At 43.0% G+C, this 57671-nt stretch carries 32 protein-coding genes (2 of these 32 cut by a window edge); 14 read left to right on the top strand and 18 right to left on the bottom strand.

Annotated elements, in window-relative coordinates:
• The 6 genes from ACNOGP_RS04485 to ACNOGP_RS04460 all read right to left on the bottom strand — a co-directional run.
• On the bottom strand, positions 1–2102 hold the 5' portion of the coding sequence (locus tag ACNOGP_RS04485) for a glycoside hydrolase family 31 protein (protein ID WP_418214736.1). Its footprint begins 379 nt before the window's first position; the window shows 2102 of its 2481 coding nt (coding positions 1–2102); it begins with the start codon at positions 2100–2102; its stop codon lies beyond the left edge, outside the window.
• A gap of 60 nt (positions 2103–2162) precedes the next feature.
• Positions 2163–3926: a glycoside hydrolase family 66 protein gene (locus ACNOGP_RS04480; RefSeq protein ID WP_418214178.1), complete on the bottom strand. Its 1764-nt coding sequence runs from the start codon at positions 3924–3926 to the stop codon at positions 2163–2165.
• 20 nt (positions 3927–3946) lie between these two features.
• The gene (locus tag ACNOGP_RS04475) at positions 3947–5653 is read right to left on the bottom strand and encodes a SusF/SusE family outer membrane protein (RefSeq protein WP_418214177.1); all 1707 of its coding nucleotides are present in this window, start codon (positions 5651–5653) and stop codon (positions 3947–3949) included.
• 18 nt (positions 5654–5671) lie between these two features.
• The gene (locus ACNOGP_RS04470) at positions 5672–7156 is read right to left on the bottom strand and encodes a RagB/SusD family nutrient uptake outer membrane protein (protein ID WP_007757642.1); all 1485 of its coding nucleotides are present in this window, start codon (positions 7154–7156) and stop codon (positions 5672–5674) included.
• A gap of 36 nt (positions 7157–7192) precedes the next feature.
• Positions 7193–10195, bottom strand: a complete 3003-nt coding sequence (locus tag ACNOGP_RS04465) for a SusC/RagA family TonB-linked outer membrane protein (RefSeq protein WP_418214176.1) — start codon at positions 10193–10195, stop codon at positions 7193–7195.
• Between the two features lie 212 nt (positions 10196–10407).
• Positions 10408–12057 carry a DUF6377 domain-containing protein gene (locus tag ACNOGP_RS04460; RefSeq protein WP_418214175.1) on the bottom strand — a complete coding sequence of 550 codons (1650 nt, stop codon included), beginning with the start codon at positions 12055–12057 and terminating at the stop codon, positions 10408–10410.
• 287 nt (positions 12058–12344) lie between these two features.
• Between ACNOGP_RS04460 and ACNOGP_RS04455 the strand changes: the two genes are divergently transcribed.
• The 3 genes from ACNOGP_RS04455 (at position 12345) to ACNOGP_RS04445 (ending at position 20034) form a co-directional block, all read left to right on the top strand.
• Positions 12345–14072, top strand: coding sequence for an ATP-binding protein (locus ACNOGP_RS04455; protein ID WP_418214174.1), 1728 nt, complete (start codon positions 12345–12347; stop codon positions 14070–14072).
• A 710-nt stretch (positions 14073–14782) separates the two neighbouring features.
• Positions 14783–15925, top strand: a complete 1143-nt coding sequence (gene araJ, locus ACNOGP_RS04450; protein WP_007762550.1) for an MFS transporter AraJ — start codon at positions 14783–14785, stop codon at positions 15923–15925.
• A gap of 125 nt (positions 15926–16050) precedes the next feature.
• The gene (locus ACNOGP_RS04445; RefSeq protein ID WP_418214173.1) at positions 16051–20034 is read left to right on the top strand and encodes a two-component regulator propeller domain-containing protein; all 3984 of its coding nucleotides are present in this window, start codon (positions 16051–16053) and stop codon (positions 20032–20034) included.
• Here ACNOGP_RS04445 and ACNOGP_RS04440 read toward each other — a convergent pair.
• Complete coding sequence (locus ACNOGP_RS04440; protein WP_418214172.1) at positions 20024–20161, bottom strand: hypothetical protein; 138 nt, start codon at positions 20159–20161, stop codon at positions 20024–20026. The two genes, ACNOGP_RS04445 and ACNOGP_RS04440, sit on opposite strands and share 11 nt — an antisense overlap.
• A 63-nt stretch (positions 20162–20224) precedes the next feature.
• Between ACNOGP_RS04440 and ACNOGP_RS04435 the strand changes: the two genes are divergently transcribed.
• The 9 genes from ACNOGP_RS04435 to lgt all read left to right on the top strand — a co-directional run bounded on the left by ACNOGP_RS04435 (position 20225) and on the right by lgt (position 33679).
• On the top strand, positions 20225–23539 hold the full coding sequence (locus ACNOGP_RS04435) for a SusC/RagA family TonB-linked outer membrane protein (protein ID WP_418214171.1): 3315 nt from the start codon (positions 20225–20227) through the stop codon (positions 23537–23539).
• A 12-nt stretch (positions 23540–23551) separates the two neighbouring features.
• Positions 23552–25366, top strand: a complete 1815-nt coding sequence (locus ACNOGP_RS04430; protein WP_418214170.1) for a RagB/SusD family nutrient uptake outer membrane protein — start codon at positions 23552–23554, stop codon at positions 25364–25366.
• 74 nt (positions 25367–25440) lie between these two features.
• The gene (locus tag ACNOGP_RS04425; protein ID WP_195630795.1) at positions 25441–27102 is read left to right on the top strand and encodes a DUF1735 domain-containing protein; all 1662 of its coding nucleotides are present in this window, start codon (positions 25441–25443) and stop codon (positions 27100–27102) included.
• A gap of 45 nt (positions 27103–27147) precedes the next feature.
• The gene (locus tag ACNOGP_RS04420) at positions 27148–28137 is read left to right on the top strand and encodes a glycoside hydrolase family 43 protein (protein ID WP_195630794.1); all 990 of its coding nucleotides are present in this window, start codon (positions 27148–27150) and stop codon (positions 28135–28137) included.
• A 21-nt stretch (positions 28138–28158) separates the two neighbouring features.
• Positions 28159–30192 carry a hypothetical protein gene (locus ACNOGP_RS04415; RefSeq protein ID WP_418214169.1) on the top strand — a complete coding sequence of 678 codons (2034 nt, stop codon included), beginning with the start codon at positions 28159–28161 and terminating at the stop codon, positions 30190–30192.
• A 191-nt stretch (positions 30193–30383) separates the two neighbouring features.
• Positions 30384–30569 carry a hypothetical protein gene (locus ACNOGP_RS04410; protein WP_195630792.1) on the top strand — a complete coding sequence of 62 codons (186 nt, stop codon included), beginning with the start codon at positions 30384–30386 and terminating at the stop codon, positions 30567–30569.
• Between the two features lie 170 nt (positions 30570–30739).
• A complete protein-coding gene (ychF, locus tag ACNOGP_RS04405; protein ID WP_007762552.1) occupies positions 30740–31843 on the top strand; it encodes a redox-regulated ATPase YchF in 1104 nt (367 codons plus the stop codon).
• A gap of 63 nt (positions 31844–31906) precedes the next feature.
• Positions 31907–32818, top strand: coding sequence for a ketopantoate reductase family protein (locus ACNOGP_RS04400; RefSeq protein WP_418214168.1), 912 nt, complete (start codon positions 31907–31909; stop codon positions 32816–32818).
• Positions 32819–32845: 27 nt separating this feature from the next.
• Positions 32846–33679 (top strand): prolipoprotein diacylglyceryl transferase, encoded by an 834-nt coding sequence (lgt, locus tag ACNOGP_RS04395; RefSeq protein ID WP_195630790.1) that lies wholly within the window; start codon positions 32846–32848, stop codon positions 33677–33679.
• 136 nt (positions 33680–33815) lie between these two features.
• On the opposite strand, the gene mutS is transcribed toward lgt, so the two are convergent.
• Together mutS and ACNOGP_RS04385 are read right to left on the bottom strand one after the other, a co-directional pair.
• Entirely contained in the window at positions 33816–36404 is a 2589-nt protein-coding gene (gene mutS / locus ACNOGP_RS04390; protein WP_032848043.1) for a DNA mismatch repair protein MutS, read from the bottom strand.
• Between the two features lie 351 nt (positions 36405–36755).
• Positions 36756–37637, bottom strand: a complete 882-nt coding sequence (locus tag ACNOGP_RS04385; protein ID WP_195475524.1) for a DMT family transporter — start codon at positions 37635–37637, stop codon at positions 36756–36758.
• Between the two features lie 129 nt (positions 37638–37766).
• Between ACNOGP_RS04385 and ACNOGP_RS04380 the strand changes: the two genes are divergently transcribed.
• A complete protein-coding gene (locus tag ACNOGP_RS04380) occupies positions 37767–39518 on the top strand; it encodes an AAA family ATPase (RefSeq protein WP_418214167.1) in 1752 nt (583 codons plus the stop codon).
• 687 nt (positions 39519–40205) lie between these two features.
• Here the strand turns inward: ACNOGP_RS04380 and ACNOGP_RS04375 are convergent.
• The 9 genes from ACNOGP_RS04375 to ACNOGP_RS04335 form a co-directional block, all read right to left on the bottom strand.
• Positions 40206–41861, bottom strand: coding sequence for an IS1182 family transposase (locus ACNOGP_RS04375; protein ID WP_418212848.1), 1656 nt, complete (start codon positions 41859–41861; stop codon positions 40206–40208).
• Between the two features lie 368 nt (positions 41862–42229).
• Entirely contained in the window at positions 42230–44356 is a 2127-nt protein-coding gene (locus ACNOGP_RS04370) for a glycoside hydrolase family 97 protein (protein ID WP_418214166.1), read from the bottom strand.
• Between the two features lie 23 nt (positions 44357–44379).
• Positions 44380–46374 (bottom strand): glycoside hydrolase family 97 protein, encoded by a 1995-nt coding sequence (locus ACNOGP_RS04365; protein ID WP_287664902.1) that lies wholly within the window; start codon positions 46372–46374, stop codon positions 44380–44382.
• Positions 46371–46775: a CBM35 domain-containing protein gene (locus tag ACNOGP_RS04360; protein ID WP_418214165.1), complete on the bottom strand. Its 405-nt coding sequence runs from the start codon at positions 46773–46775 to the stop codon at positions 46371–46373. Before ACNOGP_RS04360 ends, ACNOGP_RS04365 begins: the two co-directional genes overlap by 4 nt.
• Positions 46776–46808: 33 nt before the next feature.
• Positions 46809–48080: an alpha-galactosidase gene (locus tag ACNOGP_RS04355; protein WP_418214164.1), complete on the bottom strand. Its 1272-nt coding sequence runs from the start codon at positions 48078–48080 to the stop codon at positions 46809–46811.
• Positions 48081–48224: 144 nt separating this feature from the next.
• Entirely contained in the window at positions 48225–49877 is a 1653-nt protein-coding gene (locus ACNOGP_RS04350) for a SusF/SusE family outer membrane protein (RefSeq protein ID WP_418214163.1), read from the bottom strand.
• Positions 49878–49916: 39 nt separating this feature from the next.
• The gene (locus tag ACNOGP_RS04345) at positions 49917–51641 is read right to left on the bottom strand and encodes a RagB/SusD family nutrient uptake outer membrane protein (RefSeq protein WP_418214162.1); all 1725 of its coding nucleotides are present in this window, start codon (positions 51639–51641) and stop codon (positions 49917–49919) included.
• 19 nt (positions 51642–51660) lie between these two features.
• A complete protein-coding gene (locus ACNOGP_RS04340) occupies positions 51661–54597 on the bottom strand; it encodes a SusC/RagA family TonB-linked outer membrane protein (RefSeq protein WP_418214161.1) in 2937 nt (978 codons plus the stop codon).
• 248 nt (positions 54598–54845) lie between these two features.
• On the bottom strand, positions 54846–56516 hold the full coding sequence (locus ACNOGP_RS04335) for a DUF6377 domain-containing protein (RefSeq protein WP_418214160.1): 1671 nt from the start codon (positions 56514–56516) through the stop codon (positions 54846–54848).
• A gap of 494 nt (positions 56517–57010) precedes the next feature.
• On the opposite strand from ACNOGP_RS04335, the gene ACNOGP_RS04330 reads away from it, so the two are divergent.
• Positions 57011–57671 carry the 5' portion of an ISAs1 family transposase gene (locus ACNOGP_RS04330; RefSeq protein WP_272719525.1) on the top strand. 599 nt of this gene lie beyond the right edge of the window, so the window shows 661 of its 1260 coding nt (coding positions 1–661); its start codon is at positions 57011–57013; the stop codon falls past the right edge of the window.

Genomic DNA, 57671 nt, shown 5'->3' with positions numbered 1-57671 from the left:
TCCTGTGCAGGGAAAACTTCAAAAGTTAGTGGATATACCGGTTTCTCATGGGTGTAATTCATCACCGGCATGGTGGGGATGATAGAACCTTGCTTCACAAACATAGGAACGGAAGACAAGGGAGCGTCAACCGTAGTCCATTGCTCTCCGGTGTAAACCGTCTTCTTGTTATTATAGTCAATCCATGTACCTTCGGGCAGATAGACATTTTTGGTACGAGCGCCTTTCTTCACCACAGGGGCTACCAGTAATTCACGGCCGAACATAAATTGGGCATCCGTAGAAAATGTTTCCATATCCATTGGGTATTCGAGAAACAGAGGGCGCATGATAGGCAATCCTGTATCATAAGCTTCGCGAGCATAAGTATAGATATAGGGCAATAAACGATATTTCAGCTCGATAGCTGCCTTTGCGTTCTTTTCTGCTTCGGGACCGAAAAGCCACGGTTCCACCGGATTATCTCCCTCGTGGTGAATACGGCTCAAAGGATTGAATGCCCCGAACTGTATCCAACGGGTATAGAGTTCGGCCATAGCCGGATAATCTTCAATATCTCCACAGTAACCGGTAATGTCACAGGAAGAAAACGGTATCAGTCCTAAACCGGCGGAAAGCATTACGGGAATCTGATTGGCTAACTGTCCCCAGCCTTGCAACACATCATCTCCGTTCCCGCTATCACCTGTCCAACCGAACGTATAGCGTTGCAGCCCTGCATAAGCAGCACGAGTCATTTGGAACACACGACGGTCCGGATTCCTCTTTTCAAATTGTTCTTTCACCACTTTATCCCAAGTCAATCCATAGACATTATGGATTTCATCGTGCATACCCAGATAGTGTTTCATGACGAGACGTTCCGTCTGCTCTTCGTTACTCCAGGCAGGTTCGCCCATGTCCGTCCAGAAGCCGGAGATACCGTCGTCAATCGGTTTCTGCTGATAGGTTCCCCACCAGTCGGCTACGGCAGGCAAAGTGAAATCCACCACTCCACAGTTACCACCCCAAGGCCAGGGCATATCGTAGCTTTTACCGTTCGTACTGTCCTTTACAAAATAACCCAAACGATCTGCTTCTTCCCATTGCTTTTTGTTGGCTTGTGCAATTACCGGATCTTGAGATACTACTACCTTAAAACCCATCCCTTTCAAATCCGAAAGCATCTTCTTCGGATTCTCATAGTTTCCTTTGCGCCATTCGAAATCCTGCAGATATTCCGTCCAGCCGATATCCTGATAGATAATATCACAAGGAATTCCACGTTTCCGGTAACCCTCGGCTATTTCGCGACTTAGCTTTTCGCTTGTCAGCAGACCACGGCATTGAGCAAAACCCAGCGCCCATTTCGGCGGCATAATAGATTTTCCCGTCAGTCCGACGTATTGGCCGATAATTTCCTTATAGTCCTTGCCGAAGATAAAATAGTAGATCATTTCACCGTTCGGAGCTTCAAAGCTGTAATAGTCGCGACTTTCCGTACCGAACTTGAATTCCGTTTTGTACGTATTATCAAGAAAAATACCATACCGATAACTGCTCATAAAGAAAGGAATACTCTTATAGAGCGGATCTTCCACTATACTGTAACAGGGTTTGTCACTATTCCACATCTTATAAGATTCGCCACGACGGTCCATCTTTCCTGTCTTTTCTCCCAGTCCGAAAAAATGTTCGTCACGACGGAGCACTTTATATTCCGTCTTCTTTGTTCCTTCACTCACATGCCCCTTGTCGGCATAATCACTAAACAGGAGTTTCTGATACTTATCAAATATCTGAAGACTCAACGGAGACTTATTTACCCGAATACGCAATTTCGGAGTAAAGATCTCATAACAGGCTGCCTGTTCGTCCACATGGACGGTTCCTACATCTTCCAACTCTTCATTAATCACTGCAAAAGAGGCATTCTTCCGTTGCAGCTGTCCATCGGGCGAAAACCAAACTTTGACTACCGAAGGGCTACAAAGCTGTAACTGCAACGCAGCACTGTCCGTCAGGTGAAAAGTCACCTGACGCCCTTGTTGTGTAAAAGAAGTGCATACCTTTGCGTTATCTGTAGCACAAAGCACAGAGATAGGTAACAAACAAGCTATCATCCATCCTATTATTCTATTCATATTCGCACTATCCTCTTATTTATTCCGTATCTATCAGCCTCATTCATACTCTATTACCAACATTGTCCAATATTTCAATGACGGAAGTATTACCTTTATCTCATTTCCTTCCTGAACGAAATCAAGCTCTTGAGAGACTCCGAAACGTGCATCCGGAGAGGCTGCCCAAACTGTTTTTACCGTCCCCTTTACGCTTACCTTTGTTTGAGCCGACTCGATCAAAGAGGGCTCGGCCTGCGTTCCATTAGAATCACACCAATCCAAATGTACAGCATTGGCATAATTAAGGAAGTGAATCACGTCCCTACAATCAAAGCGTTTCCCGATAGTGGCAATCTGATTACGGACAGGGGGCCATTGATTGACGGTCATCTTCCCATCTATAGAAGAAGCTGTAACTCCATAAAACTTTCCACCATCACGTAAGAGATTCTCATACCCGGTGATAAAATCATAATAAGTCACCATTGCTTTCTTCAGTTCCCCTTTCATTGCCAAGTTGCTGTTAGGGAAATACTCGGTAGTCAACATATGTTCTCCTAATTCCAGATGCGCACCACCCCATGCATGGATAGCGGCATTTGCCATTAATACACCAGGGGTATTGAAATAGCCACGCCCTTCACCGCCAAGCTTATAATTCATATAAGCAGCCAATACAGTTTTCTTTCCGTTCGACCATCGGTCATTGTTTGTGATAATATTTGAAAGGACGCTAAAGCCGTTATCGGTCGGCTTTTCCCACACTTCAGTATAAAGGAAATCTACCGGAGAGTTCGCAATCAAGTTTTCTTGACCATATTGTCCCACAGCATTCATCACCAACGACTTTTCCGGTTGAGCCTCTTTCATCGCCTTTATAAATACCGGGAAAGTAGCTGCGAGATCAACAGAGTTTCCATTATAATCATATAATTCTCCCCGACCACCTAACTGGTCAATCTGATAGCCGTCAAAATCAAAAACTTCATATACGTCGTTATTCTGCTGAGCCATATAGTCTCTCCATTCCTGCAATGCCGGATTCGTCAGATAGATATTACTTTTGAAAGGAGAACCTAGCGGATGATAATCCTTGTTTCCGTGCTTCTTGTCCTTAAACAGATACCAAGTTTCTTTCACGCCATCATCGGCCGCATCGCTCAAAGCTCCATAAGCAAGATTGTAGAAAAGAGATTTCATACCCCGTTTATGACTGGCATCAATATATCCCTGTACGGTAGAACGGTAACAATCACGGTTGATAATATCTTTCCATACATCCATCGGAGCAGAAGGCGAACCTGCTAATGGCTTATGGTGTTTGTAATGCCAGTCCTGATACTGCACATAGTTGATATGATGACGATTCAGGTTATCCATTACCTTGTTAATCTCCTTTTCGCTCATTTTGCCATATTCGGAGAGAAATCCGTTGCGCGGAAAACGTGCAGGGTCGGAAGACACATCAACGGCAACACTGCTCAAAATGACCTCTTCACCATTCTCTACTGTATATAAGTCGACCATATAACCTTTAAAGTCATCTGCCAGCGGATTCCAACTCCATGACTTTCCGGTGAGGGGAGTTTCGGAAAGCACCTTATTGAGATGCTTATAGCGAATGGTCACCTGCCCTTCGGGAAGATTGTTCAAAGAAAGTTGTACCGGTTCTCCCGGCTGATAGGCGGCTTTGTCAGTAGACAACAATACGGTGATATACCCGTCACCATAAGTAATAGGATTGTGCGAAGGCTCATCGTCAATACAACCGGCCAATGAAAAAGTCAGAACACAAACCATTATATATTTCGTTAATTTCATAATTCAATCTGTATTAATCGTTATTGCTTTTGAAAATGAATTTCCTTTTTGTAGGTGTTGATGGTAATCTTAAAGATTCCGGGATTATTCATATACCATTTATTATCACCTTTCTCGGAACGAAGATAACATGAATCCATAAATTCATCATACACTCCTTTGTTATCTACTTCTGGGACGAAAAATAAGCCATTATAATCACCGAATTGGAGTGGGAACTTTATTTGTCCCGTTCCCAATTCTCCTTCATATACAAACTCATTCTTATTAGAACTGCTTTGAGTCAGCTCTTTCACTTTATCCCAAGCAAAGTCACCAGATATAGCTTGTCCCATTGCCCAGACTTTTTCGTAAACTACAATTTGTTCCATAGCCAAATCCTGGCTACCGGCATCAAATGTTATAGCATATTTACTCTGATACGTTTGTTTCTCTTCCGTCACTGCTTCAATCCCCTCTTTGTCTCTCGAAATCCGGAAAGTACCGTCCTGCAATTCTCCATTATAAGTAAAAACATCAGGATTTGAAACATCTTTCGACATGGCTATCGGTGTATCTCCCGCTGCAGTTCCAATCATCCAGAACTCGCTATTATCCGGTTCTTCACCGTCTAAATTAGTAAATTCAATATCCAATGTACTTAGATTTAGTTTTATCCGGTAATTAGCTCCACGCTTGATATTGAACTTATTTTCATCCCCATCATGTTCTCCTTCATTTATAAGAATCAATTTATTTTCAGCATTTCCGTCTTTACCAAACGAAGGATAAAAATTACTCTGTTGGGTCACAAATTTAAGTTGTCCTGTTTTAAGTTCTCCTTCCCAAACAAAGCCATTCCGTTCATCAGCTATCGGAGTCATCTTCGTTGCATCGTCCAATGACCATTCGCCCGAAGTAGCTGTACCAATCATCCAAAGATTAGGATAAACCATCTCTCCGCCCAAATCCGTAATTTCAATATCCAAAGTACTCAAATTCAGTTTTATCCGATAGTTACCCGGAGCACTTATCATAAACGTCTCATCCGGTTCGTCATAACTTTCCCTATATACAAGTTTATTCTCATCTTCACCATCCTTATTAAAAGAAGGGACAAAAGAAGTTTTCTGTAAGACGAATTTCAGTTCTCCTGAAAGAAGCACGCCTTCCCAAACAAATCCGTTCGGTTCATCCTCAATTGATTCCATCGGAGTAGCATTATCCAGACTCCATCCGCCTACAGTTGCTCCACCAATCATCCACAGATTCAGATAACGTTCTATATAAGGTGTCAGTTTGAATGTAACGACAGGAGAAACCTGAGTAAACTCTTCATGCCCCAACACAGCAGCAGTCACACGAGCTTCAAACTCCAATGTTTCATCCAAAGAACTATTCCACACTTCTGCCAACAAGTCATTCATCTCTTTATGGTTAAATGCCAGAATACGGGAATCCGTTGCACCCATATCCTTTTTCAGTCCTCCTGCGAAATTGTTACCTTTCAAATCCATTTCAAGAACATAGCTGATACGGGAATCTGTTCCATAGTTACTACCAGCAGTCCAAGCAAAATGAAAAGCTTCCCTATCACTCATCAACTGGTCCAGTTCCACTACTTCGGACGATACAGACAATACCAAAGACTCACTTCCTTTATCTGCCTCCATCTCATCAGAGGTACACGAATTAAATACAAAGCCTGCCAATAAAGCCGTCAGAACAATATATATCTTTGTTTTCATAATCTTTCTTTTTTACTATTAATATCCCGGATTCTGTTTCAAGTTTCCATTCGCCTCAATCTCTTTCAACGGTATAGGCATTAACAAATGTTTTTCCGCCGCATTGGTTTTTCCGATAGAGTGAAGGAATTTCAGAGCATAGTTGTCTTTCAGGCGAACCAAATCAAACCAACGGTCTCCTTCAAACGCCAACTCTATACGACGTTCCTGAATAATTTTCTCCCGCATCTGATCCTGTGTCAATCCTTCGATATCCGCCCGATTAGTCAGTCCTGCCCGTTTTCTAACCTCGTACAAAGGGGCTTCCGCATCAGTTGTCAAAGCTTGTTCATTCAACGCTTCCGCTTTCATCAGTAGCACATCCGCATAACGGAGTACCACAAAGTTGGCCGGACTGGTATTGTAATCCATAGAAATGGATTTCGGAACCAGAAACTTACGCAAATTGTATCCCGTTGTAGAATAAGAAGACTGATATTGCTTTCCGTCAAAATCAGGACATCCCAAATAAAGAATAGTCTTATCTTTACGATTATCCCCTTCTTCGTACTGGCTGACAAACTCGGCAGTCGGCTGGTTCCATCCGTAGCCGCCCGCCACCATATCCGAATTACGAGGGCCGGTAAACGCACTCAACCAAGAAGATTGGTTTTCATTACTCCAGAAATCATAATTGGTCTTACCATAATACTGTACCTCAAACAGTGATTCAGGTCCGTTTTTCTTATTCGGATTAAAGTTATCACTATAATCATCATTCAAACGATAACCCAATTTCTGTATTTCCTCACAAAGACGTACAATCTCCGCATACTCCTTTCTTTGGGTCAGATACACTTTGGCTAGCAACCCCATCGCTGCGCCTTTAGAAGCACGTCCCAAATCGGAAGCCGAATAAGAAGATTTATCCGGTAGTAAGTTGATCGCTTCTTTCAAATCATCTTCTATCAACTTATAAATCTCTTCTTTCGAAGCACGGAAAGGTTTCAAATCATCTTCCGAAGTCTGCGGTTCCGTCAGTAAAGGTACTCCTCCAAAAAGACGAACCAGAATAAAATAATAATGGGCACGCAAGAATTTAGCTTCTCCCAAACAACGGTTTTTCAAACTTTGATCAATATTCATACCCGGAACGTTCTTAATAACGAAGTTGCAACGGAGAATACCCGGAGACGGACCGCGCCATACATCAAGCACACCGGCATTATCGGTGGTGGTTATGAAGTTAGCCATATCGGTAGTCTCTATGCCATCTGTACCTCCACCTGCACCGACAATACTGTTACCGGCCACGATATCCAGTGTCCACATACGCATATTATATAATTTGGGCCATTGAAGCGGTTGATAAGCACCATTTACGGCAGCTATCGCATCTTCCGCTGCCTGAAAACTCTTGGAAGTATCGATAGAGTCCCACGGTTCTTTATCAAGGAAACCATTACAGCTGCTCAATGTCAAGCCCAACAGGAAGCAAGGAAGTATATATCTGAACTTTTTCATATTTGTCAATCAATTAAAGGTTCTATATAAAAGTAGTTAGAAAGAAACAGATGCGCCGAACGTGATGTTACGGGCTACGGGATACACGTTATTGTCATTTCCCGATCCGGAAATTTCCGGATCAAGCCCCGTATAACGGGTTAATGTCAGTAAATTCTGCCCCGAAACGAAGAAGCGCACAGAAGACATCGCCGCCTTCTTGCTCCATGCGGCCGGTAAGGTGTAGCCCAATGTCACATTCTTCAGACGCAAGTATTTACCGTCTTCTATAAAACGATTTGAAACACGCCCGTTCTTATTCGGGTCACCGAATACAGCACGCGGCATACTGTTGCTTGTTCCTTCGCCACGCCAACGATCGAGAACGGTCGTCATCTGGTTCTGTGCTACGGACATGGCTTCCAAAGAGGCCCGATTTGCGTTGTATATCTTGTTTCCCGCCGCCCCTTGCAGGAAGATTTCCAGATCGAAACCTTTCCAGACAAATGAATTGTTCATTGAGAAAATCCATGTCGGAGTGGGACTGCCGAGATAAGTACGGTCTTTATCATTGATGATTCCGTCGTTATTCAGGTCCTTAAACTTAATATCACCGGCAGAAGTACGGTTGTAAGGGTCATTGCCTTGCGTCTGAATGGCGTAGCGGTCTACTTCCTCCTGTGTCTGGAAAATACCGTTCGTCACATACCCGTAGAAAGAACTGACCGGATGACCGACTGCATGAATATTATTATCGAAATACATCGGGACATCCCCATTCAAGCGGATAATTTCATTCTTGTTGTAAGAAGCATTGAGAGACGTATTCCACGAAAATTCACCCACCAGATTACGGGAACTGACAGAAACCTCAAATCCCTTATTCCGCATCTTACCCGCATTGATCTTAGGAACATTGATATCCGAATATCCGGTAGAGATAGGCACTACCATATCTACCAGCATATCGTTCGTATTCTTGATATAAGCATCCAGACTAAGATTGATCCGACCGTCAATCATTGTCAGGTCGGCACCGACATTATATTGCTCCACCTCTTCCCAGCGAACATTCGGGTTTGGCATTACCGACGGGGCAATGGCATTCACTTGCGTACCATTGAAGTTATACTGAATAGTCTGAATGGTGGAAGCATACGCATAATTGCCCACACTCGCCTGATTACCGGTCAATCCATATCCCGCACGGAGTTTCACATCGCTCAACCAGAAACTCTTTTTAAAGAAAGGTTCCTCAGAAAGTCTCCAGGCAAGAGATACGGACGGGAAATTAGACCATCGGTTCTTTTTGCTGAAACGGGAAGAACCGTCACGCCGGATCGTAGCTGTCAACAGGTATTTATTATCGTATGTATAATTGATACGCCCTAAATAAGAGAGCAATGCCCAGTCACTTCCATTTCCGTTCACAGTCGGTTCGAGCGTACCATTATCCAATTGCTGCGCAGTAGGACTGATGAACCCCATAATGGAACCGCTCAAATACTCATACGTGTTACTCTGTGCAGAAGAACCTACCATCACAGTCAGTTGATGTTTCTCTGCAAACGTCTTATTAAAAGTCAGAGTATTGTCCCACAATAAAGTAAGGCTTTTGTTATACTTCCGGGAAGCATACGATTCCGGTTGGGAAATCGGCTGCCAGTCATACTTGGGCGACCAGCCTTTATCATCCCAAAAGAGTGCCTGTACTCCAACAATAGTTTTGAAAGTCAGCCATTCCCACGGTTTTACTTCGGCGTAGATATTACCCAATATATTGAAACCTTTAGTAGCAGTAGAGTTGGTCATCATCTTGCCGATAGGATTAGCAATATCTCCTACATACATCGGAAGCCCTACAGGACCTGCCCAAGAACCATCGTCATTCTTGATAGCCTGTGTAGGCAGTGCCAACATGGTATTTTTAATACTATACTCGCCCTTCTTTTTAATATCATGATTCAGCGAAAGTTTGTTTCCCATCTTCAACCAATTGTTCATCTGCGTATCCATATTGAATTGCACCGTATAGCGCTCATATTGAGTGGTACGTACGATACCTTCCTGGTTGAAATAAGCGGCAGATACATAATAAGTCGTTTTATCATTTCCACCGGAATAGTTCAGTGAATAGTTCTGGGTAGCGGCAGTCTGAAACAATTCATCTGTCCAGTTTGTCCCTCTGCCCAATGAAGTAGGATCTTCAAACAGAGGATTCTGCGGTTGACCGTTAGCTGTCATCATTTCATTATGGAGGGAAGCAAATTGAGTAGCATCCAGCAAATCAAGTGTACGGATAGCCTTTTCGATACCGTAAGAAGCCTTAAAGTTAAAGTGGGCGGCGTCCGATTTCCCTTTCTTTGTGGTAATAATAATGACCCCGTAAGCTCCTCGCGAACCGTAAATAGCAGTAGCGGAAGCGTCTTTCAACACGTCTACCGTCTCCACATCATCCATATTAATCATGTTCAAAGGAACATCCGTCGGCACCCCGTCGATGACAAGCAACGGATCACTATTGTTGATGGAGCCGATACCACGTATCTTCATTGACACATTATCGCCCGGCGCACCACTGGAAATTACCTGAAGCCCGGTTGCACGTCCTTGTAAAGCAGCTCCCAAACTAGGAGAGGGTTGTTTCATCAGATCTTTGGAAGAAACGGAAGAGATAGCCCCAGTCAAGTCACTCTTCTTCATCGTACCGTAACCGATGACAACGACTTCATCGAGCACTTCGGTATCTTCTTTCAAAGTAATAGTCAGGGACGTTTTGCCATTCACCGGAACCGTCTGAGTGGCATATCCGATAAAAGAAACGGTTAGCATACTTTTAGGGGACACTTTCAGGGAGAAGTTACCGTCTATATCGGTAATCGTACCGTTCGTCGTACTTTCTTCTACTACACTGGCACCGATCACCGGCTCACCCGCAGCATCCACTACATGTCCTTTTATTGAAATCTGTTGTGCGAATGCACTAAGAGATAGGAACAAGCCCCACATTATTAATAAGAGGCGGCGTTCAAAGCCTTTCGACTTCATACTCTGTTTCATGTACATTAATTTAAAGTTAATATTAGGGTTACTTTTATTTTTACTCTCTGTGTCATTGCTGAAATGACTACGAAACAAAAGTATCTACATTTTATACTGTTCCTTAAAGCAGATAGCAAAAATATAGTGATTTGCATAGTAAACAACTATATAAATCACTAATAATCAGATTATTAAAAAATAGCACACTAACTAAAAAAGTAGTGGTTTTCTTACTCTTCCACCTTCCCTATTTTCATTACTTTAGCCTCAAATTCCTCTCTTTCCCCCAAAGCTTTGTTACGGACACGTGTCCGGTAATTATAAATGGTAGTGACGGAGTAACGAAGGAATTGCGCTATTTTAGTGCTGTCCGTAATTCCCAGACGGATGAGAGCGAAGATACGCAGCTCGGTGTTCAGTTGTTCTCCCGGTTTGGGTTGCATCGGTTCGGTAAGCAAGGCATTAAATTCATCCACAAAATTGGGGAAGAGTTGCAGGAAAGTCACGTCGAAGTTCGCATAAAACTCTTTCAGTTCTTCATCAAGGAACTGGGAAGATTTAATAGCCTTATATAGTTCTTCCACCCTTCCGGCAGCAGCAATCTTATTCAGGGAACGGCGGTATAAATCCATCTTATCGAGATAAGTGGAGCATTGGTCCATGTATCTCCCGATATATTCCTCCTTGATATAGTTGGCTTCCGAAAGCGTATGATTCATTTCTTTCAGTTGCGAATTGGAATCGTGAAGTTCTTCATTCAGTTCTTGCAGGAGCGTATTGGTATCGACCACTTCGCGGCGCGCAGCAGCTACCTTTTTCATCTGTTTATAGACAAAGAAAATGGCAGCCAACAAGAAAACGGAAAGCAGACTGATACATATCAACGAGATCTTCATTTCCCGTTGCTGACGTTCCGTCTTTAATTGGTAGGCCTTGTCTATAATGGGAAAGACTTGCGAAATTTCCAAAGTACGAAGACGGGCATTACACAGGGTAGCATCTTCTAAAGAGCATTTCAGATAATTATAGGCACGGTCAATATCTCCCTCCTCGTAGACGAGCGAAGCAAGTTTACGTAAAGATACATATTCTTTTACTGCTGATTTCAAATCGGCAATGGCCGAAAGAGCCAGATAGTGTTTTTGCCCCTGCTTATCTCCTTTCAACCGGTAACCTTCGGAAATGGTATAGGCAATCATTGCCTGTGCATGGTCATCTAAAGAAGGCTTTCTGTAATATTCCATCAGCATATCAATCGCTTCATCGTATCGGGCATGAACAATACATTTATCGGCCATAACCAATGCGTGCCCCAGAGAGTCGGAAGCATTCACTTGCAAAAGAGAATCCCGATATAAATCCGTCATCCGATAATACTCTTTCTTTGCTTTTTCCGTAACGGCATAATCACCCATCAATCCATAAATAGTGCGGTATAAATGGTAATAATAACCATAAAGATAATCAGGGAGTGTTTTCTTATCGATTTTCCCCAGTAACTCAAGGGCTTCTTTATACATTCCGGTAGTTCCCATCACTTCCGCCATATTCATAGCGGAATCATCCAGATAATCCTGTTTATTCAGGCGGTGTGCCAATTCCTCTTTCCTCTGAGCATATACAAAGGACGAATCCAAGTTATAAGCCCGGTATTCATCGAAAAGACGTCCGCAGAATCCATACCGCTGTTCGTCGGAAGCAGCCTCAGCCAACAATCTCTTTAGATCGGTGATACGCGTTTCCTTTTCCACTCCATAAGTCCGACGGTTTTTGACGAGACCGTCAATCTCACGGAGTAACGCATCCGTACTCTTGTTATCTTTTGCACAAAGCAGACCGGGAAAGACAATTGCCAGAAGAATCAAAATTACTTTTTTCATAGTGCCGTATATATTATAGTTGCAAAGATAAAAGTCTTTCAGAAACTTCCGGCTTTCAGGAGAAAATTATTGCAGGCGGGAAGAACAATCTTTATTAAAAAGAGGGAACAAAAACAGATTTATTATAAACATTATTCGGCTAATGACATAAAAAAGTACGAAGGTTTATATTCATCACTCTGGTGCATCAACACTCCAACTTTCTTTCCCTTTCTTTGTTCTTTCTGCGGGAATATGCTACTTTTACATTATCTCATAAATATGAGAACTAAAGAAAGGAACAAATTATGGAAGAAGTAAAAAGAATCCCTTACGGAGTTTCCAACTTTGTGGAAGTGGTGGAACAGAATCAATATTACGTGGATAAGACTATGTATCTGCCGTTGTTGGAAAAACAACCTAGTAATTTGTTCTTTATCCGCCCCCGCCGCTTCGGCAAGAGCATCTTTCTGAGTATGCTCCGAACTTATTATGACATCGCTCAAAAAGAAAAGTTCGAAAAACGTTTCAGCAACTTATGGATAGGCAGTCGTCCTACACAGTTGCAAGGGACTTTCCAAATACTATTTCTTGATTTCTCCAGAGTGGGGGGACTTGACGGGACACTTGCCCAAAACTTTGATGATTATTGCTGCGGTGGACTGGATGATTTCGCTTCTATCTATGAACCCTATTATTATCCCGGCTTCGAAGGGGAAATGAAAGCGCAATGCGGCACTACCAACAAATTAAACTTTCTGGACCGCAAGGCACGTAATAACGGCTCCAGACTTTATCTGATAGTGGATGAATATGATAATTTCACGAATATGGTGCTAAACGAGCAGGACGACAAAGTCTATCACGCCCTAACCTACGCCAGTGGCTTCTACCGCGAAATCTTCAAGAAGTTCAAAGGTATGTTCGAGCGCATCTTCATGACCGGTGTCAGCCCCATAACGCTGGACGACCTGACTAGCGGATTCAATATCGGCTGGAATATCAGTACCGATCATCAGTTTAACATGATGTTGGGATTCAGCGAGACCGATGTACGCGAGATGCTCCAATATTATAAGGATGCCGGGCAGTTGCCGGATAATGTAGATATAGATGTAATGATAGAGGAGATGCGACCATGGTATGACAATTATTGTTTTGCCGAAGAAAGCTTGGAGCGTGATCCGAAGATGTTTAATTGTGACATGGTACTCTATTATCTGCGCAACTATATGGATTTGGGTAAATCCCCCAAAGAAATGATAGACCCTAATACTCGCACGGATTATAATAAGATGAAAAAACTTATCCGGCTGGACAAGTTGGACGGTAACCGCAAAGGAGTGTTACGTAAAATCACCGAAGATGGGCAGATTATCACCACGTTGACAACTACCTTTCCCGCTACCGATATTACCAAACCTGAAATTTTCCCCAGTCTGCTTTTTTATTATGGTATGCTTACCATTACTGCCACTCGCGGCAACTATCTGGTGTTAAGTATTCCCAATAATAACGTGCGTAAACAATATTACGAATTCTTGTTGGAAGAATATCAGGACAATCGACATATTAATCTGAACGACCTTGGTCTGATGTATTACGAAATGGCTTACGACGGCCATTGGCGTGAAACGTTGGAATTTATCGCCCATGCCTACAAGGAAAACTCTTCCGTGCGCAGCGCTATTGAAGGAGAGCGCAACCTGCAAGGTTTCTTTACTGCTTACCTAAGTACGAATGCATATTACCTGACAGCCCCGGAAGTAGAATTGAACCATGGTTATTGTGATCTGTTCCTGATGCCCGACCTGATACGCTATGACGTGAAGCACAGCTATATCATCGAACTGAAATATCTCTCTGCCAAAGACTCGGAAGCGAAAGCCGAAACCCAATGGAAAGAAGCTGTAGAGCAGATAAAAGGTTATGCTACCGGTCCTAAGGTACGCCGGATGATATATGACACCGAGTTGCATTGCATCGTCATGCAGTTTCGCGGATGGGAGTTAGAGCGGATGGAAGAAGTCATATAGAAATTTATGACAAGCACCCATTAAACAACCGTTGTACAACTGTTATACTTCCATTATCCCATAACCATTTGTACATTAACGTGCCGATATTGTTAACTTCCTACGGCCGTGGTGACTTCTTCCCACAGCCGTGACGAGTTCCTACCACAGCCGTGGGAAGATCTTGTCACGGCCGTGACGAACTAAAGATACCGGTACTTTAGTGGAATTATACCGGTATCCTAACGTAACTATACCGGTATCCCAACATAAGTATACCAGCTACTCTCCCCATAAAGTCCCACTTGATTAATCTTAAAACAAGGCATTTGACAAGAAATCAAGGCTGACAATAAAAATGCATATCTTTTACTTTCAACCTATTATCAGCATCTATTGTCATGCAGTATAAAATTGGTATTCAACCACTTAAATATCATCCTGACAGATTGACAATAAAAAGAGCACAAATCGTTAAGTACTAGTTAAACTAAATAAGACGATTGGTCATTTCTGCATCTTTGTAGACCAATTCAGTTTTATTCTTTTGATCCTTATCCCATTTCGAGTTCCTTGTCGCGTGCCCCTAAGAGAAAAACTGTACAAATTGATTTAAATCAAAATCATCCGGCCTGAACTCACCTTGAAAGATTTTGTTTTACCTTTGCAGCCGAAATAAAAAGCGGCAGATAAAAAAGGTAAAAAGTAACAGGTATTAGGTAGGGTTTCGTATGAAAAAGAGTCTTATTGCATTGGCGTTCGGCACGCTGGGATTGGGTATTGCCGAATTTGTAATGATGGGAATATTGCCCGACGTGGCAAAAGATCTAGGTATCAGTATCCCGACTGCGGGACATTTCATTTCAGCATACGCTTTGGGCGTATGTGTTGGCGCACCTGTATTGACATTGGCCCGTAAATACCCGTTGAAACACATTCTGTTAGTACTGGTTACCTTGATTATGATAGGTAATATCTGCGCGGCAATGGCCCCCAATTATTGGGTATTGCTAATTGCCCGTTTCATCTCCGGGCTTCCTCATGGTGCCTATTTCGGAGTAGGTTCTATCGTTGCGGAAAGACTGGCCGATAAAGGAAAAGGTTCGGAAGCCGTTTCGATCATGATTGCCGGAATGACCATTGCCAATCTTTTCGGTGTACCCTTGGGAACTTCTCTAAGCACCATGCTCTCCTGGCGTGTCACTTTCCTGCTGGTAGGAATCTGGGGAATCGTTATCCTATATTATATCTGGCGCTGGGTTCCCCACGTAGAAGGACTGGAAGATACAGGTTTCAAAGGACAATTCCGTTTCCTGAAAACTCCTGCTCCATGGTTAATTCTCGGCGCTACGGCATTAGGCAACGGAGGTGTATTCTGTTGGTACAGCTATATCAACCCAATGCTGACAAATATTTCCGGTTTCTCAGTCGAAAGTATTACCCCTTTGATGATTCTTGCCGGATTCGGTATGGTAATGGGCAATCTGATTAGCGGACGACTCTCCGACCGTTACACACCCGGAAAAGTAGGAACTGCCGCACAGGCACTTATCTGCATCATGCTGTTGCTCATATTCTTCCTCTCACCCTACAAATGGGCGGCAGCCCTGTTGATGTGTCTTTGCACGGCAGGACTATTCGCCGTATCCAGCCCGGAACAGGTATTAATCATCCGTGTAGCCAAAGGCGGTGAGATGTTGGGAGCAGCCTGCGTACAGGTTGCTTTTAATCTGGGAAACGCCATTGGCGCATACGCAGGCGGACTTGCCGTCAGCGGAGGATACCGCTACCCTGCCCTGACAGGTGTACCGTTTGCCCTGATCGGATTCACTTTGTTCTTGATTTTTTATAAGAAATACCAAGCAAAATACTAAAAAACACTATCAGCCTGATACACCTTTTCCTCTTATATTCAAGAAGAAAATAGACTTCATATTACAATTATCGCATATATAATGTTTATATTTGCCCGGGATAGACATTGCATCCTTTTTCCGCTATGAAAACAAAAAACATTTTATATGCCATCATCGGGCTGCTCCTATCCGCCTTTTGGGCAGAGAGTGCCGCCAAAGACCCTTATTATTATTTCCGTACGCTGGACATCAAGGACGGACTTTCTCATAACACCGTGAATACCATCCTGCAAGACCGGCAAGGCTTTATGTGGTTTGGCACGAAAGACGGTTTGAACCTATATGACGGCCTTGTATTCCGCACCTTTCAGAAAGAGAACTCTTCATTGGGCAACAATTTCATCACCGCCCTGCACGAAGATGCCGAAGGGAATATATGGGTAGGGACTGATACAGGCGTTTACATCTACAATCCCCGGCTAGAAGAATTCACCTCGTTCGATATCCCTATCGAAGATACCGGCGGAACTATCAACCGCACCATAACATGGATAGACTCCGACCCTCAGAAAGATGTATGGATTGCATCCGATTCCCAAGGACTTTTCCATTACGACAAAAAACGGAATACCTTGAAAGAGTATTCGGCGAAAATAGGCAATGGAGCACTCAATATCACCCGCTTCTGGTTCGAGGACAACGAATTATGGGTGAGCCGCTATGAAGACAACCTGTATCATTCGGAAGACGCTACCCACTTCACCACTTTCCGGGATGCCGAAGGAAAAGAGCCATTCAAAGGAATTGTCATCAATACTTGTGTCAAAGGGTTGCACAACTGTATTTATATAGGTTCATCCAACGGACTAACAGAAATCAACCTGACCACCTGCAAAGTACGCCACCTGTTAAACGACTACGTACGCAACATCTGCCTGCGTTCGGATACGGAGCTATGGGTAGGTACGGAACAAGGCATCTACATCTACAACCTAGAAACCGACAAATATATCCACCTCACCACCTCGGAGTCCGACGACCGCTACGCATTATCCGACAACGCCATCTACACCATCTTCAAAGACCGTGAAGGCGGAATGTGGATAGGCTCATACTTCGGCGGCGTCAACTATTATCCTCACCAATATACTTACTTCGAGAAGTATTATCCTCGGGACGACATGCGATACTTGGGACACCGTATCCGTGAATTCTGCGGAAGCAATGACGATACGATATGGTTCGGCACAGAAGACAAGGGACTTTTCCATTTCAATCCTGCCGACGGTACAGTCACGCCTTTCCACCACCCTGCCCTGTACCACAACATTCACGGATTATGTATCGACGGTGATTACCTGTGGGCAGGTACTTTTGCCGGCGGACTGAACCGTATCCATCTCCGCACCCGGGAAGTACGGCACTACGAAAAGGGCGAAGCATCCAATACCCTCAATGCCGACAACATATTCTCAATCTATAAAAGCAGCACCGGCGAATTATGGATAGGCACGACCTCGGGGCTGATGCGTTACAACCGAAAGACGGATGACTTCACACGCATCCCCGAAATGAACAAAATCTTTGTGTACAATATATTGGAAGACAGCCACGGCAAACTGTGGCTGGCTACCTATTCCGACGGCGTGTTCTGCTACGACCTGCCACAAGACAAATGGAAACAGTACACCCGAAACCCCGATAATCCGAACTCTTTACCCTATAACAAGGTAATAAGCATCTTCGAAGACAGCCGCAAGCAGCTCTGGTTCATGACACAAGGAGCGGGATTCTGCCGCTTCCGCCCCGAAACGGACGATTTCATTCGCTACGATGTGTCGCAAGGCTTCCCCGGAAACACCGTATATAAAATGTTGGAAGACAACAACGGACTGTTGTGGCTCACTACCAACAAAGGGCTGGTATCCTTCCATGCCGAAACGGGCACGAAGCATCTGTACACTACTGCCAACGGTCTATTGAGCAACCAGTTCAATTACCAGTCGGGATACAAGGACAAGACGGGGACTCTCTACTTGGGTAGCGTCAACGGTTTTATCTCTTTCAATCCCGCCACATTCACAGTGAACAAGCAGATTTCACCGTTGGTACTGACCGACTTCCACCAATTCAACAAACGCCTGCCAATAGGCGAAGCATCTTCTCCCCTGTCGGAAAGCATCACCCTCTCGGAATCCATCGAACTGAACGCTGACCAAAACACTTTTTCCTTACGGGCAGCAGTGCTGAACTACCAGGCTCCTTTATCGAACACCATCCTCTACAAACTCGAAGGCTTTGATAAAGAATGGTACTCCACCAACGGGCTCAATACCCGCATCAGTTACTCCAACCTGCCTTCCGGTCATTACACGCTGCGAGTGCGCGGAGCCAACAGCGACGGTGTTTGGAACCCACAGGAACGATTATTGAAAATACGCGTCCATCCGCCCTTCTACCTGTCATGGATAGCATACGTCATCTACTTCATTCTGCTGGCAACCGTTGTCACATACATAATCTGTTATTTCCGCAAACGCAACCTGCGCAAACACCGGCAAGCCATGGAAATACTGGAATACGAGAAAGAGCGCGAACTATATACGTCCAAGATTAACTTCTTCACCAACGTAGCCCATGAGATACGCACACCGCTGACGCTTATCAAAAGCCCGTTGGAACACGTCTTGGTTTCCGACCATGTGAACGATGCCATCAAAGAGGATTTGGAAATTATGGATTTGAACACCAACCGGCTGCTCGACCTCGTAAACCAACTGCTCGATTTCCGTAAAACCGAAACCAAAGGCTTCCACCTCAACTTTATGGCATACAACCTTTCCGAAATCCTGCAGAAAACCTATAAACGCTTCATTCCGCTGGCACGAGAGAAAGGATTCGAATTCACCATAGACATCCCCGACAACCTGTATGCAGCCGTTGACAAGGAAGGATTTACAAAGATAATCAGCAACCTCTTTACAAATGCCATCAAATACGGTCAAAGTCGTATCCACGTCGAAATGAAACAGAACGAAGAGGATGAAACATTACAACTCTCCGTCACGAACGATGGTGAGATTGTCCCGCCTGCCATGCGCGAGGAAATATTCAAACCCTTTACGCAATACAAGGGAAACAGTTCCTACCAAGTGCCGGGAACCGGCATCGGACTGGCTTTGGCACGCTCGCTTGCCGAGCTGCACGGCGGAAAGCTCACCATGGATGATGCACCGGACTGTAACCACTTTATCCTGACGCTCCCCTTGCGCCAGGCACAAACCGTCCATCTGCTGCCCACCGAACCGGAAAAAGCTGAAAGAGAAGAGGCAATCGTTTCCAGCGAACCGGGTACTCCTGCCACTTCCGCACAATTCCGCTATACCCTGTTGGTAGTGGAAGACAATGCGGAAATGAACAAATTCCTCGTCAGACAACTGTCCGAATCCTACAAAGTGCTGACCGCCGCCAATGGTGTGGAAGCCTTGAAAGTATTGCAGGAATCTATCGTCAATCTAATTATATCCGATGTGATGATGCCCGAAATGGACGGCTTGGAACTCTGCGATACCATAAAGACAGAACTGGACTACAGCCATATTCCCATCATCCTGCTTACCGCCAAGACCACTTTGCAATCCAGAATAGACGGACTGAAAGCCGGTGCGGACGCTTACATAGAGAAACCTTTCTCGATGGAGTACCTGAAAGTGAGCATTTCTAGCCTGCTCAGAAACCGGGAGCAACTGCAAGCCACATTCATGCACTCTCCTTTCACCCCCACCAACAACATAGTCATCAGCAAAGCCGATGAAGAATTTCTGAAGAAACTGAACGACCTCATACAGACCAATATGCAGAATCCCGAATTCAGCCTGATAGACATGGCAGACCAGTTGTGCATGAGCCGTTCCAGCCTGAACCGCAAAATCAAGGGGCTTCTCGACCTGACGCCCAACGACTATCTCCGCATCGAGCGTCTGAAGAAAGCCGCCCAACTCTTGAAAGAGGGAAGTTGCAAAATAAATGAAGTGTGTTACATGGTAGGTTTCAACACTCCGTCCTATTTTGCGAAATGTTTCCAGAAACAATTCGGGGTATTACCCAAAGAATTCATCACGACATAACCCGTCCCTGCAACAAAAGAGCCACAAAATAGAACAATTCTTCCATCTTGTTCCGGGAACGGGATTTTTGAGCGTTTTGTTCCATACTTTGCTCGTATTGTTGTTGCCTGCAATACCTATTTGCCATAGATTTGCAGTGCTAGAACAAATTTGTCAAAGCCAATAATGTTGAATTATAACTTTAAATCTTATGAAAGGTAGAGCAAAATCTTTTATTAGTTCACTCTTCTGTTTCGGTCTGGGCATTGTCCCCGTCATGGCTGATGCCGGTGCAAACCATACCGACAACACTCTTCAGGTGACGCAGCAGGCGAAACGTTCACTTTCGGGAATAGTTACGGACGCCGCCACCGGAGAACCCCTTATCGGAGTAAGCATCCTGGTGAAAGGAACCCAGGGCGGAACTATCACCGATACCAACGGTAACTTCTCATTGCCTGTAAACAATAGCGATATACTCGAAGTCTCCTATATAGGCTATAAAAAAGAAAGCATCATCGTCAAAGGGCAGCAGACGCTGAACATCGCTATGCAGACCGACAGCGAAACATTGGAAGAAGTAGTCGTCGTGGGCTACGGTTCGCAGAAAAAGGTGAACCTCACCGGTTCCGTTGCCACGGTAGACTTCAACGACAAGACTTTATCACGCCCCGTAACTACCGTTTCATCGGCTTTATCGGGTATGGCGGCAGGCCTGAACGTGATGCAGACCACCAGCAAACCCAACTCCGAAGGTTCCAGCGTCCTGATACGCGGTAACGGAACCTTGAACGACTCCAGTCCTCTGATACTGGTAGACGGTATGGAAATGTCTCTCAACGAAATCAACCCGAACGACATCGCCGCAATTTCCGTCCTCAAAGATGCCGCCTCATGTGCCATCTACGGTAACCGTGGTGCGAACGGCGTTATCCTGGTAACGACCAAACACGGAAGCGACGGCAAAATCAACGTCACCTACTCCGGCAAGTTCTCTTACAACACTCCTGCCAACCTCATCCATATGGTTGCCAACTACGCTAACTATATGGAACTGATGAACGAAGCATCCATCAACTCTGGACAAACACAGATTTTCAACGGAAGTACTATCAAGAAATGGCGGGAAGCAGACAAAAATCCCAACGGACTGTCCGAATCCGGTTATCCCAACTACGTAGCTTACCCCAACACCGACTGGTATGACGAAGTGTACAACCCGAAACTGATGCAGGAACACTCCATTACCGTCTCCGGTGCCGAGAAACGTACAACGTACAGCCTCAGCGCCACCTTTCTGAACAACCCGGGACTGGTGGAGAATGCCGGCATGAAGAAATATTATATGCGCAGCGACATCGAATCGCACATCACCGACTTCCTCACCGTAGGTATGCGTGCCTGGGGTTACCATACCGACCAGGAACGTAACGACGTGGACAATCTGAACGGCTTGCAGATGCAAAAAAGCATACCGGGCATCTACCCGCGCTACGACGGCAAATACGGTGTGCCCGAAGCAACGGAAGAAGACCCTTCGGCAAGTAACCCCTTCCACTTCATCAGTAACGCGGAAGGTTACTACAAGCAGACGAAGTTCTATGTTAACCCGTATGTAAAAGTAAACTTCCTGAAGCACTTCACCGCAAGCTACAATTTCTACTACGACCACTTCCGAAACGAGCATAAATGGAACAGTCCCGACTATCGCGAACAGTTCAGTTTCCAGGCAGGAGAGGCAAAGAGCGCTCCGCCCACTTCCGATGCCTTGCAAGAATATCACGTGGCATTGTGGTACGACGGTGACCAAAGCTGGAAAAGCTCCACTGTGCTCAACTACTCGCAAATGTTCGGCAAGAAACACGACGTAAGTGCCATGATAGGTTATGAAGAGTACCGCAAATGGCGTTCTACCACCGACATTGATAAAAAGGGCATGGTAGACACCGACCTTACGGATTTCGACGCCCTGACCGAACCGAGATATATCAAAGGTTCCACCACGGAATTCGCTTCACGTTCCGTATTCGGACGCGCCACCTACGCCTACGACTCACGCTACCTACTGGAAGCCAATATGCGTTACGACGGTTCTTCACGCTTCGCCCCCGAAAGCCGTTGGGGATTATTCCCCTCGTTCTCTGCCGGCTGGCGTCTCTCCGAGGAACGTTTCGTCAAGAAACTCGGCTGGTTCGACAACTTGAAATTACGTGCCTCATGGGGACAGCTAGGCAACAACTCTATCGGCAACTACGAATGGCAGGCCGTTTATGCCGCCACACAATATGTCTTCGGCAATAAGAAAGTATCCGGACTGGGTATGTCTTCTTTCTCCAACTACGACTTGGAATGGGAAACGACCTCAATCACCGACTTCGGACTCGATTTCAGCGTACTGAACAGCCGTCTGACCGGTACAATCGACTACTATAACAAAGTGACGGACGGTATTCTCTACAATCCTACGCTTTCACCTACGTTGAGCTACTTCGGCTCTCCCCGCCAGAATATCGCCGAAGTCACCAACCGGGGATTCGAGGTTACCTTAGGCTGGCAAGACCACATCAAGGACTTCACTTACGGTGTGTCCGCCAACTTCTCGCTCAACAAGAACGAAGTCAGCAAATATAAAGGAAAATTGGTACGTGAATGGAAGCAGGACGCTAACGGCAAATGGACGTACCACACCAACTTGGGTGAAGTCTCCACCGGTGGCAATGAACGTATCGTGGAAGGGCACATGATAAACGAATACTACGTGCTGAATCTCTACAAAGGTACGGGAAATTCCTTCAACACAGACGGTACGGTCAACCCTGCCGGCGGCCCCGCCGATGGCATGATACGCACCGAAGAAGACATGAAATGGCTGAAAGCCATGATGACCGCCGGCTACCAGTTCTACCCCAAACAAGGAGTGGGCAAAGACAAAATCTGGTATGGCGACATCATCTACGATGACCTAGACGGTGACGGCGTATATGGCGACGATGACGACCGTGCTTTCCAGGGATACTCCAGAACACCGAAATATTACTTCGGTCTCCAGATGAACGCAGCATGGAAAGGATTCGACCTCTCCATGAACTGGAGCGGTGCCGCCGGATTCAAAATCAACTGGTACGAGAAAGCACAGAACAGTTCGATTGTCACCTACGGCTACGGCATCGGCAGGGAAGTGGCTTACGACCACTACTTCTACGACCCGGAGAATCCAGATGACTCCCGTACCAACCTGACATCGAAAACGCCCCGTCTGACTACTGACCAGGCCGGACAAGTGAGCACGGCAAGCGCTTGGCATCTGCACAACGGCAATTACTTGAAATTGAAGAACCTGACCATCGGCTACACCTTCCCAAAGACGTGGGTAAAGAAAGCTTATATGCAGAATGTCCGCATCTATGCTTCCGGTGAAAACCTGTTCACCATCACCAAGTTCAAGGGTATGGACCCTGAGATGATGTGCGGCGTGGGATATGCCCCGATGCGCCAATACGCTTTCGGTATTAATGTTACATTCTAAAAGAAGACTCAGATGAAAAAGATGATAATAAAAAATATGATGGCGGCAGCCTCGGTTGCACTCGTTATGAGCGGTTCGCTGACTGCATGTGTAGACTTGGACCTCTCCCCGAATAACGCTCCGTCCGAAGGGAATGTATGGAACAGCGCCAGCATGGCGGAACAAACCATTGCCGGAGTCTACAACCGCCTCTACGAGGATTACACCGCCGACCCCAACAAAGGATGGTTTGATATGTGGTCGAGCATCATGGATATCGACGCCAACTGGACGGCAGGTTACCACTTCCTGCATGCCAACAATACGCCTACCAGCGACTTCGGCAGCGAACGCTGGTGGAAAAACTACTATTCCGGCATCTTGCGTGCCAACGATGTGATAACCAACCTGCCCACCGTAGCAGGTATCAGCGAAGCCAAAAAGTCACGCTACGTATCCGAATGCAAGTTTTTGCGCTCCTGGTGGTATTACCGCCTTAATATCCTCTACGGCGGGGTGCCCTACTACACCGAACCGGTAAAGAGTATAGACGGCGCCAAGAAAGCACGTTCCACACAAGATGAAATCTGGAATTACCTGATTCAAGACCTGACTTCCTGTATTGACGACCCCAACCTGCCGAACAAATACGGAGCCGACAGCGAAGACTACGGACACGTCACCAAAGGAGCAGCCTATGCCCTGAGAGGTAAAGTCTATATGTGGAAGAAGGAGTGGAGAAAAGCTGCCGACGATTTCGAGGAAGTAAGCAAATGCGGCTACAAGCTATATACAAACGGAGCCGATGCTTACAAACAACTGTTCAAGGCTGCCAACGAGCGTTGCGATGAAATAATATTCTCCTTGCAGTGTATCAACGAAGAGGGATTTGGCGGTATCAAGAACCGTGGTTACGGCAACCGGTGCCTGCCCCCCGACAATGAAGGAAAAGGTTTGGGATGGAACAATTACGTTATCAACCCGCAGTTTGTAGACTCTTACGAAAACAAGGACGGAAGCCCGTTCAACTGGGACGACATTATCCCCGGTTACAGCGCCATGAGCACGAACGCCCGCCAAGTCTACTTCCTGCGCAACGAAATCAATGCTACCGAACGTGCCAATGCCGAAGCGTCGGGAGCCGACATGACCCAGTACAAGAATTCCGGCAATGAAGAACGGATTAAAGCCGCTTATGCCAACCGCGACCCTCGCCTCGGATTCTCCGTCATCACTCCTTATTCTACCTTTATAGGTGGCATCGAAGGAGAGGCGCTGCCCTACGTCATGCGTTTTCCCTACCGTTCGAGAGGAAGAGGTACACAAGACATCGAGACGGACACAAACTCCAAGATGTACTACCTGAACCGCAAATTCGTGGGTGAAGGCACAGAAACAATGACCTACTATTCCGAGATAGACATCCCCTTCATCCGCTACGCAGACGTATTGCTGAACTGGGCGGAAGCCTTGAACGAACTCAATGATATCGGCGGAGCCGTCAGCAAAGTGAACGATGTGCGCAACCGTGCCGGAGTAGCTCCCCTGAACTCCAACTCCTACACCACCGTCAACAGTAAGGAAGATATGCACCGCCGCATCATGAACGAGCGCCATTGGGAACTGGTGGGCGAAGATGTTATCTATTTCGACGAAATACGCTGGGGCACCTGGAAGGACTTGAAGTTCTACACCGACAAGGAAGGACGTATGAACGGCATGCGCCAGGTTTGGGGAAGTCCGACCTACTCCTACACCTGGGGCGGCAACAACTACTGGACATTGCCCATTCCTGCCCGCGAAATACAGATGAATCCCAATATGGAACAGAACGAAGGCTGGAAATAACAAGAGAAAGAAACTGAAACGTTTTAATCGAAATTATGAGTAAAACAATCATTTACCCCTTAAAAAAAATTATCATGAAAAAGTTATTCATACTACCTCTGTTACTCGCCAGTTTTATCGTAACTGCCTGTGTAGAGGATGATTCTATCGTGAAGCCCGGTGAAAGTCTGGTCGAACCGCTGAACATCACACTCTCTCTGTCACAATCGGGAGAGAGACAAGTAGACCTGAACAAGACCCGCCCTTCTTTTTCTTTCAAGATAGAAAAGAGCCATCCTTTTGTGGAGACAACCGCCTCGCTCTCAGTGATAAGTGCGGAAGAACTGGGCAACGGTTACCTGCCACTGGCAGACAATCTATACCGTATCAGCAGCACCGAACTGGAGTTTGCCGAAGATGAGCAGTCACAATCGGTCAACATTCTCTTCACCAACATCGAGCAACTGGAACCCGCTACGAATTATGCGTTGGGGTTGAAACTCACTTCTTCGAGCACAAGAATAGAAGTGCCCGCCGGACAAGAACGTATCATCCTGATACTGAATGTCGGTGAAGGGGGTACGCTCCGGAATCCATACCGTCTACGCACGCTGGACGACTTGAAAGGCATGGGCAGTTTGCTGAAACCCGATGTCACCGTGTGCTTCAAGATGGAAGAAGACATCGACATGCAGGCCGAAGAGTGGACACCACTTAACAGGGACGGAAGATTTCACATCAACTTCGACGGAAACAATCATACGATAAGTAACCTGAAATGTACACAAGGCATATTCCCGAGCTTCTTCGGACAGTTGGTCGGCAGTTGCAAGAACGTGACTTTCAAGAATGTGGAAATCAGCGGTTACCAGACACCCACCGGGACCATTGCCGGATTTATCCCCAGCGGGGCTGCAGATACCGAAATCAGCCATACACAGGTGATTAACGGCACGCTCCACCAAGTGGAAGACGGAAGAGACCATTGGAGCACAGGCTCGGTAGGCGGTATCGTAGGAGATATGCGTGCCGGCAAAATCAGCGAATGTTCGGCAAAGGTCGACATCACAGGTGAATGGTGTACAGGCGGACTGGCAGGCCAGTTAGTGGAAGCTACTATAGAGAAGAGCTTCTATGAAGGAACTGTTTACTCCCGGTATAGCGCAGGCGGTATAGCAGGCAGTATTCACGGTGCACTTATCTCCGACTGTTACAGCCATGGAAGTGTTTCTACACTGTCATCATTCGATGGAGAGTTTACCGGTCCCGCAGGAGGTATTGCGGCACGTATGTATGTCGGCAGTAATGTGCGCAACTGTTACTCCACCGCCACTGTGAAAGGTCATGCAAGTGCAGGCGGCATTGCCGGACAATGCCAACTCGGAAACGGGGATGCAGGCAACAGCAACTACATCGTCAATTGCGTCGCCTGGAATGACTATATCGCTTCTACCACCGACATCGCATCGGGACGTATCTGCGGATGGATGCCCCAGGGCAACGGGACGAACGGCAACAAAGGCGAGTCCTGCTATGCCAAAGAGGTAGACGTGATAGTAAACGGCAATCCGCTGGCAGGTGACGATATCCGCCCTTCGGCAAGCTTCGACACCACCAACGCCAGCTCCCTCAGATACCACGGCCTGATAGCCACCGACCTGATAGATGTCACCCAAAACACGTTGGGATGGAGCATGGAGATATGGGACTTCTCCGGAGAGAAACCGCAATTCAACTGGCAATCGACAGCCAACTAACCTTATGAAATTTAAAAATAATCATTCAATAGGAGGAAATAGAATATGAGACTAATACATTTTTTTATCGGAGCAATGGTATTTATTACCACCGGATGCGCACAAGACTCTGAAGGCATTTACAACGGAGCGTCACAATACAGGGACGAAATCTTCCTGGCAGACCCTACCATCCTCAGAGAGGGTGACATGTACTACTTGACAGGAACAGGCAATCAGCAACAGCAGGGTTTTGTCCTGCTGGAATCTGCCGACCTGAAAAGCTGGCACACCGTAGAGAACAATGAGTTTGTCCTGAAAAAAGGTGACCAAACCTACGGAACCGAAGGTTTCTGGGCTCCCCAATGGTTCAAAGCGCAAGACCGTTACTACTTCATCTATACCGCCAACGAACAGACCGTAATGGCATCTGCCGACTCTTGGAAAGGCCCTTTCCGCCAGACAGAAATAAAGCCGATAGACAGAAGCCAGAAGAATATCGACCCCTTCCTGTTCCGCGATGATGACGGCAAGTATTACTTGTACCACGTGCGCTTCGATAACGGGAATTTTCTTTGGGTGGCAGAGTTCGACCTCACCAAAGGTGAAATCATCCCCGGTACCCTGAAGAAGTGCATGGAGAGCACCGAAGAATGGGAAGCAACCGCTGCCTACATCTCCGCCCCCGTAATGGAAGGCCCCACCGTCATCAAACTGGATGGCGTGTACTATCTCTTTTACTCTGCCAACGACTACCGGAGTATTGACTATGCCGTAGGCTATGCCACTTCCAACTCTCCCATGGGGCCATGGACGAAAAACGAGAACAGTCCCATCATCCATCGCAGCATCGTAGGCGAAAACGGTTCGGGGCACGGCGACATCTTCACCGACAAAGCAGGAAACTATTATTATGTGTATCACGTACATGCATCGAAAACAAACGTCGCCCCGCGCAAGACGCGCATCATCCCGCTACATATGGAAAAGAACGAAAGCGGCATCTACGACATCACGGTCAACGGAAATGAAGTAATAGAACCTTATCAAGAATAACTATTTATTAAAAAACAACGTATGAATTTAAAAAATATACTAAGCGGAATAGCATTGCTGGCAGGCATATTGAGTGCGTATGCCATCGAATACACCCCTGCCAACATATCGGCTTCCATTGCATTGAAAGTCCCCGGAAACGAAGCGGTACGTTATCCGTTGGAATTCCGTAAGCTCCGGCAAGAGCCGTTCGACTATCAGTTGACGGGTACAGAAAGCCTGCCCGTCCTGATTTATCAGAAAGTGGAAGGTGGAAAAACCAACAAGCGGATTACTCTCTTCATCACAGCCACAGAGAATATCTACTTCAACTACGGCGAACAGGTGAAAAGCGGAGCACGCCATGACGACTGCCTTTTCTATATGCCGGGCTTCTGGTATCGCCGCAACCTTCGTTCACCCAAAGAAGCGCCTTCCTTCCACACTTCAGACAGTTGGATGGTGCGCGAAGACCGTTTGAGCACTCCGATGACGACTATCTTTGATGAAAAGAACTGCAAATCGTTCTCAGTAGCCCGCATAGACAAGTTTGAAAGCGATGCGCTAACTACTCACAAAGAGGGCGAAGTCATCCTGTCGGGAACCACTTCGATAGGTTATACAGGATTCGAAAACTGCAACGGCACTGCCACACTTTCTTTCGGCTATCCCTACAAAGAAGCGCCCAAAACTTATATCCGCAAACTGACATTGGCTCCTTCCGTAGAAGCCTACCAGTTTTTAGGCAAAGGAGAAAGCGTGACGTTGACCTGGGAGCTCAACGAATCCGCTCCCACCGACTTCTCAGACTGCGTAAAACAAGCATGGGAATATAGTTACGACCTCTACAAGCCCGCAAGAGTAGAAACACCTTATACCGATGAAGTGATGAAAGAAGTGATGAGCAACTTCTTCGTAGAAAGTTTCATTGGCGATACTCCCACCAACTATTACTCAGGTGTAGAGTTGCACACGGCAACTTGCGACAATCTCGACGTAGCCGAAGTAGGTTTTGTAGGACGTACCCTGCTGAATGCCTTCAACGCGTTGGAATATGGCGAAAGCAAGCAGCGCACCGACCTTGTAGCAAATGCCAATGCTATCTTTGAATCTTATCTGGAGCATGGTTTCTCACAGGCAGGATTCTTCAACGAGGTAGTGCACTACAAGCGCAATTTCATAGAGCCTGTCCACAGCATCCGCCGTCAGTCGGAAGGCGTATATGCCACGCTCTATTACCTCAATTACGAAAAGAAAAAAGGCAGGAAGCACCCCGCATGGGAAAAACGCCTGAAAGGAATGCTCGACACCTTCCTGCACCTGCAAAACGAAGACGGCAGCTTCCCGCGCAAATTCAAGGATGACTTCTCGATGGTAGACAAGAGCGGCGGAAGCACCCCGTCGGCAACGCTTCCCTTGGTGATGGGATACAAGTACTTCAAGGATAAACGTTATCTCGAAGCAGCCCGACGCTCGGTAAATTATCTGGAAAAGGAATTAATCTCGAAAGCGGACTACTTCTCGTCTACCCTCGACGCCAACTGTGAAGACAAAGAGGCATCACTCTACGCTTCCACCGCCGCCTACTACCTGGCACTTGCCAGCAAAGGAGCAGAGCGTGCCCATTATGCCAGGCTGGCAAAGAAAGCCGCCTACTTCGCCCTGTCATGGTACTACACCTGGGATGTCCCGTTCGCACCAGGACAGATGTTGGGAGATATCGGTCTGAAAACCCGCGGCTGGGGCAACGTCTCGGTAGAGAACAACCATATCGACGTCTTTATCTTCGACTTTGCCGATGTACTCCGCTGGCTGTCCAAAGAGTATAATGAACCCCGCTTTGCCGACTTCGCAGCAGTAATCAGCTCTTCCATGCGTCAGTTACTGCCCTACGAAGGACATCAATGCGGCATTGCCAAGAAAGGGTACTATCCGGAAGTGGTACAGCACACCAATTGGGATTATGGCAAGAACGGCAAAGGGTATTACAACCATATCTTCGCACCGGGATGGGTAGTCGCCTCACTATGGGAATTACTCTCGCCGGGACGACCGGAAGAATTCATCGGAAGGTAAAGATGAGGCTACTGTATTTGCCAGTCCTCGACTTTAGATAAAAGTGACTACGTTTAATTCATTTCTGTACCGTTATGAATAAATATAAAAGCGCCAGAATTTTACCAAAGAAAAAACGTTTTTAGTGGAGTATTATCTGACACTCGGACCTCAGTTATGACAACACCCGGGTGTCAGACAATATAGAAAAGATGAAACGGTTGATAAATAAAGCCATTATCAATAAAGACCATAATTTTGGAAATGCCCGTTGGGTACGTAATATATTCGAAAAAACATTGGAAATTCAAGCCAACCGCTTGGCAATGGACGGACATATCTCAAATAAATCATTGACTACTATTACGGAATATGATATAATGAACAAAACAAACTGAAACTTTCTACCTATATTCTATTCTCTAATGCTCAAACTGCGTTCTTTTCAAAACCACCCGAACGTCAGGAAAAGACAGAAAGTGCACCAAGTTTCCTTTATTAGTTTAAAAATGATTATCTTTGCAAACTAAAATGAGCAACTTGGTAATAAAAGAAATAATAGATTAATATGGCATTGCAATGTGGTATTGTAGGACTACCGAACGTGGGTAAGTCGACACTTTTCAACTGTTTGTCGAACGCAAAAGCACAGGCGGCAAACTTTCCTTTCTGTACAATTGAACCGAATGTAGGTGTTATCACCGTTCCCGATGAACGTCTGAACGCATTGGCAGAGTTGGTACATCCGGGACGTATCGTCCCTACCACGGTAGAAATCGTAGACATCGCCGGACTGGTGAAAGGCGCAAGCAAAGGTGAAGGATTGGGAAATAAGTTCCTCGCCAATATTCGTGAGACAGATGCGATCATCCATGTGCTCCGTTGTTTCGACGATGATAACGTGACGCATGTAGATGGAAGTGTGAATCCTGTCCGCGACAAAGAAATTATCGACTACGAATTGCAACTGAAGGATCTCGAAACCATCGAAAGCCGTATCCAGAAAGTACAGAAACAGGCACAGACCGGTGGAGACAAAGCAGCCAAACAAGCTTACGATGTGTTAGTTCAATACAAAGAGGCATTGGAACAAGGCAAATCCGCACGTACAGTGACTTTTGAAACAAAAGATGAGCAGAAAATTGCTCATGAGCTATTCCTATTGACCAGCAAGCCGGTGATGTACGTCTGCAACGTAGACGAAGCCAGTGCCGTAAACGGCAATAAATACGTAGACATGGTGCGCGAAGCAGTAAAAGACGAGAATGCCGAGATTTTGGTTGTTGCAGCCAAAACGGAAGCAGATATCGCAGAACTGGAAACGTATGAAGACCGGCAGATGTTCCTTGCCGAAGTAGGACTGGAAGAATCGGGTGTGGCACGCCTCATCAAATCAGCCTACAAGCTGTTGAATCTGGAAACTTTCTTCACAGCCGGAGAAATGGAAGTGAAAGCCTGGACTTATCACAAAGGATGGAAAGCTCCTCAATGTGCTGGTGTTATCCACACCGATTTTGAAAAAGGATTTATCCGTGCAGAAGTCATCAAATACGATGATTATATCCAGTACGGTTCGGAAGCGGCTGTGAAAGAGGCAGGCAAACTAGGTGTGGAAGGCAAAGAATATATCGTACAGGACGGTGACATCATGCATTTCCGTTTCAACGTATAACAATAAATCAAGAATGAAGAACTTTTCCCAGTCTTCATTCTAAATTCTTAAATCTTCATTAAAATGAAATATCTCATTGCAGGAACCGGAGGGGTAGGCGGCAGTATTGCAGGATTCTTGTCATTGGCAGGCAAGGATGTTACTTGTATTGCACGTGGAGCCCATTTACAGGCAATACAGACGAACGGACTGAAACTGAAGTCGGATCTTAAAGGAGAACATACACTCCATATTCCGGCAACCACCGCAGAAGAGTTCGATGGAAAAGCAGATGTGATATTCGTATGCGTAAAGGGCTATTCGGTCGATTCCATCGTAGAACTCATTAAAAGAGCCGCCCACAAAGATACGGTTGTCATTCCTATACTGAATGTGTACGGTACAGGGCCGCGCATACAGAAACTTGTTCCGGAAGTTAAGGTTCTGGATGGTTGTATCTACATTGTAGGCTTCGTATCCGGCACAGGAGAGATCACCCAAATGGGAAAAATATTCCGGCTGGTATATGGCGCCCATCGTGGAACAACTGTAAAACCCGGCTTATTGGAAGCCATCCAACAGGATTTGCAAGAAGCGGGTATCAAAGTAGATTTGTCGTCCGATATCAATCGGGATACATTCATTAAGTGGTCGTTCATCTCTGCAATGGCTGTAACGGGCGCTTACTACGATGTCCCGATGGGTGAGGTTCAGAAACCGGGAAAAGTGCGGGACACCTTTATCGGGCTTTCTACAGAAAGCGCTGCTTTAGGAAAGAAACTGGGCGTTGAATTTCCGGAAGATCCCGTTGCTTACAATCTGAAAGTCATTGATAAACTTGATTCCGAAAGCACTGCTTCCATGCAAAAAGACCTGGCACGCGGACACGAATCCGAAATACAAGGACTGCTTTTCGATATGATCACAGCGGCAGAAGAACAAGGTATCGACATACCGACGTACCGAATGGTTGCGGAAAAATTTACCAAACACTAATCATTAACCCATTAATAACTATATAACATGAATGCCATGCTATTATCCATCAACTGGAATCCCAATCCCGAACTATTCAACCTGTTCGGCATTTCTATCCGTTATTACGGATTATTGTGGGCAGTAGGAATATTCTTTGCATACGTTATTGTTCACTACCAGTATCGGGATAAGAAGATAGAAGAGAAGAAGTTTGATCCGCTTTTCTTTTACTGTTTCTTTGGTATTCTTATCGGTGCCCGTCTGGGACACTGTTTATTCTATGATCCGGGATACTATCTGTCCCATTTTTGGGAAATGATTCTCCCCATCAAGTTTATGCCGGATGGAAACTGGAAATTTACCGGATACGAAGGGCTGGCCAGCCACGGAGGCACATTGGGACTGATAGTGGCACTATGGCTGTATTGCCGTAAGACAAAACTCCACTATATGGATGTATTGGATATGATTGCCGTAGCTACACCGATCACAGCCTGTTTCATCCGCCTTGCCAACTTGATGAACTCTGAAATCATCGGTAAACCGACCGATGTACCTTGGGCATTCGTTTTTGAACGTGTAGATATGCAACCCCGTCATCCGGGACAGCTTTATGAGGCCATCGCCTACCTCATCCTGTTCTTCATCATGATTTATCTGTATAAGAATTACAGCAAGAAACTGCATCGCGGATTCTTCTTCGGACTCTGCCTGACGTATATCTTCACCTTCCGCTTCTTCATCGAGTTCCTGAAAGAGAACCAGGAAGCGTTCGAGGACCAAATGATGTTTAATATGGGACAATGGCTAAGTATTCCATTTGTCATAATAGGCGTTTATTTCATGTTCTTCTATGATAAAAAGAAGAAAGTAGCTTGATGTTAAAACGCAGGATTAACGCAAATTATCACAAATATGTGTTTGTTTTATAACCATATGTATATGCTTTAATAATCTGTAATAATTTGCGTTAATCTGCGTTTTAACACGTCTTTTTACATTATCAATCGATTGCTTATTTCCCTCTGACTATCTTCTTGATATCATTCAACTTATTCAGTGCCTCGATCGGAGTGAGATTGTTTACATCCAAATTCAATATTTCATCACGAATCTGGCAAAGGATAGGATCATCCAACTGAAAGAAACTCAACTGCATCCCTCCACGATTCTCGCTCACCTCTGCCAATGGCTTACCGGAGATACCCTGTTGGCGATTATCAGATTCAAGCTGTTTCAAGATCTCATTTGCACGCTTCACAATGCTCTTCGGCATACCTGCCATCTTCGCTACATGAATACCGAAAGAATGCTCACTACCACCGCGCTCCAGTTTACGAAGGAAGATGACCTTATTATCCACCTCTTTCACCGATACATTATAATTCTTGATACGATTGAAAGATTTCTCCATTTCATTCAACTCATGATAGTGAGTGGCAAATAATGTGCGCGCTTTCGCCTTCGGGTGTTCATGGATATATTCCACAATCGCCCAAGCGATAGAAATACCATCGTATGTAGAAGTACCGCGCCCTAATTCATCAAACAACACAAGACTTCGGGAAGAAACATTATTCAAGATATCCGCCGCTTCATTCATCTCCACCATAAAGGTAGACTCACCGACAGAAATATTATCGCTTGCCCCCACACGGGTAAATATCTTATCCACCAATCCGATATGAGCACTTTCCGCAGGAACGAACGAACCGATCTGTGCAAGGAGAGTAATCAACGCCGTCTGACGCAAAAGAGCGGACTTACCGGCCATATTAGGACCTGTGATAATAATAATCTGCTGAGTAGTACTGTCCAGCATTACATCATTCGCAATATACTTCTCACCGATAGGGAGCTGTTTCTCAATCACGGGGTGACGTCCCTGACGGATATCCAAGACATCACTATCTTCAATAATAGGACGAATATAATGATTCTCCCGAGCTACATTAGCAAATGACAACAGACAGTCCAAGCGGGCTATCTGATTCGCGTTAATCTGTATCTGAGGAATAAACTCCATCAATGCCTGCACCAGATCCGTATATAGCCGCGTCTCCAAAACCAGAATCTTATCTTCCGCCCCCAGAATCTTTTCCTCATATTCCTTCAGCTCCTGTGTGATATAACGCTCCGCATTAACCAATGTCTGTTTACGAATCCATTCTGCCGGAACTTTATCTTTATGGACATTACGAACCTCGATATAATATCCGAATACATTATTATAAGCCACTTTCAAGCTTGGAATACCCGTCAGCTCACTTTCACGCTGTTGTATCTGGAGCAAATAATCCTTCCCCGAATACGAAATCCGGCGCAATTCATCCAAGTCCGCATTCACACCGTCTTGAATCACCCCACCTTTATTGACAGCCAATGGCGGATCATTCTTTATCTCTTTGGCAATCCGGTCACGAATAGTGACACAAAGATTCAACTGTTCCCCTATCTGATTCAGACTTGCATTATCCGCTTGAATACATGCCAGTTTAATGGGTTCGATGGCCTGCAATGCCACTTTCAGTTGAACAACTTCGCGCGGTGACACACGCCCTACAGCCACTTTGGAAATAATACGTTCCAAGTCTCCTATCAGATGTAACTGTTCTTCGATGACAGCTTTAAAATCCGGTTGGCGAAAAAAATATTCCACCACATTCAATCGTTCATCAATCGGTTTCTTATCCTTCAACGGGAAGACCATCCAACGTTTCAGCAGACGTGCTCCCATCGGGCTGATCGTTCTGTCAATCACATTGAGCAGACTGCTTCCGCCATCATTCATATTGCCGATCAGCTCCAGACTACGCACCGTAAACTTATCCAGGCGGACATATTTATCTTCTTCAATACGAGACAATGAAGTAATATGCCCGATTTGCGTATGTTGCGTCATCGTCAGATATTGCAGGATAGCACCGGAAGCAATGATACCGTTCTTCAGATGCTCCACTCCGAACCCTTTCAGGTTCTTCGTTTCAAAATGTTTCAGAAGTTTTTCGCGGGCCGTTGTTTCCGTAAATACCCAATCATCCAGCTCGAATGTGAAGAACTTACTGCCAAAATTACCCTCAAACATCAGCCGCTTGCCCCTTTCAAAAAGAATCTCTTTCGGACCGAAGTTATTCAACAGTTTATCTACATAATCAAAAGGTCCCTCTGCAGTTAGGAATTCACCGGTAGAAATATCAAGAAAGGCAACCCCACAGGAAGCCTTGCCGAAATGAACGGCAGCCAGAAAGTTGTTCTCTTTATAATTCAGTACATTATCATTGATAGAAACGCCGGGAGTCACCAATTCAGTTATACCTCGCTTCACCAACTTTTTCGTCATTTTCGGATCTTCCAACTGATCACAGATAGCGACCCGCTTTCCGGCACGAACCAGTTTAGGAAGATACGTATCGAGAGCATGATGGGGAAAACCCGCCATCTCAATGGTTTTACCTTTTCCGTTTGCACGTTTTGTCAATGTGATTCCCAGAATCTCGGAGGCAACAATGGCATCTGTGGAATATGTTTCATAAAAGTCGCCGCAACGAAACAGCATCACTGCATCCGGATGTTGTGCCTTCAAATCCAGAAACTGTTTCATCATCGGGGTAAGGACGATCTCTTCTTCGTTCACGGTTCTCTCCTTTTCTTTTTTATTTAGGGTAAACAATTGCAATATCTTTGCAAAGATAACGGTTTTCCGGCAGAGAATCAACGGTATCCCCCGTTTCAATTTTCAAAATAAGTGTTGCATACTTTTAAAAAGAGAGGATGTTTTTCTTAACAAGCAGGAAGATATTATTAAAACGTGTTATAAAACATACTATTTTTCTTGGATAATTTGCTAATATCACAGAAGTCCGTACCTTTGCAATGTGTTTTTCATAGTATTAGATTTAAGGTTAACAAAGGTTGGGTCAAGGCGTTGACCCTTTTTTTATGTCCGTACGGCTCATTAACGCCCTTTTCTTTCCGCCAAATACACCCCACAGACAATACAGCCTGCACCTATTAATGCAAACAGAGTGATTTGTTCCTGCAAAATCATCATGGAAGCTACCATTGTCACCAACGGATTGAGATAGATATAATTGGAAGCTCTAACAGTTCCCAACTGTTTTAAGACCACATTCCAGAGGACATAACATATCAAGGAAGCCAGAACAGCTAGAAACAAAAGATTGGATAATACAATCGGTTGTAAAAGTATATCAAGATCCGGTTGTAACGGATGAAGAAGAAAGGCGGGAAGTATGGTCAATACTCCATAAAAAAATATCTTGCGGGTGATAAATACAGTGGGGTAACGCCCCGTCATTTTCCGTATAATCAAGCTATAAAATGCCCACGAAAGAGCGGCAAGTAAAGTAAGCAAATCACCTACAGGAGAGATTTTCAGTATTACACTCCCATTAAAGACCACTAATCCTACTCCTGCCAAAGCTAATAGTGAGCCGCCAATCAGCCCTTTCGTAGCTTTTTCACTTTTATAGAAGAGTAAAGAAAGAATAGTCGTCAACAAAGGAGCCGTGCAGATAAGGAAAGACACATTGGAAGCCTGCGTGATTCCTAATGCCGTATTTTCAGTAAAGAAATAAAGTGACCCGCCAAAGATACCACCTGCCATCAGCCAAAATTCATCTTTCCAACGATTGGCAAACAAACGCTTGGGAGAAATTATCCAAATACCTGCGTAAGCAATCAAAAAGCGATAGAAAAAGATTTCCTGCGGAGTCAGCCCATAACCAATCAATACTTTGGTCGCTATAAAAGTCAATCCCCAAATTGATACAGTCAATATTGCAATCAAATGATAATACCCATGCTTCAATTCCATAGTGATGGTAATGTTTTTTAATAGAGTGCAAAGATAGCGAGAAGTTATGGAATGTTTGTTTGGAGAAGTAACAAAAAGCCCGTACCTTTGTTTATGTTCAAAGAAAGCTCCTAAAATAAGGAATAAGTTATGGAAAAATATACAGCACCGGACAGAAAACGTATCCCCTATGGCATGATGAACTTTGCAGTAATCCGCCGCGACGACTGTTATTATGTAGACAAAACCCGGTTTATACCCATGATAGAAGAGGCGGACAAGTTTTTCTTCTTTATTCGCCCGCGCCGTTTCGGCAAAAGTCTCACAGTAAATATGTTGCAGCACTATTATGATATACTTGCCAAGGATAAATTCGAAGCGCTGTTTGGCGACCTTTACATCGGAAAGCACCCTACGCGCGATCGGAACAGCTATCTGGTACTATACCTCAACTTCTCCGGAATAGTAGGCGAACTGCACAACTATCGCAAAGGGCTGGACGCGCATTGCCAAACAATGTTCGACTACTTCTGCGATATTTATGCCGACTATCTCCCCAAAGGCATCAAGGAAGAACTCGACAAGAAAGAAGGAGCTGTCGAACAATTTGAATACCTGTTCACAGAATGTAATAAGACCAACCAACGTATTTACCTCTTTATTGACGAATACGACCATTTCACCAATGCCATTCTCTCTGATATAGAGAGCCTGCACCGTTATACGGACGAAACGCATGGCGAAGGTTATCTGCGTGCCTTCTTCAATAAAATTAAAGCCGGAACCTATTCCAGCATCGAACGTTGTTTCATTACCGGCGTAAGTCCCGTGACAATGGACGACCTCACAAGCGGTTTCAACATCGGAACCAACTACTCGCTCACACCGGAATTTAACGAGATGATAGGTTTCACGGAAGAAGAAGTCCGCCAAATGCTTACCTATTATTCCACCACCAGTCCATTCAATCACAGTGTAGACGAACTGATAGAAATAATGAAACCTTGGTATGACAACTACTGCTTTGCAGAAGAATGTTACGGTGAAACCACTATGTACAACTCCAACATGGTACTCTACTTCGTCAAGAATTATATTCAACGAGGCAAAGCCCCCCGGGATATGGTAGAAGACAATATCCGTATCGACTACGAAAAATTACGTATGCTCATTCGGAAGGACAAAGAGTTTGCCCATGATGCCTCCATCATACAAACATTGGTGAGCGAAGGCTACGTCACCGGAGAACTGAAAAAAGGTTTTCCTACCATCAATATCACTAATCCTGACAACTTTGTGAGTCTGCTTTACTATTTCGGTATGCTCACCATTAGCGGCACGTATAAAGGAAAAACCAAACTCACCATCCCCAATCAGGTAGTCCGCGAACAAATCTACACCTATCTGCTAAGTACCTATAACGAAGCCGAACTTAATTTCAGTAGTTACGAGAAGAACGAACTTGCCAGTGCCCTTGCCTACGATGGCTCTTGGAAAGCTTACTTCGACTATATTGCCAACTGCCTGAAACGCTACACTTCCCAGCGCGACAAGCAGAAAGGCGAATTTTTTGTCCATGGCTTCACACTTGCCATGACAGCACAAAACCGTTTCTACCGTCCCATTTCCGAACAGGACACACAGGCAGGCTATGTCGATATTTTCCTTTGTCCGCTACTAGATATCTATTCCGACATGAAGCACAGTTACATTGTGGAACTGAAATATGCCAAGTATAAAGACCCCGAAAGCCGCGTGGAAGAACTGCGGCTGGAAGCTATTGCTCAAGCCAATCGCTATGCTGACACCGATACGGTGAAGAGAGCAGTCGGCACTACACAGCTTCATAAAATCGTAGTTGTATACAAAGGAATGGATATGCCGATATGCGAAGAGGTTTAATACAAAAAGGGAACTTGCATTGCAAGCGTATCATGCAAAAGAATCTTTCGAACGTGCGTATGATTATCCTGTATGGAAGTTATGCGCAAGGTTGTCCCCCAATACTCATCTCTCATATTTTCTCCCTTCAAATAGCCTTATACAACTCAATAAATATTGCTATCCATTCTCACCGAACGGTTATTGATGTACCAATGTACTTATATCTTTAGTATAAACGCCTATCATTTACAGATAATCTTACCTACATAATAATCGTTCCACTAAAGTAAGCAGAACAGTGCACTCCAGTAGAGAGATCTGTTCACTCTAGTGAACGGTTCATTGCACTCTAGTGGAACGGTTATTATGCTTATTCAATCATACGGATATACTATTGAATAACAGATTATTATATACCAATTCACACATAAACAACCGTTCGTTATCAGACAAGATAGCTTATGTCTATGTATACCACACCAGATATATGGTATTTGAGGTATAAAGATAGTATACTCACATTCAATTCTGTAAAAGGGAGAAAGTATGAAATTACGTTAGATGAAAATCGGCTAAAGCTACTTAAGCAATGCATTTCAAATTATGAATATCCCTATCTGATTCAATCAACAAAAATGGGGGTGTGTCGTAATGCACGATGCACCTTCTTTTTTTTCGTTAGCTATAAAAATCAGTTAGTCTTCTTTAAGCAGCGATATTTTGACTATTACTTCGGTTTATGTGTTCCCAGCATCCAAATAGAGCAGCTGTAAGCTCATGAAACAGTTTAATCAGCCAGTTTATACCTTCTTCTTTCATTTTCGCACACATCTTTTTTATATTGAAGGCAATGGCAAAGAAGCAAAAGTCCATGAAAACCTTATCCTTTCCAAAATGACGGAAACGTTTGTAGTTCATATTGTATTTTATTTGTCCGAACACAGCTTCCGGTTCTATACATCTTTGTTCTCTATGTTTCAGCCCTTCCTCTGAACAGAGCAGCTCTTTGGCTTTTTGCTTGTATCTTCTGAGCCTGTGATTCAGTTCTATCGTCCTGTTTCCTTTTGCTTTAAAACATCGGCATCTTAGCGGACAGCCTTCACACCTGATAGCTCTGTACCTGGCATTTTCACTTACATATCCGGATGCCGTTTTCTGATGTCCGGTTCCTATCCTCTGCATCCTTTGTCCCATGGGGCAGATACAATAGTCATGTTCTTCATTGTAGTAGAAGTTTTCCGCCTTGAACGGATCCGGTTTGAATCTCGGCCGCTGTTCCATATGGAAGTAGTTGTATTTGACGTAGGCTTCCATGCCGTTTTCTGACATGAAGCGGTAGTTTTCCTCAGAACCATAGCCTGAATCGGCAACCACCGTATGCGCTGTCCTGTCATATCTGTCTGAAAAGGATTTTAGGAAAGGTATCATGGTCAGTGTATCCGTAGGGTTCGGGAAGAGTGCAAAATCAGTAATGAACTGGTTCTCGGTACCGATCTGAAGATTGTAACCGGGCTTCGTCTGACCATTGCGCATGGCATCTTCCTTCATTCTCATAAAAGTAGCGTCCTTGTCTGTTTTGGAATAGGAGTTCCGGTTCTGCAGAGTGTCCAGATGGTTGTCGTATTCCTGCAGTTTATCTCTGTGTTCTTCCAACTCCTTCAGTTGTTTGCGTTTCTTTTTCAGCTCAGTCTTTTCCTCTTTGGTGGAAGACTCCGGAACCTGTTCAAGTGCATGACGCAACTCTCTCGCCATTTCGGTCAGCATAGCCGGAGTGAATTCAACTTCCTCATTACTTTCCGATGATTTCTCCTGGGCGATGACATCGTCTATCTGCCCTAACAGAACGTGTATCTTCTTCATTAGGCGTTCACGGTTCCGCTCAACCGTTTTTCTCCAGACGAAAGTGTACTTGTTGGACTTGGACTCAATCTTTGTTCCGTCAATGTATTCCACATTCAGACTGATGAAGCCCTTGCAAGAGAGCAGAAGTACGGTTTGGGTAAAAACCTCGTTGATTTCCTTCTTCACCCGGTTGCGGAAACGGTTGATGGTAATGAAATCCGGTTTCTCATACCCGGCCAGCCAGATATAATGAATGTCACGATGAAGGAGCTTCTCTATTTTCCGGCAGGAGTAGATGTTGTTCATGTAGGCATACAGAATGACCTTGAGCATCATCTTGGGATGGTAAGGGCTGCGACCGCATTCTTTATATAACTTCCTGAAACTTTCAAGATTCAAACTTTCAACCAGAGCGTCAACCATGCGCACCGGATCGTTTTCTGCAATATCCTCATCAATTCTTTGAGGAAATAGCACTGTTTGATTGGGAATGTAAGGACGATAATGTATCTTTGACATAGTTAAATTTGTATGCTTAAAGATACAAAATCTTTAGGTAATAACAAAGCCCCAGCTTGTGAAAGTCGGGGCTTTGTCCATAAAAAAAGAAGGTGTGCATTTTGACACACCTTCATTCGTTATCCTTTGTTGTGCATTTTGCACATCCCACCTATTGAAATTATATAATCATATTCTCTATTTCCATTTTTATTTCCCCAAATATAAGAATAAAAATGAGAAAGTCAATAACAAAAAGAAGTAATTTGAAAATAAATTTCTTTTTATACACAGTTATCAAGCACCTATATTCTTTATAATTTACTACAATTCTTCATAAGTCTCAAAAAGTTAGCATTATAAAACTCAGAGAAGTAGACAGGCAAGTTCTAAGAAACTTTCGATACAAGTGAAATAGCAAAACCGCCACCAGACGCAGCATTAATTTTCAACTTTGTTTTATTGGTGACAGTCTTTGTCTCAATCACATAATCTGTAGGATTATTACGATAATGGGCTTCCTTGCCATCACGATAAATCGTAGCAATGTACTTTTGTCCTGCGGGAAGAAATGAGAAATCGATTGTTGCAACACGAGGAATCTCACCGTTCGTACCACCTACAAACCAATTATTAGTGTTCTTTGCACATCGAGCTACAGTCACATATTCCATTGGTTCAGCTTCAAGGTAATAACTTTTATCCCAATCAAGCGCTACGTCTTTAATAAACTGAAAAGCATCAAGATATTTCTCATAAGTTTCCGGAAGATCGGCAGCCATCTGAAGTGGACTCGACATTGTAACATATAACGAAAGCTGGTTGGTAAGTGTAGTATTTACCCACGACTTTTTATCAGGATTATATTTTGTTATATCATTTTCAAACAGACCTGGAGTATAATCCATCGGACCACCGATAAGACGGGTAAATGGGAGTATTGTTGTATGGCTCGGCTTACTGCCCCCAAAAGCCTGATATTCAGATCCACGTGCAGACTCATTGCTTATAAGGTTAGGCCATGTCCGACAAAGACCAGTAGGGCGCACTGCCTCATGAGCATTCACCATAATCTTGTAATCAGCAGCCTTTTCAACAGCATATTGATAATGATTGACCATTCGCTGAGTATAATGGTGCTCACCTTTGGGTATTATATCACCTACATAACCACTTTTAACAGCCTTATATCCATTATTCACCATAAATTGATATGCCTGATCCATACGACGTTCATAATTGCGTACAGCACCAGATGTTTCGTGATGCATAATCATCTTCACACCTTTGGACTTAGCATAATCCCGTATTTCAGGTAAATTAAAATCAGGATAAGGAGTAATAAAATCAAATACATCCTCCTTAAAATTACCAAACCAATCCTCCCAACCAATATTCCATCCCTCAACCAACACAGCATCAAAACCATGTTTTGCAGCGAAATCTATATATTGCTTCACTTTCTTTGTAGTAGCCCCATGACGCCCATGAGGCTTGGCATGGTCATAATCTGTTTTTCCAAGATGAATATTAGGAAAATCCCATGTATAGCTCCAATCGCTTTTTCCAGTAATCATCTCCCACCAGACACCAATATATTTGGTAGGCAATATCCACGAAGTGTCTTTAAGTTTACATGGTTCATTAAGATTGAGGGTGATACGGGATGAAAGAATATCACGGGCATCATCAGAAACAATGATGGTGCGCCAAGGTGTACAACAATCACTTTGCATATATGCCATCTCTCCATTGACATCGGGTGTAAGCCATGATTTAAATACAAAATTCCTATCGTCAAGATTGAGGTGCATAGCCGGGTAATTGACCAAAGCGGCTTCATGAAGATTAATATATAAGCCATCATCAGTCTTTAACATTAATGAAGTTTGTACCCCAGTAGGTGAGAAAGACGTCTGTGACAGGTTGTTAGAAATCGATTTTTCCATTAATCCACGTATTTCCGAAAGCCGACTACGTGTGTAATCATATTCTTGTGTATCATAATCTCCTGGAATCCAATAGGCTGTCATATCACCCGACATAGCAAACTCCGTACACTCATCTGTGATGACAAAATAACTTAATTCGCGCTGTTGTGGGAACTCATATCGAAAACCAAGTCCATCATTAAAAAGCCTAAAACGTATAGACATTCGACGATTGGTATCTGCTTGTTTGAGAGCCACTAGCACTTCATTGTAATGATTACGTATGACCGACTCTTCTCCCCATACAGGTTGCCACGTTTCATTTAATGAATCATTGGTTACAGTAGTTATTTTAAACTTCTCAAGCAATGGGTCTGAGTTTTTTAGCACAAATCCAAGTCCACTCGGCTTAATAACAGTTTTCCCCTTATAATACAACACATAAGTCGGACGTCCTTCAGAAGATAAAAAAAAGTCCATTTTCAAATTGCCATCAGGCGATGAGAATAGCTGTTTAGCAAAAGCCGAGGTTGCACATGCCAAACAAAATACCAAACTTAAAAATTTACATAATTGAGTTATCATACAATATCAAAATAATACAAAGATTATATTTTAAATAATTTCACAACAGCACCACCGCCACGAGCAACAGGAATTGAAAGAATCGTATTAGCAGTTACTTTACGGGTCTCAATTTCTACCGGATAAGGATTCTTCTCCCAATCAGCATTGCAGCCATCACGGTAAATAATAGCCTTATATTGACTATTAGTATCTAGAAAAGAAAGACTGATATTAGCTGTACGGGCCTCTGTACCAGTAGCGGTAGCCAAATACCACGAATTATGCCCTTTACTTTTACGGGCAACAGTTATATACTTCCCAATCTCAGCTTCCGGATAAATCGTTTTATCCCAATCGGTAGGACAATCACAAACAAACTGGAATGGTCCGGGATTATTTTCGTAATTTTCAATCATATCAGCAGCCATTTGAAGCGGTGAATAGAGAATCACAAACAATGCCAGTTGCTTGGCAAGTGTTGTATTGGGATGTGTTTGTGGCATTACGTCATTCTCAAAATTGAATATAACCGGAGTAAAATCCATAGGGCCAGCCAATCCCCGTGTGAATGGTAAAGTCACTGTATGTTCCGGAGGATTACCCCCTTCTTCATTCCAAGCATTCCACTCTTGTCCACGTACTCCTTCTTGGGTCATTAAGTTTGGCCAAGTACGTTGCAACCCTGTAGGAATGACAGGCTCATGATTGTCAATGGCAATCTGATATTTGGCGGCAGTCTCAATCACTTTACGGTAATGCCTTACCCCAAACTGACTACTATGGTATTCTTTATTGTCTAGTAGATCTCCAACATAACCAGTTTTGACATAGTGCATACCATTTTGCCGATAAAGTTTAAATCCGTCTTCCATTTGCCTTTCATAATTAGCAATGCGTCCGCCCGTTTCATGATGACCGATAAGTACAACTCCTTTACTACGCCCATAATTATTAACGTGTGTAATATCAAAATCCTTATACGGATGTACATAATCAAAATTCCATGACTTCCAATCAGGATTCCAACCTTCCACCAATACTCCACCAAAATTATTCTCAGCAGCAAAATCCATATAGCGAATAGTATTTTCTGTTGTGGCTCCGTGCTGTGGTCCATCGTGCCACGTGTGAGTTTTCATGTGATAACACCACCAAACACCAATATAGCGCTGCGGTTTTATCCACGAAGTATCCATTATCCGACAAGGCTCATTCAAATTAAGCATGAGACGTGAAAGCATCATCTCACTGGCATTGTCAGTGACTATCAGTGTACGCCACGGACTTACTCGCACCCCAGTAACAAACACCTTCTCACCACTACTCCAGGGTGTAAGCGCAGCACGAAGTATATTACTTCCTGGTGTAGCTCGTACATTCATGGCTGCAAAATCTGTCAAATTAGCTTCATGAAGTGCTAAATGTAATCCTTTATCAGTGCGCATAGTGACCGGAGTACTAGCCCAACCCATCTTATCTATAGGAAGTTCACGAAATAGACCTTCATAAAAACGTATCCCTTCTACTGGAAGTGACCAACTTGTATGGTTATCTGTAAAAGCAAACTCAGTAAGTTCATCCATGATTACAAAGTCTCCCAATTGTGCCTGACGCGGAAATTCATAACGAAATCCAATACCATCATTAAACACACGAAATACAATACTAATCTCACGACCTGGAGCTATTTTCTCCTGCATGAGATCAATCGCCATCTCATTATAATTATTTTCAATTACCGATTCTTCACCCCATATTGGATTCCACGATTCCGAAACAGTATTATGCCGAATATTAGCAACAGAAAATCCTGTAATCATATCAGGAACATCTTTTAGCTTCAAGCCCAATCTCGATTGTGATAACACTACTTCTCCACCACGAACAACCCGATAAAAGATGTCTCCTTTTTTAGAAACCTCAAACGTCACCACTATATGCCCGTCAGGAGATGTTATATGATGAGTAGTACTACCCATCATCAATATGCTTGAATATAATACAAAGAAGCAACTAATAAAAATTTTCTGTATCATTTCAGTTCGATATAATCAATAAAGAACATACCATTGCCACTACCCTTACAGACATCAACATAATTCACGCCCTGGTTAAGCCTTACAGTCACAGTCTGATCTTTCCAAACATATTGTTCGTCAAAAGAAATCTGCTTCTCATCTCCGTTTACCTTAAAAACACCAGTACCCGGAATATCGGAGGAAGCACGTCCTCTCACAATAATAGTATACTCACTAGTCACAGGTACCTCAACAGAAAAAAGAACAGAAGCTCCTTCACCTGTAAAACTACCTACATAACCAAACCCGTCAGAATTCTCTGCTATCGGTGGCAAATCCGCATCGTCGATTGTCCAATCATTTTTGCAAGACATTAGTACTGCCATCGCTATAAAAAAGGAAAATATAATTTTCTTCATTTCAGTCATTTCTTACAAATTAATAATCAGTTATCACTTTTGGACTTTCACACTGCCACGCAGAGCAGCAACTTCAGCCTGATAACGTTTGCATGAAGATGTGATACGGAGAATACGACATCCATGTGCAGGTACGTTAACTTTATAAACGCCTTCAAAAGCACCTAAATCAGAATGAGTCCAAAGATCACGTATATTACTAACTTTCCCCTCTTTAATTCCTAAATCACGCAAAAAATTGATAGACATATTTGAAGCTTCTTCCTCCCTATTGAATAATCCAACAATCCACTCACCATTAGGCAATTGCCCCACCCATTTTGAACTTGCAATTTCTGATGGATTTCCCGACATTGGACGTGCACTAAATCCTATTTTATTAAGTGCTAGAATCTCCTCATTTTGATAAAAACGCTCACATCCATTAGCTGTATCATACTGATCGGCAATAGCTATGGGCGAACCGGTAATAGCCATTAGTGATACCCAAAATTGACGTTCTGTATCACTCTCGCAAGTATTTAACCTAATAAAGTCACCATCCATCATGATTTGTCCGCGGGCAGCTACATCACTAAACCCAACAAAGCCATCAAAAACATTGCCCCACTGTGCCCAACGGTCCTGTTGAATGCCACGACGACGATTACTGATAAAATCCCATCCCCCTCCGAAAACATCTTCACTAATACGGAAAAGATCACCGTATGGAATTTCATTAGCGGCATGGTCGAAACAATTAGGCATTACCAAAGAGATGAAAATTTCATCACCCGCTTCTTCTTTAATCCAACGAAGAGCCTTCACATAACGTTCCGTACCATATGCATCTTCGTAATGATTCAGAAAATCTATTCTAAGAAATGAAAAGCCAAGATCGATAAAATAACGAACATAACCTTTAATCCACTGTTCAGCACCCTCTTTATCTGCATCTACCCAATAAAGATAATCATTAAAATTAACATTCCCCTTAATATCACGAGTGGTCTTTTCAGAACCTTTCACCGGCAAATTATTCTCATAAGCTTTTCTTGACATCCACAATGGATCGTAATAGATCCCTGTTTTTAGGCCTTTATTCTTATTATAATTAATCCAATAAGCAAAATCATGGCTCCAAGTATCATTATACTTCGTTATATATCCATTTTCATTGACAGTTTGTGCTCTTTCAATCCAACCATCGGTACACACCATATCGTAACCATAGGAGAGAAAATTCTTGGCTACCCAATCCACGGATTTTTGATAACGTTCCTCAGCCAATGGACTATCAGTCACATAACACTGTTCGTACGCCATCCAATAAAGAGGACCTGCTCCATGCCTTGTAAATTTACTATCACGGGCACTAACCGCTATTGAAATAATAACAAGTCCACACAAAAATATACCTCTAATATTCATATGATTTTAATTTAATAGTTTATGATTATAATTACAAATTTACTCTATCTTAAATACATAAAGTGTCATTCCTTCGACATCAACTTCAATGCGATATCTACCACTATTTTCTGGAGAAACACCCCATGATGCAGCCAACGGGTTGCCAGGTCCCTGAACTTTTTTCATCTTATAAACACCATTATCTTCTACTAACTCACGATATTCGTCGCTATCACCTTTTTCCGGTATAAGGAAAACCACTTGGTCCCAATTTCCCTTAGATGTAATGAAATTAAATTGACGATTTCTTTCTGTTTCAGTATAATAGAGTTCACCTTCCCAAATAAAACGTTTGGATGTCTCATCATATAGCAATTGTACTCCCGGATTATTTGAATCAGTACCAGAATTACCTGCAACCCCCTGTATGTATAACTGGTTGTCAAGATCGCGAACCTTTTCTAACGTAACTGTTAAGGCTTCAACATCCACTATAATTTTGTATACGGCACTACCGTTTTCTGGTACTCCAAAAAACGCATCTTTCAATGTCCCTTCACCTTGTGAACAACGTTGCAATTTATGGGTTCCCGGCTGTATGACTTCAATATATCCATCGGTAGTAGCATTTTCCGGAACAAGAAAATCAACTTGATCCCATTCACCTTTTGCTGTACAAAATTTAAATTGCTTGTTTTCTGTATTATAATGGATTTCTCCCTCCCATGTAAAAATATTCCCGTCAGATGAATCCATATAAAGTCCATCAGTTGAATACCATTTACCAGATGCACTTCCAAGTATATAAAGTTCCGGCCCTAATTCAATTTCGCTAAGCCAAGTCACAGTAATAGTGATATTCTTTTTACCCTTCGAAGCATCTACTATAATTCTATAATTACCGGAGATCTCAATTTTCCATTTACTATCAGGACTACCGGTAGGTACATACTCCACAGCCGCATCAGCAACACCCGATTTATTTATAATTGTTCCTGCTACAACAGGCATAAGGAACTCATCTTCATATTTTCCACTATTATTAATAGGGCATTTCATCTCCCCCTGTCTAAGCGGTCCTTCATACTGAAACACATTTGCCGAAATATTTTCCATTGGATAAGGGTTATTAATATCCCAAGCAGCTGGAGTAGCATCTCCAATAATAAAAAGTTGATTTAGTTCAAACTCTTTTTCATCAAGTTTCTTTACTAATACAACAGTTACCGTCATATCTTTCACATTAATAGTGATATCATAAATGCCATCCTCCCCTTCATGAATACCCCAAAAATGATCTTCAAGATCTCCGGTCAGTTCTGAACAAAGACGTGCATTATTAGGTGTATCCTCTCCAAATGTAGCATAAGCATAAGATTTTCCACTCACCACGCCTGAAGAAGGGATAATATAATAAATTTTATCCCAATCACCTTGCGCAGTACAGAATTTAAATTGTTTATTATCACCGTAATAACGCAATTCTAGCTGATAAGTAAATATATTCGGATTAGATGTTTTTTCCATCGGAACAGCCAAATTAGAATCAAAATTATTGTCTGCTCCATAACCAAGAATATAAATCTGTTCATAGAGTGAAGCATCACCTGTTTCAACAATCTTTAGATCCTTTTCTGCATCACAGCCATTCAACAACACTGTGAAGAAGAAGCCCACTATCAGTAATAGGTAATTATATATTGTCTTCATCTTATTTCATTGTTTAAAAGTTCAAATCAATCTATGGCATCAATAGCCGGGATTTTGTTTAAGATTATGGTTGGTATCCAGTGATTTACGTGGAATAGGAAAAATCTTTGTATGATCATCTTCATCGGGCGTCTTATCCCACCATGAACCTGTATTGAATTTTCCGAAGCGAATTAAATCAATACGACGACGTCCTTCACCAAGAAACTCACGTCCCCACTCATCCAAAAGTTCCTGTTCATCAAGTGTAACACTTCCTTCCGGAACATAAAGATAATCACTCCATCTCTCTTGGGGATAATTGCGTTTACGCACAGAATTGAGTAACACTCCAGCTTTCGACAATTCCCCTAAACGAAAATGACACTCTGCTAAAGCATATATGATTTCCGGAAGACGTATTTCTACAAAATCCGATTCCATTTGACCGGATTCATCATCACTATAAAATGGATACTTTACGTAATGCCACCCGGATTGGTGGTCTCCTGAACGAAGGTTACTAGTCTTATTTATAGGCCATTGATTGGGACGTAACCCTTTAAATTGTCCAACAGCATCACGGATATATAATTCATAACTGCCATCAGGGGAGGTCATATTTCCCCTCACTCCATCTTTCACAACAGGAATAGAGCCAAATAGAAACAACCCCTCACGTCTGTTGTTACCAAGATTTTTATAAAGTTTCAATCTTACATCTTCAGGATAGTTACGAAATTTCTGGGCAGTATTACCAAGTTTATAACTGTAAAGTTCGCCATTCAGGTCATAACTTGGGGTAAGGGCATATTTACAGTTATGATCACCACCTTCACTTTTGGAATCATTAACGTAATATTCCATCTGTTGTGGGACGCTCCACCAAAACGTATCACCCTTGTACAGCCAAAAAGTATAATTCTGACTACTGGGAAAAGCAAAGAGAACCTCATCAGAAATATCGTTATTCCAATCAAAGACTTCATCCCAACGGTCTGATACCTGATAGAGTCCATATTCTCCATCAACTATTTTCTGGGCATACGTAATACACTCTGTCCAACGTGCTTCTCCAATATATACTTCGGCATTCAAATACAAGCGTACCAATAATGCCGCAACTCCGGCTTGGGTCCATTGACCTTGTTCGTTACCATTACCACCAAGCCCCGACTTAGCATTGATAAGATGCAGAATTTCTTTTAATTCATCTTCTATGAAAGTAAACAACTTTTGAGAAGAGATTTGTTCACCAGATCCACTTTTAGGATCAGAAGAAGTATAGAGAGGAACATTTCGAAACTTATCAAGTAAACGCAGATACAGCCAAGCTCGAAGAGCACGATTCTGAGCTTTCAGGTCACTGAATTCCTGCTCGGAAAAGCCAAAATCAGATGGGTCCAATCTATTGAGATCATCTATTATATAATTACTTTGCATAATACCTGTGTAACAACCATCCCATTCCATATCAAGATATTTACTTTCAGGAGTCAACTCATGGTATTGAAGAGCCCGCCATTGTCCAGCATCGTCCCACCACCCATCACGAGTACAGGTCATTATTTGGTCTGCCGTTAATTCGTTAAGAGGAATATTTGATTGAATAGACCAATAAGCATGTTCAAAGGGACGAAAAGCTGCCCGTATAACATCTGTCTTAGTATTATAGTAATTATCACTCATAACATCACTATATACAGTCTCACTCAAATCTGTGCATCCAGCTGTAATGACAGTGAAAACGCATCCGCCTATGATGGCCAATATTTTAGATTTCATGATTTTAAATTTTATAAGTTTAGAAATCAAGTTGCACACCAAGAACAAACTGACGGCAACTCGGATAATATGTACGTGAACCAGTAGCTCCCGGTGTCAATCCATTAGTTTGTATAGAAGAAGGATCTACCCCGCTGTAACGGGTAAAAGTGGCAAGATTCTTTGCAGTAAACGAAAATTTGACAGACTCAAGAAAACGAGATTTGACAGGCCATGTATATCCTAACGAAAGCATATCAAGTTTCACATAATCTCCTTTTTCCAAATAATAGTCAGTCACCACATTTTTACCTTTTATTTCTGCATTTTTTGTATATGCTTTTTGTAAGACATTTCCTGTAAAACTTTGAGTACCATAATAAAAATCATGTATATTGAAAATATCATAACCAAATGCACCACGAAAGAAAATGGAAAGGTCCCAATTACGCCAATGAAAATTGTGTGTCATCGATGCGGTAAACTTTGGAAGTCCATTACCAACAATTTGTTTGTCATCATTTGTTCCATTAGCGGCAGGTTTTATATTACCTTCCCGATCATAAATCATAAAATTACCGTTTTTATCAATACCAGCATACTTCCACATATAAAAGTTACCTATGCGTTCACCTGCAGAAATACGTTGTAAAGTATAGAGTGGATATGGATCGGAAGTCTCAACCATATCATAATAATCCTGTCCTACATAATCGGAGTTACTGAAATCAACAAACTTATTGTTCATCGTAGCTCCTACAACATCAATAGAATAATCAAAATCTTTCAATTGTATCGCACTTACATGAAGTTCAAACTCAAATCCTGAATTTTTCATTGTTCCCACATTAACAAAAGTTGTAGAATGCAGATATGGCGGGACAGGGACATTATAGTCTCCCAAAAGATCCTGCTGTTTACGATTATAATAATTGAAAGATCCGGAAATACGATTGTTTAATAGCGAAAAATCAATACCAATATTCCAGTTTTTTGCCTTTTCCCAGTGTAAGTCATTATTCACATTTTTACCAGGTCCCCACACTTGTAACCATTGTCCGTTATAATAGTAGTAACCAAAACTCGACATAGTACTGAGTGACCTATAGTTACCAAAATCCTGATTACCTGTTTCACCATAATCACCACGAATTTTCAGTTCATTAACCCAATTAATATTCTGCATGAATGATTCTTCCGATATGCGCCATCCGGCCGAAACAGCAGAGAAATTTCCCCATTTATGGTCCTTACCAAATTTTGAAGAACCTTCATGCCGTAGTGAAGCAGTTAACAAATAACGACCCTTCCAATCATAGCTAACACGGCCAAAGAAGGCTATCAACTTAGAATCTTCAGCCCATGAACCTACTCCCACATGACCTTCCTCCTTATCCCAATCACCAGTGCCAAGATTATTGGAACCGATACCATCATTTATAAAATCTTTATTCTCACCTGAGAGATTCTGATCTTTTATATACTGATAAGAGTAACCAAACATGGCTTTTACATTATGTCCGCAAAATGAGCCATTATAATTAGTAAGCCATTCTAGAATACGTTGAGACTGTTTTGCATATTTACGAGACCCCTCACCAGAATATCCCTGACCTATTGCTAATGTAGAAGTAGAAGGACGAAACCAAGAATCAAAATTCGATGACTCGTGTCCGGCAAACGTAATCTGTGTATTTAAAATATGCTCATTTTCAGAATCTTTCCACAATAAAGGTAATAAATTAAGTTTAGCAGTAGCATCATAATCTAAAAGTTTCGTTTCCGAAGTGTTCTCTTCAAGATTAATCAACTCAACAGGATTGTATCCAGCAGCTTGTCCCATAATTGCAGTATATTGTCCTGGATTATCTACATCCATAATAGGAGTCGTGGGATTAATTTCTAACGCATTACGAAATACATCCCAAGATGAATTTTTACGCTTAATAAGCCTTGGAACCACATTGGCTGTAAAAGTAAATAATCCGTTACGTGTTGTCTGTTGTATACCTGCTCTCGCACCATATTCCTCCCGTGACGAATACAGATCAACTCCATCAGCTTTACGATAATCTATCGATATGCGGTAATTATTTTTATCATTCCCACCACTAAGCGATAATGTATGCTGATGCATCCAACCCGTTCTCGTCACAGCATCCAACCAATCATCGTTTCCACCGAGATCATTACCATAACCACCCGGAATACGCAATGCTCGATATTGTTTAGCAGTAAGCATATCTAATTCATGATCTGCAACACTCGCTGAAATCGTTCCCATATAAGAAGTATGTATTTGTCCGTCACGTACTCCTTTTTTAGTTGTCACAAGAATCACCCCGTTAGAACCACGTGTTCCATAAATAGCAGCTGCAGCACCATCTTTAAGTATGTCAAAACTAGCAATATCATTAGGGTTGATATTCGTAAGATTTCCACCAGGAATTCCATCAATCACAATCAGAGGACCGGTTCCCGCACTTCTCGACGACACACCACGAATCTGAATACTAGCCTGATTGTTAGGATCAGCTGCACCGGTATTAGTAATTGATACACTTGGTATTTTACCTTGAATCATCATAGATACATCAAGAGAAGTAGATTTCAGAAAATCTTTCTCATTGATATGAGAAATTGAAGAAGTCAATTCTTTTTTATCCATGGTACCATAACCGATTACCACAACTTCATTAAGCTGTTCACTGTCCGATAATAACTTAATAGTGAGTTTCTTCATGCCATTAACTGAAATAGTCTGATTTCTATAACCGACATAACTGACTTCCAACACTGCTTCAGGCAAAATCCCAGTAAAAGAAAAGTTGCCATCCACATCCGTAATGCAACCTTTTGAGGCTACACCTTTTAATCTGACAGTCGCACCAATGAGCGGTTCATTGGTCTCCGCATCCACAACTGTCCCCGAAACATTGATCGTCTGAGCGAACAACATAGTTGTACAACTAGACATAATCAATAAGGTTAATAATAAAAATCTTGATAGTGAATTTTTCATGGATATGATATTAAATTAATTAAGATTAATAATTCTATCACAAAAATAGAATGCAATTATATAAGATAAAAATACAAAACTGATAATTAAGAAAAGTAAAACAGATAATAAGTTGATTTTCATCTTATTATCTGTTCTACTGATATAAAATTATTAAGGTCATATAAAGATTTTCCCAAAATATTATAATCTGACTTTATTCCTTATTCTTTGGGAATTGCCATAATGTAATCATCAAATTCCTCTTTAGGGACAAGTGTTTTAGCTTTAGTTTTGGCTTTATACACATATATCGTATTGGTAGACAAATTAAGATATTTAGCCACATCCGTCGGATTGTTAATACCAACACGCATCAGGGCAAAAATTCTTATTTCAGTAGACAATTCTCCAGAACTATCAATACTAACCTGATATTCTTTTGGAAATAACTTATTGTATTCATCGACAAAGTTAGGAAACAATTTCATAAAAGCTTTATCAAAAGCTGAAAACAACCGCTGCCATTCCTTTTTAACTCCCATATCATATAATAAATATTTAACTTCATCATACTTCTTATCATTTAACTTATGTATGGCAGTCTTACTCATTTCAGCAACCTCGTTTACATATTGATTGGCCTTGATAGATTCAATAATGTAACGATCCTTTATTTCATTCACTTCTTTCAGTTTCAAGTTCAGCTCAGAAAGTTGTTCATTTGATTTGTCGAGTTCTTCTGTCTTACTACGAATAGCCGCATTCGACTCACATAAACTTCTATTACGTTTCCTAATCTTGGCATACATTAAAAACAGAAGAAGAAGTAACAACCCAAATAATGAAATAGCATATATTAACACGGTTTTTGTATTATGGAGCCATATATAACGTGCATTTTCTATTGATGGAAGTACAGAATTGACCTCAATCTGGCGAATTCGTGAATTGTAGGTTTTAGCATCATCAAGGGCTAAATGAATATATCGACTTGCTCGACTAAGGTCACCACGTTGTTGCATTAATATAGCAAGGTCTTTAGCTGCCGTATTTTCCCTAGTTAACGAACGAATATCATAAATAACTGCAAGAGCTGCAAAATATATTGCAGAATCTACTTGCTCCACGCCTTTATATGTATTACTCAATATAGAATAGTTGATTGCCTTTTCATGATCATTCAAATGATGAACCGTAAGTAGTCGGCTGTGCCCGTCAATAGCTTCTCTCGGCAGATAATCCCATATCAGCTTTTTCTCAATAGCCGCATAATCATGCTCATAACTACCAATAGGAGTCAAAGATAAGATATTATCATAACATGCTTCCCTTGAATGAGCGTAACGCTCTCCCAACTTAGATTTACGACCTACATACGACTCCAAATTTTGAAACATACGTGCTTTTAAAATATAATAGTGTGGTAAAACTGCTTTGGGAATATCGGCAACCTTTATCAACTTATCCACCTCAGCGGCTTCCTTGAAGAAACCCACCGAAGTGTAACAATCAAGAAGAGCTATATATGCAAGAACGAGTTCTGACTGATTGTTGTTTTTAACAGCAATATCATACATCTTATCAGCATAGACATACACTGAATCAAACTGATAATTTCGATATTCGTTATACAGAATGCTACATAAATCAAAACGTGATTCTCCAATCGGTAGATTAGCCAATTTATTTTTAAGCAAAATCAACTGCTTTTCTTTTGCCATAATGTAACTGTGGCGATTGTCTATTTCAGTATCAAGTATAGACAATACCGAATCTATTTGTATAGGCGTTACTGCAGCAACTGGCATAATAACAAAACTAAATATCACACTTAATAAAGCAGACTTAACAACTTGACCATGTAGTAAATCTAAAATAGAATATGCATCCATATAAATATTTTTTAGGGAAATGGTTAACAGATTAATAAATAAGGATATTGCAAAATTATACAAATTCAGATATATACGCTAATTAGGAGGATAGTATTTAAAAAAAACGCCAAGCATTGCTTTGGTACATAAATGAGTATTATCCTTAATTCCGCAACACTTTTAAAATCATATAAATTAAAATACTGAGTAATAATGTATTACCCAGTATTTTGCCATGTCAGAAGATTCACTTAACTTAGTGTTGCAAAATAAAAATCAAACAAATCTTCATCAGGCATGGCTAAAGTACAAATAAAATCTGAACAAGTCACACCTTTTGGTGGAATATTTTCCATTATGGCACACGGCTTTTTCATTTAAGAAATATTGTTCATCGCTTGTTATTGCAGTAAAATTCCTTATATTCGTGCGCAGCGATGCGGAAGCACCGCCTTAGGTGTTTCTTCTTATCATTCATTTTTATTTTTTTTGTAGGCGGAATTCAATAAGATATGGTGTTAATATTGTCTTCCGCCTTTGTTTTTGCGATAGCAAAAATACGATTTATTTCATTGATATACAACTTTTTATACACAATACTACTAAAAAAGAAACACCTTGACTGTCTTCGTGGCAGCATCATGACTCATTTGAGAAAATTTGTATCCTCAGTCCCTGAATACCGCAGAACAAGCAGGGGAAACTTCAAACACAAACTTGAAGATATACTCATGCTCGTAATATTGGGCAGACTCAGCAAGTGTATTACCAGAGCTGAAATACTTCAATTTGGCAAACGTCACTTGAAACGCCTGCAGTCGAAAGGGTTATTTCCGTATGGGTTACCCTCAGAAACTACGCTCTGCCGTGTGTTTCAAAGCATCGACGATGAAAAGATGGCTGACCGGATGTCTGCTTTTGCAGAGGTTTTCCGCAAGGAAATATCCGCTTCGGCAACTGACATCATTTGTATTGATGGCAAGGCCATGCGAGGTACCTTGTACGAGAACGGACGCAACCCTAATATCGTCTCTGCATATTCACTCCGTTCGGGCTTTACTTTGGCTACTGATGTTTGCAAAGAGAAAAGTAATGAAATCAAATCCGTGCCCCGACTATTGGATAAACTAGACGTGTCAGGATGTGTCGTCACAGCAGATGCCATGTCATGCC

It is taken from the genome of Bacteroides difficilis, from assembly GCF_048319815.1.
Lineage (GTDB): Bacteria > Bacteroidota > Bacteroidia > Bacteroidales > Bacteroidaceae > Bacteroides > Bacteroides zhangwenhongii.
This window is presented reverse-complemented; position numbering and strand designations above follow the sequence as displayed.

What these genes read in the sequence shown, in the direction of transcription:
- ACNOGP_RS04340 (WP_418214161.1), bottom strand. Translation starts at nt 54,597, where the DNA reads ATGTCTAGTTGTACAACTATGTTGTTCGCTCAGACGATCAATGTTTCG.
- ACNOGP_RS04415 (WP_418214169.1), top strand. Translation starts at nt 28,159, where the DNA reads ATGAATTTAAAAAATATACTAAGCGGAATAGCATTGCTGGCAGGCATA.
- ACNOGP_RS04380 (WP_418214167.1), top strand. Translation starts at nt 37,767, where the DNA reads ATGGAAAAATATACAGCACCGGACAGAAAACGTATCCCCTATGGCATG.
- ACNOGP_RS04480 (WP_418214178.1), bottom strand. Translation starts at nt 3,926, where the DNA reads ATGAAATTAACGAAATATATAATGGTTTGTGTTCTGACTTTTTCATTG.
- ACNOGP_RS04385 (WP_195475524.1), bottom strand. Translation starts at nt 37,637, where the DNA reads ATGGAATTGAAGCATGGGTATTATCATTTGATTGCAATATTGACTGTA.
- ACNOGP_RS04365 (WP_287664902.1), bottom strand. Translation starts at nt 46,374, where the DNA reads ATGATACAGAAAATTTTTATTAGTTGCTTCTTTGTATTATATTCAAGC.
- ACNOGP_RS04435 (WP_418214171.1), top strand. Translation starts at nt 20,225, where the DNA reads ATGAAAGGTAGAGCAAAATCTTTTATTAGTTCACTCTTCTGTTTCGGT.
- ACNOGP_RS04350 (WP_418214163.1), bottom strand. Translation starts at nt 49,877, where the DNA reads ATGAAGACAATATATAATTACCTATTACTGATAGTGGGCTTCTTCTTC.
- ACNOGP_RS04445 (WP_418214173.1), top strand. Translation starts at nt 16,051, where the DNA reads ATGAAAACAAAAAACATTTTATATGCCATCATCGGGCTGCTCCTATCC.
- ACNOGP_RS04440 (WP_418214172.1), bottom strand. Translation starts at nt 20,161, where the DNA reads ATGGCAAATAGGTATTGCAGGCAACAACAATACGAGCAAAGTATGGAA.
- ACNOGP_RS04370 (WP_418214166.1), bottom strand. Translation starts at nt 44,356, where the DNA reads ATGATAACTCAATTATGTAAATTTTTAAGTTTGGTATTTTGTTTGGCA.
- ACNOGP_RS04355 (WP_418214164.1), bottom strand. Translation starts at nt 48,080, where the DNA reads ATGGCGTACGAACAGTGTTATGTGACTGATAGTCCATTGGCTGAGGAA.
- lgt (WP_195630790.1), top strand. Translation starts at nt 32,846, where the DNA reads ATGAATGCCATGCTATTATCCATCAACTGGAATCCCAATCCCGAACTA.
- ACNOGP_RS04455 (WP_418214174.1), top strand. Translation starts at nt 12,345, where the DNA reads ATGGAAGAAGTAAAAAGAATCCCTTACGGAGTTTCCAACTTTGTGGAA.
- ACNOGP_RS04425 (WP_195630795.1), top strand. Translation starts at nt 25,441, where the DNA reads ATGAAAAAGTTATTCATACTACCTCTGTTACTCGCCAGTTTTATCGTA.
- ACNOGP_RS04335 (WP_418214160.1), bottom strand. Translation starts at nt 56,516, where the DNA reads ATGGATGCATATTCTATTTTAGATTTACTACATGGTCAAGTTGTTAAG.
- ACNOGP_RS04420 (WP_195630794.1), top strand. Translation starts at nt 27,148, where the DNA reads ATGAGACTAATACATTTTTTTATCGGAGCAATGGTATTTATTACCACC.
- ACNOGP_RS04400 (WP_418214168.1), top strand. Translation starts at nt 31,907, where the DNA reads ATGAAATATCTCATTGCAGGAACCGGAGGGGTAGGCGGCAGTATTGCA.
- ACNOGP_RS04430 (WP_418214170.1), top strand. Translation starts at nt 23,552, where the DNA reads ATGAAAAAGATGATAATAAAAAATATGATGGCGGCAGCCTCGGTTGCA.
- araJ (WP_007762550.1), top strand. Translation starts at nt 14,783, where the DNA reads ATGAAAAAGAGTCTTATTGCATTGGCGTTCGGCACGCTGGGATTGGGT.
- ACNOGP_RS04360 (WP_418214165.1), bottom strand. Translation starts at nt 46,775, where the DNA reads ATGAAGAAAATTATATTTTCCTTTTTTATAGCGATGGCAGTACTAATG.
- mutS (WP_032848043.1), bottom strand. Translation starts at nt 36,404, where the DNA reads ATGATGAAACAGTTTCTGGATTTGAAGGCACAACATCCGGATGCAGTG.
- ACNOGP_RS04475 (WP_418214177.1), bottom strand. Translation starts at nt 5,653, where the DNA reads ATGAAAACAAAGATATATATTGTTCTGACGGCTTTATTGGCAGGCTTT.
- ACNOGP_RS04470 (WP_007757642.1), bottom strand. Translation starts at nt 7,156, where the DNA reads ATGAAAAAGTTCAGATATATACTTCCTTGCTTCCTGTTGGGCTTGACA.
- ACNOGP_RS04345 (WP_418214162.1), bottom strand. Translation starts at nt 51,641, where the DNA reads ATGAAATCTAAAATATTGGCCATCATAGGCGGATGCGTTTTCACTGTC.
- ACNOGP_RS04410 (WP_195630792.1), top strand. Translation starts at nt 30,384, where the DNA reads ATGAAACGGTTGATAAATAAAGCCATTATCAATAAAGACCATAATTTT.
- ACNOGP_RS04375 (WP_418212848.1), bottom strand. Translation starts at nt 41,861, where the DNA reads ATGTCAAAGATACATTATCGTCCTTACATTCCCAATCAAACAGTGCTA.
- ychF (WP_007762552.1), top strand. Translation starts at nt 30,740, where the DNA reads ATGGCATTGCAATGTGGTATTGTAGGACTACCGAACGTGGGTAAGTCG.
- ACNOGP_RS04460 (WP_418214175.1), bottom strand. Translation starts at nt 12,057, where the DNA reads ATGAAAAAAGTAATTTTGATTCTTCTGGCAATTGTCTTTCCCGGTCTG.
- ACNOGP_RS04465 (WP_418214176.1), bottom strand. Translation starts at nt 10,195, where the DNA reads ATGAAACAGAGTATGAAGTCGAAAGGCTTTGAACGCCGCCTCTTATTA.